The sequence below is a fragment of the Winogradskyella flava genome, from assembly GCF_014243395.1.
GTDB lineage: Bacteria > Bacteroidota > Bacteroidia > Flavobacteriales > Flavobacteriaceae > Winogradskyella > Winogradskyella flava.
This window is the reverse complement of record NZ_JACLCP010000006.1, coordinates 57,672-115,342: the sequence shown is the minus strand read 5'-3', so window position 1 is coordinate 115,342 and position 57,671 is coordinate 57,672. Positions and strand designations below refer to the sequence as shown.

At 35.2% G+C, this 57,671-nt stretch carries 48 protein-coding genes (2 of these 48 cut by a window edge); 27 read left to right on the top strand and 21 right to left on the bottom strand.

Annotated features, from left to right (window positions below; translation table 11 throughout):
- The 3 genes in view from fusA to rpsL are tightly spaced (at most 22 nt apart) and all read right to left on the bottom strand, a layout consistent with a single transcriptional unit that may run on beyond the window.
- Positions 1–1,233, bottom strand: partial view of an elongation factor G gene (gene fusA, locus H7F21_RS15940; RefSeq protein ID WP_185790309.1) — the 5' portion only. Its footprint begins 894 nt before the window's first position; the window shows 1,233 of its 2,127 coding nt (coding positions 1–1,233); the start codon lies at positions 1,231–1,233; the stop codon falls past the left edge of the window.
- A 6-nt stretch (positions 1,234–1,239) separates the two neighbouring features.
- On the bottom strand, positions 1,240–1,716 hold the full coding sequence (rpsG, locus tag H7F21_RS15935; RefSeq protein WP_155089972.1) for a 30S ribosomal protein S7: 477 nt from the start codon (positions 1,714–1,716) through the stop codon (positions 1,240–1,242).
- A gap of 22 nt (positions 1,717–1,738) precedes the next feature.
- Positions 1,739–2,113, bottom strand: coding sequence for a 30S ribosomal protein S12 (rpsL, locus tag H7F21_RS15930; protein ID WP_008269190.1), 375 nt, complete (start codon positions 2,111–2,113; stop codon positions 1,739–1,741).
- Positions 2,114–2,291: 178 nt separating this feature from the next.
- Here rpsL and H7F21_RS15925 point away from each other — a divergent pair, with 178 nt between their 5' ends.
- The 4 genes from H7F21_RS15925 (at position 2,292) to rlmB (ending at position 9,784) form a co-directional block, all read left to right on the top strand.
- On the top strand, positions 2,292–3,983 hold the full coding sequence (locus H7F21_RS15925) for a POTRA domain-containing protein (protein WP_185790308.1): 1,692 nt from the start codon (positions 2,292–2,294) through the stop codon (positions 3,981–3,983).
- A 159-nt stretch (positions 3,984–4,142) separates the two neighbouring features.
- Positions 4,143–7,265: a SusC/RagA family TonB-linked outer membrane protein gene (locus H7F21_RS15920; RefSeq protein WP_185790307.1), complete on the top strand. Its 3,123-nt coding sequence runs from the start codon at positions 4,143–4,145 to the stop codon at positions 7,263–7,265.
- 11 nt (positions 7,266–7,276) lie between these two features.
- The gene (locus tag H7F21_RS15915; RefSeq protein ID WP_185790306.1) at positions 7,277–8,926 is read left to right on the top strand and encodes a RagB/SusD family nutrient uptake outer membrane protein; all 1,650 of its coding nucleotides are present in this window, start codon (positions 7,277–7,279) and stop codon (positions 8,924–8,926) included.
- Positions 8,927–9,049: 123 nt separating this feature from the next.
- A complete protein-coding gene (gene rlmB, locus H7F21_RS15910) occupies positions 9,050–9,784 on the top strand; it encodes a 23S rRNA (guanosine(2251)-2'-O)-methyltransferase RlmB (protein WP_185790305.1) in 735 nt (244 codons plus the stop codon).
- A 3-nt stretch (positions 9,785–9,787) separates the two neighbouring features.
- Here rlmB and H7F21_RS15905 read toward each other — a convergent pair whose 3' ends face one another.
- Positions 9,788–10,540: a rhomboid family intramembrane serine protease gene (locus tag H7F21_RS15905; RefSeq protein ID WP_185790304.1), complete on the bottom strand. Its 753-nt coding sequence runs from the start codon at positions 10,538–10,540 to the stop codon at positions 9,788–9,790.
- Between the two features lie 209 nt (positions 10,541–10,749).
- On the opposite strand from H7F21_RS15905, the gene H7F21_RS15900 reads away from it, so the two are divergent.
- Positions 10,750–12,027 (top strand): replication-associated recombination protein A, encoded by a 1,278-nt coding sequence (locus H7F21_RS15900; protein WP_185790303.1) that lies wholly within the window; start codon positions 10,750–10,752, stop codon positions 12,025–12,027.
- Here the strand turns inward: H7F21_RS15900 and H7F21_RS15895 are convergent.
- From H7F21_RS15895 to radC, 4 genes are read right to left on the bottom strand one after another with little or no spacing between them, the layout of a single operon-like run.
- Positions 12,024–12,809 (bottom strand): hypothetical protein, encoded by a 786-nt coding sequence (locus H7F21_RS15895; RefSeq protein WP_185790302.1) that lies wholly within the window; start codon positions 12,807–12,809, stop codon positions 12,024–12,026. The genes H7F21_RS15900 and H7F21_RS15895 overlap by 4 nt on opposite strands.
- Positions 12,810–12,813: 4 nt before the next feature.
- Complete coding sequence (locus tag H7F21_RS15890; RefSeq protein WP_185790301.1) at positions 12,814–13,500, bottom strand: YjjG family noncanonical pyrimidine nucleotidase; 687 nt, start codon at positions 13,498–13,500, stop codon at positions 12,814–12,816.
- A complete protein-coding gene (locus H7F21_RS15885) occupies positions 13,497–14,792 on the bottom strand; it encodes a polysaccharide deacetylase family protein (protein WP_185790300.1) in 1,296 nt (431 codons plus the stop codon). Before H7F21_RS15885 ends, H7F21_RS15890 begins: the two co-directional genes overlap by 4 nt.
- 30 nt (positions 14,793–14,822) lie before the next feature.
- Positions 14,823–15,521 (bottom strand): RadC family protein, encoded by a 699-nt coding sequence (gene radC, locus H7F21_RS15880; RefSeq protein ID WP_185790299.1) that lies wholly within the window; start codon positions 15,519–15,521, stop codon positions 14,823–14,825.
- Between the two features lie 143 nt (positions 15,522–15,664).
- On the opposite strand from radC, the gene H7F21_RS15875 reads away from it, so the two are divergent.
- Positions 15,665–16,108: a DUF1569 domain-containing protein gene (locus H7F21_RS15875; protein ID WP_185790298.1), complete on the top strand. Its 444-nt coding sequence runs from the start codon at positions 15,665–15,667 to the stop codon at positions 16,106–16,108.
- Positions 16,108–16,698 carry an FMN-binding negative transcriptional regulator gene (locus tag H7F21_RS15870; RefSeq protein WP_185790297.1) on the top strand — a complete coding sequence of 197 codons (591 nt, stop codon included), beginning with the start codon at positions 16,108–16,110 and terminating at the stop codon, positions 16,696–16,698. Before H7F21_RS15875 ends, H7F21_RS15870 begins: the two co-directional genes overlap by 1 nt.
- A gap of 45 nt (positions 16,699–16,743) precedes the next feature.
- Here the strand turns inward: H7F21_RS15870 and H7F21_RS15865 are convergent, their stop codons facing one another.
- The gene (locus H7F21_RS15865) at positions 16,744–18,039 is read right to left on the bottom strand and encodes an integrin alpha (RefSeq protein WP_221892499.1); all 1,296 of its coding nucleotides are present in this window, start codon (positions 18,037–18,039) and stop codon (positions 16,744–16,746) included.
- Positions 18,040–18,225: 186 nt separating this feature from the next.
- On the opposite strand from H7F21_RS15865, the gene H7F21_RS15860 reads away from it, so the two are divergent.
- The 10 genes from H7F21_RS15860 to H7F21_RS15815 all read left to right on the top strand — a co-directional run bounded on the left by H7F21_RS15860 (position 18,226) and on the right by H7F21_RS15815 (position 28,609).
- Positions 18,226–20,070, top strand: coding sequence for a PLP-dependent aminotransferase family protein (locus tag H7F21_RS15860; protein WP_185790296.1), 1,845 nt, complete (start codon positions 18,226–18,228; stop codon positions 20,068–20,070).
- A 37-nt stretch (positions 20,071–20,107) separates the two neighbouring features.
- Positions 20,108–20,506 carry a helix-turn-helix domain-containing protein gene (locus H7F21_RS15855; RefSeq protein ID WP_185790295.1) on the top strand — a complete coding sequence of 133 codons (399 nt, stop codon included), beginning with the start codon at positions 20,108–20,110 and terminating at the stop codon, positions 20,504–20,506.
- A gap of 37 nt (positions 20,507–20,543) precedes the next feature.
- Positions 20,544–20,939 carry a VOC family protein gene (locus H7F21_RS15850; protein WP_185790294.1) on the top strand — a complete coding sequence of 132 codons (396 nt, stop codon included), beginning with the start codon at positions 20,544–20,546 and terminating at the stop codon, positions 20,937–20,939.
- Positions 20,940–20,949: 10 nt separating this feature from the next.
- Positions 20,950–21,486, top strand: a complete 537-nt coding sequence (locus H7F21_RS15845; RefSeq protein ID WP_221892498.1) for a VOC family protein — start codon at positions 20,950–20,952, stop codon at positions 21,484–21,486.
- Positions 21,487–21,526: 40 nt separating this feature from the next.
- Entirely contained in the window at positions 21,527–22,417 is an 891-nt protein-coding gene (locus H7F21_RS15840; protein WP_185790293.1) for a dienelactone hydrolase family protein, read from the top strand.
- Positions 22,418–22,429: 12 nt separating this feature from the next.
- On the top strand, positions 22,430–24,022 hold the full coding sequence (locus tag H7F21_RS15835) for a glycoside hydrolase family 30 protein (protein ID WP_185790292.1): 1,593 nt from the start codon (positions 22,430–22,432) through the stop codon (positions 24,020–24,022).
- A 244-nt stretch (positions 24,023–24,266) separates the two neighbouring features.
- Positions 24,267–26,492, top strand: coding sequence for a SulP family inorganic anion transporter (locus H7F21_RS15830; protein ID WP_185790291.1), 2,226 nt, complete (start codon positions 24,267–24,269; stop codon positions 26,490–26,492).
- Positions 26,493–26,792: an immunity 53 family protein gene (locus H7F21_RS15825; protein ID WP_185790290.1), complete on the top strand. Its 300-nt coding sequence runs from the start codon at positions 26,493–26,495 to the stop codon at positions 26,790–26,792. It abuts the gene before it with no gap.
- A gap of 58 nt (positions 26,793–26,850) precedes the next feature.
- Positions 26,851–27,372, top strand: coding sequence for a hypothetical protein (locus tag H7F21_RS15820; RefSeq protein ID WP_185790289.1), 522 nt, complete (start codon positions 26,851–26,853; stop codon positions 27,370–27,372).
- A 190-nt stretch (positions 27,373–27,562) separates the two neighbouring features.
- A complete protein-coding gene (locus H7F21_RS15815) occupies positions 27,563–28,609 on the top strand; it encodes an N-acetylmuramoyl-L-alanine amidase family protein (protein WP_185790288.1) in 1,047 nt (348 codons plus the stop codon).
- A gap of 36 nt (positions 28,610–28,645) precedes the next feature.
- Here H7F21_RS15815 and H7F21_RS15810 read toward each other — a convergent pair whose 3' ends face one another.
- From H7F21_RS15810 to H7F21_RS15780, 7 genes are all read right to left on the bottom strand, one after another.
- Positions 28,646–30,064 (bottom strand): hypothetical protein, encoded by a 1,419-nt coding sequence (locus tag H7F21_RS15810; RefSeq protein ID WP_185790287.1) that lies wholly within the window; start codon positions 30,062–30,064, stop codon positions 28,646–28,648.
- 142 nt (positions 30,065–30,206) lie between these two features.
- Complete coding sequence (locus H7F21_RS15805; RefSeq protein ID WP_185790286.1) at positions 30,207–31,559, bottom strand: UDP-N-acetylmuramate--L-alanine ligase; 1,353 nt, start codon at positions 31,557–31,559, stop codon at positions 30,207–30,209.
- A 119-nt stretch (positions 31,560–31,678) separates the two neighbouring features.
- Entirely contained in the window at positions 31,679–33,082 is a 1,404-nt protein-coding gene (locus tag H7F21_RS15800) for a TolC family protein (protein WP_185790285.1), read from the bottom strand.
- Positions 33,083–33,086: 4 nt separating this feature from the next.
- On the bottom strand, positions 33,087–34,442 hold the full coding sequence (locus H7F21_RS15795; RefSeq protein ID WP_185790284.1) for an HlyD family secretion protein: 1,356 nt from the start codon (positions 34,440–34,442) through the stop codon (positions 33,087–33,089).
- Between the two features lie 12 nt (positions 34,443–34,454).
- Entirely contained in the window at positions 34,455–36,116 is a 1,662-nt protein-coding gene (locus tag H7F21_RS15790) for a peptidase domain-containing ABC transporter (protein ID WP_185790283.1), read from the bottom strand.
- The gene (locus H7F21_RS15785; protein WP_185790282.1) at positions 36,103–36,795 is read right to left on the bottom strand and encodes a TetR/AcrR family transcriptional regulator; all 693 of its coding nucleotides are present in this window, start codon (positions 36,793–36,795) and stop codon (positions 36,103–36,105) included. Before H7F21_RS15785 ends, H7F21_RS15790 begins: the two co-directional genes overlap by 14 nt.
- Before the next feature lie 116 nt (positions 36,796–36,911).
- Positions 36,912–37,865, bottom strand: a complete 954-nt coding sequence (locus H7F21_RS15780) for a tetratricopeptide repeat protein (RefSeq protein WP_185790281.1) — start codon at positions 37,863–37,865, stop codon at positions 36,912–36,914.
- A gap of 243 nt (positions 37,866–38,108) precedes the next feature.
- Between H7F21_RS15780 and H7F21_RS15775 the strand changes: the two genes are divergently transcribed.
- On the top strand, positions 38,109–44,249 hold the full coding sequence (locus H7F21_RS15775) for an alpha-2-macroglobulin family protein (RefSeq protein WP_185790280.1): 6,141 nt from the start codon (positions 38,109–38,111) through the stop codon (positions 44,247–44,249).
- Between the two features lie 43 nt (positions 44,250–44,292).
- Here H7F21_RS15775 and H7F21_RS15770 read toward each other — a convergent pair whose 3' ends face one another.
- The 5 genes from H7F21_RS15770 to H7F21_RS15750 form a co-directional block, all read right to left on the bottom strand.
- Complete coding sequence (locus tag H7F21_RS15770; protein ID WP_185790279.1) at positions 44,293–45,576, bottom strand: hypothetical protein; 1,284 nt, start codon at positions 45,574–45,576, stop codon at positions 44,293–44,295.
- Positions 45,577–45,606: 30 nt separating this feature from the next.
- The gene (locus H7F21_RS15765; protein WP_185790278.1) at positions 45,607–46,209 is read right to left on the bottom strand and encodes a mycothiol transferase; all 603 of its coding nucleotides are present in this window, start codon (positions 46,207–46,209) and stop codon (positions 45,607–45,609) included.
- A gap of 226 nt (positions 46,210–46,435) precedes the next feature.
- Positions 46,436–46,957, bottom strand: coding sequence for a DUF4136 domain-containing protein (locus tag H7F21_RS15760; RefSeq protein WP_185790277.1), 522 nt, complete (start codon positions 46,955–46,957; stop codon positions 46,436–46,438).
- Between the two features lie 46 nt (positions 46,958–47,003).
- Positions 47,004–48,002: a GTPase ObgE gene (gene obgE / locus H7F21_RS15755; RefSeq protein WP_185790276.1), complete on the bottom strand. Its 999-nt coding sequence runs from the start codon at positions 48,000–48,002 to the stop codon at positions 47,004–47,006.
- Between the two features lie 52 nt (positions 48,003–48,054).
- A complete protein-coding gene (locus H7F21_RS15750; RefSeq protein WP_185790275.1) occupies positions 48,055–49,164 on the bottom strand; it encodes an adenylate kinase in 1,110 nt (369 codons plus the stop codon).
- Positions 49,165–49,317: 153 nt separating this feature from the next.
- Here H7F21_RS15750 and H7F21_RS15745 point away from each other — a divergent pair, with 153 nt between their 5' ends.
- The 9 genes from H7F21_RS15745 to H7F21_RS15705 form a co-directional block, all read left to right on the top strand.
- Positions 49,318–50,472 (top strand): 5-(carboxyamino)imidazole ribonucleotide synthase, encoded by a 1,155-nt coding sequence (locus tag H7F21_RS15745; protein ID WP_185790274.1) that lies wholly within the window; start codon positions 49,318–49,320, stop codon positions 50,470–50,472.
- Between the two features lie 3 nt (positions 50,473–50,475).
- Positions 50,476–50,955: a 5-(carboxyamino)imidazole ribonucleotide mutase gene (gene purE, locus H7F21_RS15740; protein WP_185790273.1), complete on the top strand. Its 480-nt coding sequence runs from the start codon at positions 50,476–50,478 to the stop codon at positions 50,953–50,955.
- A gap of 183 nt (positions 50,956–51,138) precedes the next feature.
- Entirely contained in the window at positions 51,139–53,172 is a 2,034-nt protein-coding gene (locus H7F21_RS15735; RefSeq protein ID WP_185790272.1) for a M3 family metallopeptidase, read from the top strand.
- A gap of 25 nt (positions 53,173–53,197) precedes the next feature.
- Positions 53,198–54,829 (top strand): S41 family peptidase, encoded by a 1,632-nt coding sequence (locus tag H7F21_RS15730; protein WP_185790271.1) that lies wholly within the window; start codon positions 53,198–53,200, stop codon positions 54,827–54,829.
- Between the two features lie 74 nt (positions 54,830–54,903).
- A complete protein-coding gene (locus H7F21_RS15725; protein WP_185790270.1) occupies positions 54,904–55,407 on the top strand; it encodes a GbsR/MarR family transcriptional regulator in 504 nt (167 codons plus the stop codon).
- 59 nt (positions 55,408–55,466) lie between these two features.
- The gene (locus H7F21_RS15720) at positions 55,467–55,799 is read left to right on the top strand and encodes a hypothetical protein (RefSeq protein WP_185790269.1); all 333 of its coding nucleotides are present in this window, start codon (positions 55,467–55,469) and stop codon (positions 55,797–55,799) included.
- Positions 55,796–56,230, top strand: coding sequence for a hypothetical protein (locus H7F21_RS15715; RefSeq protein WP_185790268.1), 435 nt, complete (start codon positions 55,796–55,798; stop codon positions 56,228–56,230). The genes H7F21_RS15720 and H7F21_RS15715 overlap by 4 nt, the downstream gene beginning before the upstream one ends.
- A gap of 11 nt (positions 56,231–56,241) precedes the next feature.
- Positions 56,242–57,123 (top strand): methyltransferase domain-containing protein, encoded by an 882-nt coding sequence (locus H7F21_RS15710; protein WP_185790267.1) that lies wholly within the window; start codon positions 56,242–56,244, stop codon positions 57,121–57,123.
- 64 nt (positions 57,124–57,187) lie between these two features.
- Positions 57,188–57,671 carry the 5' portion of a sigma-70 family RNA polymerase sigma factor gene (locus H7F21_RS15705; protein ID WP_185790266.1) on the top strand. The gene runs 71 nt beyond the window's last position, so only the first 484 of its 555 coding nucleotides appear in the window; it begins with the start codon at positions 57,188–57,190; its stop codon lies off the right edge, out of view.

The window sequence follows — 57,671 nt, the reverse complement described above, 5'->3', positions numbered from 1 at the left end:
TTCTAAAACAATAGGATGCTTTTCATCAGACATGGTATCACCCGTCTTAATATCTTTAAATCCTACTGCAGCTCCAATATCACCAGCTTCGATAAAATCAATAGCATTTTGCTTATTAGAGTGCATTTGATAAATTCTAGAAATACGCTCTTTTTTACCCGAACGATTGTTCAAGATATAAGAACCAGCATCTAAACGACCAGAGTAAGCTCTAAAGAAAGCCAAACGACCCACGAAAGGATCGGTTGCAATCTTAAATGCAAGAGCAGCGAAAGGCTCTTTTACATCTGGCTTACGAATCTCTTCTTGCTCCGTATCTGGATTCATACCAATAATACCTTCCTTATCTACTGGAGAAGGTAAGTAACGACATACAGCATCTAACAAGAACTGTACACCTTTATTTTTGAATGCAGAACCACAAATCATTGGAATAATAGACATATCCATTACAGCAGCTCTAAGTGCAGCGTGCACTTCGTCTTCTGTAATAGAGTCTTCATCTTCCATATACTTTTCTAACAGATTCTCATCATAAGCGGCAACCTCTTCGATAAGCTTACCTCTTAATTCTGCAGCTTCTGCTTTTAATTCTTCAGGAATATCGATAACATCAAAAGTAGACCCTTGAGTTTCATCATGCCAAACAATCGCACGGTTCTTAACTAAGTCTACGATACCTTTAAAATCGATTTCGTCACCAATATTCATTACGATTGGTACAGCATTAGAACCTAACATATCCTTAACTTGTTGACATACTGCCATAAAGTTAGATCCTTGACGGTCCATTTTGTTCACGAAACCAATACGTGGTACTTTATAATTATCTGCAAGTCTCCAGTTAGTTTCAGACTGAGGCTCAACGCCATCCACTGCACTAAATAAGAATACTAGACCATCTAACACACGTAATGAACGGTTTACTTCAACCGTAAAATCAACGTGACCTGGAGTATCTATAATATTAAAGTGATACCCTTTAGTCTCAGGAGTTGATTGACCATTCTCTAATGGAAAGTTCCATGTACAAGTTGTAGCAGCAGAAGTAATTGTAATACCTCTTTCTTGCTCTTGTTCCATCCAGTCCATTGTAGCCGCACCATCATGTACTTCACCAATTTTGTGCGATACACCTGTATAATAAAGAATACGCTCTGTAGTAGTAGTTTTGCCTGCATCAATATGAGCGGCAATACCTATATTTCTTGTAAATTTTAAATCTCTTCCCATTTCTAATTAAAATCTAAAGTGTGAGAATGCTTTGTTTGCTTCTGCCATTTTGTGAGTATCAACTCTTTTCTTAACAGCTGCACCTTCTTCTTTAGCAGCAGCTAATACTTCTGAAGCTAAACGTTGTGCCATAGATTTTTCGTTTCTTTTACGTGCGTAGCTAATTAACCACTTCATAGCCGTAGAAACTTTACGGTCTGGACGAATCTGCATTGGAATTTGGAATGTAGCTCCACCTACACGACGACTACGTACTTCTACGTGAGGCATCACATTAGATAAGGCTTCTTTCCAGATTTCTAACGCCGTTTTTTCGTCATCATTCTTTTTCTCTTCAACAATATCAATTGCATCGTAGAATACTTTAAAAGCTACAGACTTCTTACCGTCCCACATCATCATGTTAACAAAACGTGTCACTAACTGATCATTAAATCTTGGGTCTGGTAAAAGCGGTCTCTTTTTTGCTGCTCTTTTTCTCATGTCTTCTTCTTAAAGTTTTAAATTACTTTTTAGGGCGTTTTGCTCCATACTTAGATCTACGTTGTGTGCGACCAGCAACACCTGCTGTATCTAATGCACCACGAACGATGTGATATCTAACACCTGGCAAATCTTTTACCCTTCCACCTCTAACCAATACTATCGAGTGCTCTTGTAGGTTGTGACCCTCTCCACCAATGTATGCATTGACCTCGTTTCCGTTTGTTAAACGAACCCTTGCCACCTTACGCATTGCTGAGTTAGGTTTCTTAGGTGTTGTTGTATAAACACGAGTACATACACCACGTCTCTGAGGACACGAATCTAAAGCAGCCGATTTACTCTTCTTGGTTATTTTGGCTCTTCCTTTTCGTACTAATTGTGAAATTGTTGGCATATATTTCTATATAAAAATTTTATTAACCCTCACTTTTGAGGGCTGCAAAGGTAGAAATATATATTTATAATTCAAATACTTCAGAATTTATTTTTCAAAGAAATATCACTATTCATTTTACACATATATATAATGACCTATTTTTACGTTATCATTTGAGTTATTCCATTACCATTTAATGACTTTTATTAGACGATTTATTATTATTCAACTCTTGATTTTTTCAAATCAAGGCCATAGTCAAAATTTAGACCTGAAAGTTGTGGGTGAAAACAACAATAAAACGACTATTATTGATTCTACAGGTTATACAAACTCCTTTGAAAATTATAAAGATATTGAGTCAGAATTAAACGCACTTAGAAGAAAGCTCACAAGGCTCGGCTATATCGACACAACAATTGACACTATTATAAGGCAAAATGACACCTTGTTTAAAGCACAATTGTATATAGGAGTAAAAATTAATAGAATTAGAATTAATTATGATTCGAACTTTAATACTGAACTATTAAAATTTGTAAATCACGATTATAAAAACAATGAAAATTTCTTTGAATTAGATGTTTCTAGACTTGAAAGTTCTCTTGAAGAATTGAACTCTAAAATAGCTGAGCAAGGTGATCCATTTTCGACTTTACAATTAATTAACATTACTAAGTTGAATTCAGATTTAATTTCTGCTGACCTAAACATAAAATCCAACCAAAAACGACGAATTGATAAGATTGTTGTAAAAGGCTATGAGAAATTCCCTCAATCCTATGTTAAGAGATTCATGAAGTTAAGGACTGGTAAAACTTTTAATTTGAACGAAATTAAAGAAAAAGTCGAACTACTTGAAGACTTAAGGTTTGCCAATAAAATAAGAGACCCTGAAGTTCTCTTTACAAAAGATTCTACTACGCTGTATCTATATATCGAAAAAACACGGACCAACAACTTTGATGGCTTCCTTGGTTTTGGAACAAATGAAAATACCAACAAGATTGAGTTCGACGGCTACCTTGATTTAAGACTTATTAATAATCTCAATTTTGGTGAAACCTTAAACTTATTCTATAAAAGCGATGAGATAGACCAACAAACTTTTAGAGTTGATGCTGATTTACCGTATTTATTTGGTTCGCCCTTAGGATTGCAGGTTGGCCTGAATATCTTTAGAAAAGACACCACATTTTCTAATGCCAGGCAATATGCGAAAATAAATTATCAAATCAATGCACAGCATAGAATTGGAGCTGGTATTACTTCAACCAATTCTACAAATCTTTTAGATACTGACACTAATATCCTCAATGACTACACCTCTAATTACTATACCTTAAATTATAACTATACTAAACCTCAATTTTACGACCCTTTATTTCCAGTAAATTTTTGGTTCGATTTATCATCCGGTTTTGGCGATAGAGAAAACGATTCGAGCAATGAAAATCAAACGGTTTTTAACTTGGACACCTATAAAATCTTTAATCTTAATTCTAAAAATAGCATTTATACAAGATTAAACGGAGCTCTTCTTACGTCAGATAATTATTTGGATAATGAGCTTTTTAGGTTTGGAGGCATTAACTCCATACGTGGTTTTGAAGAAAATAGTTTAGTGGCTAATCTTTATGGTGTCTTAAATACGGAATACCGTTATCGCTTGAGCAATAGTATTTATGTACATTCCGTCTTAGATGCAGCATATTTTGAAAATAGAATAACAGACACTAAAGAAAAACTATTTGGATTTGGATTTGGACTGGGTTTATTGACCAATGCTGGATTATTTCGCTTAAACTACTCCAGTGGAAAATCTGAAAACCGACAGTTTAGATTATCGGATTCTAAAGTGCACGTAAGTTTAACGGCTACGTTTTAAAGAAAATCAACCATGGTCTTTTACATTATCCTCATTATTTGTATCTAAAAAACAGATTTTGTAAAAAATTATTAATTATTACACCTTTTTATTAACGAATAGTTGTTTTATTAGTGTATTATTAAGATATTTGATAAACTAATTCAACTAATCAAAAATATGGAAACAAAACTCAAGGGTATTTTTACCCTATTTTTTGCACTATTAATGCAATTCACTTTTGCTCAAGACAAAACAGTTACGGGTGTTGTGTCTGATGCTTCCGGGCTTCCTGTGCCAGGAGTGAATGTGTTAGTAAAAGGAACCCAAAGGGGAACCCAAACAGACTTCGATGGTAAATATTCAATACAAGCCAATGCAGGCGATGTATTAGTCATTAGCTATTTAGGTTTAAAAACTCAAGAGATTACAGTTGGTGACTCAAACACCTACAATGTCTCAATGGAAGAAGACACCTCACAGCTCGACGAGGTCGTGGTAGTTGCATACGGTACTACGACTAAAGAAGCCTTTACGGGGTCAGCTAGTGTCGTTTCCGCCAAGCAATTAGAAACCAGAAATGTGACTTCGCCAATTGAAGGTATTGAAGGTAGGGCAACAGGTGTACAGTTTACAGCACCAACAGGTCCTGGAGCTTCTCCTGGAATCGTGATTAGAGGTGTTGGAACATTGAATGGTTCTACCACTCCACTCTACATTGTGGATGGCGCGCAGTATAATGCGCCGATTAACACGCTTAACCAAGAAGATATTGCTTCCTTTACTATACTTAAGGATGCCGCTTCAACATCATTATATGGTTCTAGAGCAGCAAATGGTGTTGTCATCATTACCACAAAAACTGGTAAGAAAAATGCTTTAAAAGTTACTGCGGGTGTTACATCTGGTTTTGTGACTCGAGGACGTCCATTATATGATGAAGTAAGTCCAGGCGAATACTATGAAGTAATGTGGGAGGCCCTTAGGAATACCGGTGCTGCTGGAGGAGACCCTCAATTTGCTACTGATAACATTTACAATCAACTAGGATATAATCCTTTTAACGTCCCTAATGATCAAATTGTGGGCACTGATGGTCGACTTAATCCTAATGCAGAAGTTATTTATAAAAGCTTAGATTGGTTTGATGTATTGGAGCGCACAGGAACAAGAACTAATTATAATGTCAATCTTTCTGCTGGTGGTGAAAACCATTCCGTGTTCTTTTCAACATCATACCTAGATGAGGAAAGTTATGTCATAACATCTGGTTTTGATCGTTTAACAACAAGATTGAATGGTGAATTTCAGGTCAGCGATCGTATTAAAGTTGGTGGAAGTGTGAACATTGCCTTGACTGAGGCCAGAGCGCCAAGTTCAGGAGGTACGGGTAGTATAGTTAACCCGTTCAGTTTTGCCCGAGGTATAGGATCTATTTATCCAGTATTTGTAAATGACCTAAATGGAAATATTGTTAGAGACGAAGTGGGTAACCGCGTATGGGATAATGGTGAAGGGTTTGCTGAATTCAATATTGGATCAAGACCAATTAACCAAGGACGTCATGCAATCCAAGAATTAACGCTGAACCGTGAACTGAATCAAAATAACACTTATGGATTTAGAATGTTCGGTGAACTTAAAGTTATAGATGGATTGAATGTTGTTATAAGATATGGTAGGGACTTTACCGATTTCTTTTCTAGCGAATATGAAAACCCTGTCATTGGTGACGCGCAACCAGTAGGTAGACTTGATCAAAGACGTGCTAGACGAGATACAGAGACCTTTACCCAGCAAATTAATTATATAAAAAGTTTTGGTAATCATAATCTTGATCTTACTGCAGGTCACGAAAGTTATGAGACAGCCATTAGCGATTTAGATGGTCTTGCTACCATACAAGCAGCGAGTGGTATTTATGAATTTGCAAACTTTTCTAATATCGTTGATCTAGATGGTGCCACGTTTGATAGAGCTTTAGAAAGTTACTTTTTTAGAGCACTATACAATTATGATAATAAATATTATCTAAATGCTTCAGTTAGAACTGATGGTTCGTCAGTATTTCAAACGGATGTAAGATGGGGAACATTTTATGCATTTGGTGCATCATGGCGTTTGGATCAAGAAGAATTTATTCAGAACATCGACTGGATTAATCAACTAAAGCTAAGAGGATCTTATGGCGAAGTCGGTAATGACCAATTGAACGATTCGTACTTATCTCAGGCAAGATTCAATATTACATCTAATGCGGCAGAACCGGCTATATTGTTCACTGATATTGGAAATGCAGATCTCTTATGGGAGACCTCAGAAAGTTTTGATGTGGCTTTAGAATTTGGATTATTTAACAATTTCATAGAAGGATCTATAGAATATTACCAAAGAAATACTACTGATCTTTTGTACAACTTGCCAATTTCGCCTAGTAATGGTTTAAACGTTGTACCTGTAAACGCAGGAGATTTAAGAAACTCTGGTTGGGAATTAGGACTGACTGCACATTTGTTAAATAAAGGTGATTTTAGATGGGATTTGACTCTTCTAGGTTCTACCCTACAAAATGAAATTACAAGTCTACCCGATCCGTTTGTAACAGGAAGTAAGCGTTGGGCCGAAGGAAGATCTAGATATGACTTCTTCTTGTTTAGAACCGCTGGTGTTGATCCTGACACTGGAGACCAACTTTATTTTCAATATGAATTTGATGAAAACAATGAGAGTATTCCTGTACGTGATGCCGAGGGCAATCATCTTACTACAAATGACTGGACAGAGACGGAACGCGCCTATACAGGTGATTCTTCAGTACCAGATTTCATAGGTTCAGTCGCAAGTACCGTTAGTTATAAAGGGTTTACTTTTGACTTCTTGATCACTTATGGTATTGGAGGAAGTGCTTTAGACAATGCTTACTCTAGTATGATGCATAGTGGTACTTACGGTAGATCACTGCACCCAGACATTTTAGATGCATGGAGAGAACCAGGGGATATCACGGACGTGCCTAGATTGGAAAATGGAAATGTACTATTGGTACAAACACAGTCTGACCGATTCTTAACAGATGCCTCTTTCTGGAATTTAAGAAATGCAAGCATTAGTTATAATTTCAACCAATCTTTTGTTAGTAACTTAGGACTAGATAATTTAACCGTAAATCTTACTGGTGAAAATCTTATCTTTAAAAGTAAGAGAGACGGTTTAGATCCTCAAAGCAATTTAGCTGGATTGGGACAAGGAAATAATTTCCAAGCACCAAGAATTTTTTCACTCGGATTGAATGTTTCATTTTAAAAAAAAAAGTTATGTCAAATAAAGTAAAATTAATCATGTTGGCCTTTCTCATGATACCTATCGTATCATGTAAAGAGGATTTCCTTGAAAGAACACCTACCGACGCCATATCTGCTGCAGATGCCTTGGCCAGTGTAGAAAATATGCAACTGGTACTCAATGGTGTGCACAGAGGTCTATATTCACAATCTCAAACTGTATTTCCTGGTGGTAGTACTGCTAGGGCAAACAATCATTATTGGGTACCATTAGGAGATAACCTAGTAGGAACGCTCATCCATACGGCAAATGCTAATAATTTATCATGGCGAAGTGCTATGCAATGGAATGAACACACGATTCAAACGTCATTAACTACTGAACTCATGTGGTACCATCGCTATAATATTATCCTACATGCCAATTTGCTAATTAATGGTATTGCTTCTAGTGGATTTACAGAAACGGCTGCATTGAATGAAATCTTAGGTCAAGCTTACACTTACAGAGCTTATGCCTATTTAGAATTAGTACAACATTACGGCCGTGGCTACTTAATTGGAAATCCATCATCAGATCCAGGAGTGCCACTATTGTTTTCTTCTGAATCCCCTTTTACAAGTGAACCAAGATCAACAGTTCAGGAAATTTATGACCAGGTCGAAGCCGATTTAAATGCTGCTATTACTGCATTTGAAAATGGTACTGGAAGATCTGGAAGTGGTGCGGCTTCTAAAGCACAATTAAATATTAATGTAGCGCATGGTCTTAAAGCACGTTGGGCATTGTCTAAAGGTGATTGGTCTACTGCAGCTGCATCTGCTGTTGCAGCTAGAGACGGATTCCCGCTATTAAATGAAAGCGCTTGGTTATCTGGGTTTGCTACTAACACTCTATCAGAAGTTATTTGGGGAAGTCATGTTATTGAAGCAGAAACTACATTTTTCCGTGCTTATTTTTATTTGGCAAGTAATACTTTCAATGGAAGTCAAATTAGAAATAATCCAAAAGCAGCGGATAGAAGATTAGTCGATGCTATTCCATCAACTGACTATAGAGGACAAGTGTTTTTACCAGATGCACCAAATTCTAACACTTCTGCTGCAAATGGAGAAGGTGGCTGGGCTAATAATACAAACCCGCTATACACTACCGAAGCAGAATTTGATGCTGCTATAGCTGCCATTAAGGGAGAATACGGTTTAGTTTCGGGACACAATACGCACCCTTACATGCATTTTAAATTAAAGCAAGCTAATCCTGGTACCATTGACCCGGATGACGTTATCTATATGCGTTCCTCAGAAATGTATCTTATTGAAGCTGAAGCAAAACTAATGATGAATGATTTGGCTGGAGCTAAAGATGCACTTGCACCATTGGCTAGCGCAAGAGATACCGCATGGGATGCTGATGCTTTTGGGACTGAAGATAGTTTCATGGATCATCTAAAGTTCCAATGGAGATTGGAAATGTGGGGAGAGGGCTTTGGTTATAAGAATCACATAAGATGGGATGAAGGTGTGGATCACGCCGCTAATGGTGGTTCTGGTGCTTCCGAAGTACTTTATCAACAGTCTTATCAGATTGATAGACCATCAATAAATGATGATTGGATTTTCAAAATACCTCAATCTGAGATCAATGCAAATCCTAATTTAGGATCAAGTGATCAAAACTAGATTTTAATTATTTGAGTTAGTTTAAACTCTATTAGAAAATCTCCAACAATATAATATTGTTGGAGATTTTTTTCTTTACCTACTCAGCTCTATTGCAGTCCAATTTATCTACCTTTGTCGCTTATGAAAAATGAAACCACAATATTTGGAATAAGAGCTATCATAGAAGCTATAAAATCTGGAGAAACCATAGATAAAGTCTTTGTACAGAAAGGTGTAAGAAGTGAGTTATTTCAAGAACTAGAACACTTATTAAGACAAGAAGGCATAAATTCATCTTACGTACCCATTGAAAAACTAAACCGATTAACAAAAGGTAATCATCAAGGCGCAGTGGCTCAAATTTCACCTATTGAGTTTCATGATATAGACAATCTAGTTCTCAAAGTCATTGAATCTGGTAAAGTTCCATTATTCCTATTGCTTGACCAACTAAGTGATGTAAGAAATTTTGGTGCTATAGTTAGAACTGCAGAATGTACTGGTGTATCAGGAATCATTATTCAAAAAAAGGGAGGCGCACCTATTAATGGTGACACTATTAAAACAAGTGCCGGTGCAATTTTTAAAATTCCAATTTGTAAGGTAGACCATATAAAAGATGCCGTATTTCATATGCAATCTTCGGGAATAAAAGTTATTGCAGCTACAGAAAAGGCAAGTGACTTTATTTACGATATTTCTTTTAAAGAACCATGCGCCATAATTATGGGTTCTGAAGGTAGAGGTATCAATCCATCGGTTTTAAAAGTTGTGGATGCTCAAGCCAAACTTCCTATTTTAGGCGAGATAGAATCATTAAATGTCTCTGTAGCATGTGGTGCATTTTTATATGAAGCCGTTAGGCAGAGAAGCTAAGTCTTAGTCTTTCTTTTCATTAAAAATATAATTGATTCTTTGTACCATATTGGTATCTGATTCTGTTTGGGACTTTATATCAACTGATTCTTCTGGTAAACTTTCAATAAAATTACCGTCTTCGTCGAAATGCCGCATAAATGGATCATCATCTTCATTGTAATCTGGTCGCTCCCATTTATAGCGTTCTGGTTTTGCAATCTGTTTTCTAAAAACTAAGGCAAAGAACAATCCTGTAATCAATCCACCTAAATGTCCTTCCCATGACATTCCCTCCTTAATAGGGAAAACATACCAAATCATACTTCCGTATAAAAATATGACAATTAAAGAAAGTGCAATCAACCTGTAATGCTTTGCGAAAATCCCTTTAAAAAAAACAAAGCTGACTAATACATATATCAAGCCACTAGCACCAATATGATTTCCATTCTTACCAATCAACCATGTTAAGAATCCAGATAGAATAATACCATAAAGTATTATTTTCCAGGCAATCTTATTATAGAAATAAAACAGTGCTAAGGACAATACCAAGAGTGGAATGGAATTATTGTACAAGTGGTCTATATCTGCATGCAGAAAAGGGCTTGTAAAAATTCCTAAGAGTCCTTCAATTTTTTGAGGCCTGATTCCAAAAGACTTTACGCCATAATTAATATTCACTTGATACCAAAAGACTAGCCATATCAAAAGAACTATCAGCAGTGGATATAAAATAACACTAGTGGAATATTTAAATTGTTGGGTTGACATAGTATCAGTTGCTATTGTAACTTCAAATTTATATCCAAAATAGAATAGTATGAAATATTGTCATAAGTGTTGTTAAAAATCATGAGCATTTTCATTAGCATTTTGTAATTTTACTTGATCGTCATGCTTTAAGTGTTTACAGTTTGCTTTAAACACAAATAATCACAACCACGAAAATCTCGTAAATTTCGAAGAAGATATAACTTTTTATGAATACACCATTAGCTGAAAGGTTGCGTCCTGAAACACTAGAAGACTACTTAAGTCAACAACACTTGGTTGGCAAAGATGGTATGCTCTATCAGCAAATTAAAAGTTGTGTTATTCCGTCTCTTATACTTTGGGGACCTCCAGGAATTGGTAAAACGACTTTGGCGAACGTTATTGCCAACGAATCCGAACGTCCTTTTTTTAAATTAAGTGCCATTAATTCTGGAGTAAAAGACATTAGAGATGTTATTGACAAAGTCAAAAAAAGTGGCGGACTGTTTACAGCAAAAAACCCAATTCTGTTTATTGACGAGATCCATAGATTCAGTAAATCTCAACAAGATTCACTTTTAGAAGCTGTAGAAAAGGGTTGGGTTACCTTAATCGGTGCTACTACGGAAAATCCAAGTTTTGAAGTTATTTCTGCATTGCTTTCAAGATGTCAGGTTTATACATTAAACGCCTTTAGTAAAGACGATTTGGAAGCATTGTTGCAACGTGCTATGACGGAAGACAAGGCGCTTTCAAAATTAAATATTGAGCTAAAGGAAACTGAGGCACTTTTACGTTTTTCTGGTGGTGATGCTAGAAAATTGCTGAACATTTTTGAACTATTGGTGACCTCATTTGAAAACGAACCTATAATAATTACAAATGCACTCGTCACTAAGCAAATACAAAGTAAAGCAGCACGCTATGATAAAACAGGCGAGCAGCATTATGATATTATTTCGGCTTTTATAAAGTCGATACGCGGTAGCGACCCAAATGCTGCCGTGTATTATTTGGCAAGAATGATTGAAGGTGGTGAGGATGTAAAGTTTATAGCTAGACGCCTTTTAATATTAGCGAGTGAGGATGTTGGCAATGCGAATCCAACAGCTCTAGTCATAGCTAATAATACTTTTCAGGCCGTTTCGGTCATTGGGAATCCAGAATCTCGAATTATTTTAAGTCAATGCACTACATATTTGGCAAGTTCACCTAAGAGTAATGCGGCCTATCAAGCCATAAATAAAGCACAGCAATTAGTAAAAGACACTGGTGACTTATCTGTTCCTTTACCCATACGAAATGCTCCAACAAAACTGATGAAAGAGTTAGGTTATGGTGACAACTACAAATATGCGCATAGCTTCGAAAACAATTTTGCTAAACAAGAGTTTTTACCCGAAGAGATAAAAAATACCAAACTCTATAATCCTGGTAATAATTCCAGGGAAGAAGCACAACGCAATTATTTAAGAGCGCTGTGGAAAGAGAAGTATGATTACTAGAATTTTATATTTAGTGATTTTGTTTCTTTGAGCTCTCCATTATTTTCAGAATAATACCAAAATCCATCTTCTTTATAAACTATTGCGCTTTTGCCTTTTACGATAAAAACATCACTAGCAGCTGTAGCCAACAAAAACATGACGACCTTGGGTTCTGAATCCACTATTTGATAACCGCCTTTTTTAGATTGCGCATAATAGATGTCGTTATTTAATTCTGTTGAAGTACTTTCTTCAATAACATCATCAGACAACTCTACTTTAGCCTCAGACCTTGCTTCTGCCTCTTTAGTCTGTTCGCTTATCTCGATCTTATTATTCTCATTAGGAGTTAACACATTATTAGGCTCGTAACTATATTCCAAATCCTGAAATGTCTCAAAGGCATCTCTTAATGCCTGACTATAAGCCCTATCATATTGTTTTAATCGCGACTCTCCTATTTTAGATGTCATGACAACATTATTATAGCAGTCAGCTAATATAATTTCCAATTTAGTTTTAAACATACCGCTTTTGTCTTTCGATACGTCTGATGTTAATGCCAAGCATCTATCCTTTTTTAAATCATCCGGCAACTGGTCATCTATAAAATAAGCTTCATAGCCATACTTATTAAATAAGAACTTAACCAATGAATTTAGTTGATATTGATCATCACTTTTTGAAAATTTAAATTGCTTTGGTACAATAATATACTTGTAATCGTTGATACTTTTTTGTGCTGATATATGCACACTAAAAAGGACAATCGTTATGGTAAAAATGACTTTCTTAAACATAATTTTAAAGATAATTTTTGATAGCCTTTAAATTAGTGATTTTTTTATAACTATGTCCGTTGTGGATATTCTTATAATCAAAATGAATGGTGTCCATACCAATATTTGCCGCCCCCTCTATGTCTGCTTCAAGACTGTCACCAATCATTATGCTGTCTTGTGGATTGGCATTGGCAATTTCTAAAGCAAAATTAAAAATCCTCGGGTTTGGTTTTTTTACACCTACCATCTCGGAATTCGTTACTGTTTTAAAATAGTTTCTGATATTGGCATTTATCATCTTACGCTCTTGAGCCTCTTCAAATCCATTTGTAATGATATGTAAATTGTATTTATGTTTTAGATAATTGAGCGTTTCAAAAGTATGACTAAACAAATGATTAAATGTGGTTAAATGATCTATGTATGCTACTGACAAATGGTTGATCATCTCATCTTCAATATATTCACCTATTACATCAAAGGCATCTTTTAATCTTCCATAGCGCAAGTCTGGTTTTGAAATACGTTCTTCTCTATAAAGTTTCCAATATTTTAAATTTATGGGCTCATAAACTTCTAAGAAGTCTTTTAAATTAGTATGAATATTATTAAGTTGAAAAATCTTCTCAAAAGCCAATCCTGAATTTTTATCAAAATCCCAGAGTGTATGATCTAGATCAAAAAAAACATGCTTTATATTATGGTTCATTCTGCAGATTCTAATACTAAATTAAATAAGGACCTGAAACCATCCCAACGGTCCAAGTCACTGAATGTGTAATTGTGAAAAATTGATGTAAAGGTCCCGTTGACTGCCTTTACCTCATTGATAAGTTTTTGCAAATGCTCTTGCTTGTCTAATTCTGACTCATACTTCAAGAGCGCAAAATCCAAACAATGGTAAGGATTAATCTGTAAAGGTGTTTGAACTTCATAATCCAAATCATAAAATTGGAACGGTGTACAAGTACCAGCTCTAAAGCCAAGAGTATCTATATAACCCATTGTAAAATCTTGATCAATTTCTAACTCGACGAGATTTCTATAAGATTCTGGTAAGTTTAATTTTGAAAACGAGTGCCTGACTGCTTTTAACTCTGTATTAATAATGGATTCCATTTTAAGTTTCTCTTTCTTTAAAATAGAAATATCCTCCAAGGCAAAATAGGAAGCCTTTATACCAACATCACAGTAGTCTGCTATAGATTTTATAAGTGATACAAATGCTTTTTTATTAGTATTTATATTTTTATCATAGGTAGAGTAATCTCCAATTAAAAACAACACCATAAACTTAAAATCACATTGCTTTTGTTTGGCTATAATCCATTTAAACGTATCATATGGATCGCGCTTAAAACCCATTAATACCAAATATCGTTGATATAATTGTCTAAATCTAATACGACCGATATCATTTACAGTTCCGCCCAAGGTACGCAACAACCCCTTTTTTCTGAAATGATAAGCAGTCGGTACATCAATGACTGGCTTGATTGTATATTGTCGTTCTGGAAAACTAAAATCAGGAAAACGCTTTTGTAAAACCTTTTGAAGTTTATAGGCCCAAATGTCTACAACTGGTTGATTTAAAAATCGATGCTTATAGGCCAAGCTTTCCTGAGCCATGAAACGTCCATAGTCATCCCTTACGTGAGGCATATATTCTTCATAACGACTCAGTAAATAAAAAGAAGCTGCGAAAATATCAAAAGGCAAATCACTTCGTTCACCTGTGGCAAAAAAGCCTTTTGTATTATCCCATTGCTGCACGTTAATATCTAAATCAGACAACCCTTGCTGAAAAAGTAATTCGTTACTTCTTATAAACAACTCGTTACTTAAGGGTTGTTTAGTATAAGACATCTTGAGGCTATCGTGGGCAATAAAATCTTCGATTTTAGACGTAAACTTTATGTCTAAATCTAATATGCGCTTGCAAATATGCTTGAATACATACTTTAAACGTGGTGTGATTTTATGGGTGTAAACTAATAGCATTTTTTCAGTAATCAGTCAAAATCTTTTCAGTCACAGAATATTTTCATCCGCGAAACTAAAATACGCTTTATCAGTAACAATCAGATGATCTAGTACTTTTATATCCAAACTTTGGGCAGCCATTTTTAGTTTTTGGGTAATATCCTTATCGGCTTGACTAGGTTTAAGTGTGCCTGATGGATGATTATGGCATAAAATCAAAGCCGTCGCTCCAGTTTCTAAAGCATTTTTTAATACCAAGCGTACATCAACCAAAGTACCCGTAATCCCGCCTTTACTCAATTGATTTTTATGAATGATTTTATTGGAATTATTAAGATGTAGTATCCAGAACTCCTCATGTGGCAACTCGCCCAATATGGGTTGCATTACTTTGTATACCGAATGGCTGGATTCTACCTTATCCAATATTACTTCATCCTCTAGTCTTCTTCGTCTTCCAAGTTCTAATGCAGCTGCTATGGTAATAGCTTTAGCTTCTCCAATGCCCTTAAATTCCATCAGCTGTTTTATGGACAATTTTCCGAGTGCATTGAGATTGTTATCCACACTAGCTAAAATACGTTTGCATAAATCCACGGCACTTTCTTCTCGACTGCCAGAGCCTATTAAAATAGCTACTAATTCGGCATCGCTTAATACAGCTTTTCCTTTATCTCTTAATTTTTCCCGAGGTTGATCGTCTTGAGACCAGTTTTTTATAGAAAATGAAGTCGCTTTCCTTGACATGCTTTAAAGATAAAAAATTGTAAATTTAAGCATCAATTAAAACTTAAAATAAATAACACGAGCTAAAACTAAATATTCTATCTCACGAGTATGAACCATTAGCGAACTGCATTTGACTTAAAGAAAACAATAAAATTGAACAAATGAAATCATTTTTTGAAAATGGCGTCTACGATGAAATCTCTTCTCGAATCAATCAACTAGACAAAGACACTAAAGCTGTTTGGGGCAAAATGCAAGTAGGCCAAATGCTCCATCATTGCCAAATGCCTTTGAATATTATTTTACAAAAGGAAGATTATGGCGTCAAACCCAATTGGTTGGTTAACCTCTTATTTAAAAAATCCATGTACAGCGATAAGCCATGGAGAAAGAACATGCCTACAGCGCCTGGATTTAAGATTACATCTGATAAGGATTTTGAAGTGGAAAAAACGGAAATCGTTAGTCTTATTAATGAATTAAACGCGCAGCGCGAAAAAGAAGATTGGCAACCACATCCTGCTTTTGGTAAACTCACAAAAGAACAATGGGGAAAGATGCAGTATAAACATCTCGATCACCATTTAAGACAATTTGGCGTTTAATGAACTACCCACCAAAACACCACCAAAACGATGACAAAAATCATATGATTGAAGTCATTAAGACCTACCCATTAGCGACTGTCATTTCTGTTAAGGACAACGCACCGTTAATTACGCATTTACCCTTAATTTACGAGAATAAAAAATTGATTGGGCACATTGATATTTTCAATCCACAAGCTAAATTACTTAGAGATGATAATGTCATTACTATTCTTTTCGGAGGCCCACAATGTTACATTTCGCCAACAGTATATTCGACCACGCAATTACCAACTTGGAATTATATTAAGGTCCACCTAAAAGGTATTGTAAAAGCCATTGAAAGTAAAGAAGCTTTGAAGCAATCTTTAATTACTATGACCGAATTCTTGGAAGCACCTGACCATAAATATGTTTTAGAACCTGATAATCCGCGTTTGGATAAAAACCTCAATTATATTGAGATGTTTGAGATTACCATTACTGATTGGGAAGGTAAGTTTAAACTATCTCAAGATAAAAAACCAAGTGATACAAAAGCCGCTCGTGAGGAATTAGTGAGAGCTAACCAAGAAAGTATTAAACAGTTTTTAGATAAAGTATTTTAAAATGGACACCTAGTATCAAAACATAAGGCGATTTTATGTGGGTTTTTAATTAGGTCTAAAGAAAAGTGTATAAAGAGATCCTGTTCCTCCTACGCCTACACCACCACCAAAATTTACGGCAATAGAACCGTCACCTTTTAAATCTCCAACATAGGAGATCGACCGAGCAAAACGATCGCCAGCTCCGAGCGCCAAATTAAAACCACCCTCAGTTGCACTAATTACCTCTAATGATTTAACGGTTTTGTCTGCATTCAAATACATTACATAACCCATACCCCCATTCTGTTGATTTGCACCTGAAATCAAATCTGTTATACCATCACCATCAATATCACCAGCAGCACACATGGCATGACCAAATTGCGCTCCATAAGTTCCATTAGGGTTCTCTTCTAAATCAAGTGTTTCTGTAAAACCATTTAAACTTTCAGTAATTTTAAGTTTAGAAATCACATTATAGGTCCCCGCATCTAATGACAGTATCCATATGGCACCTTTACCACCGTCTGACATAAATGCACCGACCGCCATTTCAATTGTGCCGTCATTATCAAGATCTCCGAGCATAGCAACTTCTCGCCCACCAAATTGATCGTGATCCTCCAATCCACTCCCAAAATCACCTTCTGTAGAACTAATGGTGACGGTCTGCCCATACATTATTTCTGACAAATCGTTTAAAAACAGAATATCTATAGCTCCTCGATCTGTTCCTCCATCGTTTGATCCAGGATTACATGCCACCAAATCTATTCTATTATCATTATTAATATCTCCAATGGCAGAAAGACCTTGAGCAATTATATTCTCATTTTTAACAAAATCCTTAACTGTTCCATCTGAATTCAGGTGAATTATATATAATGAATTATTTGGTGGAACTGGAGCAGAAACGGCTATATCTGGAATACCATCATAATCATAATCTCCTATCCCTGCAACGCCATAACCGAAGAAATTACCTGGATTTAAAGTCTCGTTGAAGTTGCCCTCAATCATTGATATTTTTTGATTAAACAATACAGAGCCGTCATTGTTCATAAATAAAACATAGATTGCCCCTGCATCAATCCCTCCATCGTCATCTGAACGTGCACCAATAATAAAATCGATAACTCCGTCTCCATTAACATCTCCTATAGCATCATGATCTCTAGCAAATCGATCACCAGAATCTAAATCGGCAATTAGTCCGCCTGAGCCATTTTCTATTTTAACAAATCCTTCAGCCTGAAAAGAAGACATATGTTCTTCTTCGTTTGGTTCATCATCCGAATTATTATTACAACAAAAAAACAGTATTAAAAAACAGCTAAAAAATAAATTTTTGTTAATCATATTCCTCTAAAGTTTTAAGTAAGACTCTAACTTTTAATAAAAGTTTAATTGGATAGGCCATATATTTCAAAACCTTTACCTAAAAAACAATAATACCAGTAGTTTGAATACCTTATCTAAAATAAGATTTAATGTTTTAAAAAATCTAATTAATGTATCTTGCTAGCCTATTTGAAAGTGATAATTATGCAAGCAAATAATATCTTTATCTACATAAAATCTGTATTAGAAAATATGCCAAAGGATTGGCTAAACCTCACCACACATCGTCTCGATATTTATAACGAAAAATTAGCGAAAACTGAATTTGTAGTGGAGTTTGAGAATCTCTATAAAACCAATATCTCAGATACTTCAGCTTTAACCAAGTTACCAACAGCTTACGATTATATAAGATTAGGACACCCTTTATCATCAGTATTGGAATGGACTATTGCCAATTTGAACGGTTTAAATTCTAAAAATGTCATAAGCTTTTCATCCCAGACCATGCCCATTTTGGCCGTATTGCGTACCAACCTTTTAGCAAGCAAACAAACAAGAATTTTATACTTGGATAGTCTACCAGAATCACTAGACATAGAGATTCTAAAATCAGTCTATGACTATAATTTTGAAGTTAAAAAGGTTACAGATCTCAATCAAGTTGAAATCTTTAACGGTAGTACCATCCTTATTTCAGAGCATAACAGCATTATTACCAATACATTACATCCAAATATCGATTTTTATGTCAACACGTTCGAAGACTTGGGTAGTGTCTTATTGATTTCAGGAGCACATAATACTAGTTACGTTTCAGATATTCAGCATGTAAGGCGTCGTGAAACCATTGCCATGACACCAGCAAATTGTCTATTGGCTTTAAACGCTTTTACAACCCAATCACCAATCACTATTGAAAGTAGAACTACAGACGTAAATAAAGCTAATGTTGTTTCTACAATCAATACGATTACAGGTACTAATGGGCAGGCTTTAGTCGCTTCAAGTGGATTGTCCATACAATATGCCATTATGATGGGATTGGTAAAGCATGCGCAAGAACATCATAAGAGAAAGGCTATAAAATTTGTTGTCCCTCCAAACTGTTATGGTGGCACCAATGACCAAGCAAGACGTATCGCGGCATGCCTAGACAATGTAAGCATTGTAGATTTACCTGTAGATGGTGATAATGATATGGTACAAAGTGTGGAGACCGTTTTAACGCAGATAGCCAATGAAGATGCCGTACCTTACATTATTGCCGAAATACCAACTAATCCGCGAGTTGAAGTTCCTGATCTTACAAAGTTAAAAGTAGCTTTAAGCAAAGAGCGATATACAAGAAGTGGAAATAGTGCTATTGCTCCTGTTTTTATATTGGACCAGACGTTTTGTCCTAATGTGCAATTTTTAGGAGATGGTAAAATGTTATCAACCGTTCAAACTATTGCTTATGTTAGTGGTTCAAAATTTCCTAGTGGCGGAAAATGTACTGCCGGTTATTGCGTTGCTAATTCTAAAGCAGAACATCTTATAAGTGCTATTGACAAGCATCTTAGTGTATGTGATAATGAAGCAACCGATTTACAATATGAAATTCTAGCCCAGCAAATGCCATCGATGAATACAAGAATCACTGAGGCCTACAAAAATACGCGTGATTTTGTGAATTACATCAAAATGACACTACCAGAGGCTAAAATTAATTTCGTTACTGAGGCGCTAGCTGCGCAAGAGTTTACGCCTTCCGTTTTTTCTTTAAATCTTCCAACTAAAGGAACTACCGAAACCGAACGCGAAGCTTATAAACGTGCATTAAATCTTAAGCTCATCAACTTAATGATTACCAAAATCCCTGATGAAAGTAAATACTGTGTCAGCTACGGTCAATTAAAAGGTTGCTACTGGACTATACCAGCCACCTCAACCCAAGGCACAACCAAAGAAAGCGACAAAGATTATATAATACGCGCATCGTTGTCCCCTGATTTGGATTTAAAACGTCATAAAGCCATTTTTAAAGAATTTGTTGAGCATATTTAATTGACTTTCTCAAATATTTCTGCGAACTTAGCTGTGCATGAGTTTTTATGAAGAAAAAATAAGTCAGCTTAAAAAAAGTCATTATTCTAATGATAAACAAATCGAGTCTGTTATAGGCATTAAAAACTACATTGACAATAACTATGACACTGACTTGAATTTAGACTTTTTATCGTACACTCGATTTATTTCCAAATATCACTTATTGCGATTATTTAAACGGTATTATGGCCTAACTCCAAGACAATACTTAATCGATAAGCGGATAGAAAAATCAAAAACGCACTTAAAAGAACAAATGTCAGTTACGGAAACCTGTTTTGCCGTTGGTTTTCAAAGTTTAGGTTCGTTTAGTTCTTTATTTAAGTCCAGAACAGGACAATCTCCAAGTCAATATCAAAAAGAGCAATTTTCAAGAAGCACATCTCATTCTTAATTTTCAATTTTGAGAGCAAATTAATAATCACCATAAAATGAAAATCACAGTCATTAGCATTCCCGTTCGCGATCAGGAAAAAGCATTACACTTTTACACCGAAAAATTGGGTTTTATTAAAAAGAAAGATATGCCATTAGATGGCGATAACCGATGGATTACTTTGGTATCTAAAGACGCCCAAGATGGACCAGAACTATTATTAGAACCTGCTCCACTTCATTTTGAACCATGTAAAGTCTTCCAAGATTCGTTAATGGCAGCCGGAATTCCATGGACCCAGTTTGATGTAGATAGTGTCGATGCCGAATACGAACGCCTGACAAAAATTGGAGTAGAATTCAGCATTAAACCCTCTATTTTTAGCACGGTGAAATATGCTGTGTTTAATGATACCTGTGGCAATTACATACAAATCGTAGAAAACCTATAAACCTTTAACAATGAAAAAGTTTATTTCACTCATCGTATTAATAGTATTATTCAATTGTAATAATAAATCTCTTAATGAAGAACTAGATAACCTAAGATCTGAAAACTACGAACTCAAAAAAGAGGTGGACAAGGCAATAGCAGATTCTAAAAGGCAAATAACTACATTTCTAACTTTTCAAAATAAAGATGCTGAGCAAGCCATGAACTTCTATGTTAGCATCTTTAAAAACTCGAAAATCACTGAGGTCAGACGGCATGGAAAAGAGAGTCCTGCTCCGGAGGGATCGATTTTAATGGCAAGATTTGAGTTAAACGGAAGTCAATATGCTTGCAGTGATAGCTATATAAAACACGAATGGAATTTTACACCAGGAGTGTCCAATTTTGTGGATTGTGCATCTAACGAAGAACTCGAAAGCCTCTTTACAAAACTATCTGAAAATGGAAAGGTACTAATGCCATTAGCGGATTATGGCTTCAGTAAAAAGTTTGGTTTTATCGAAGACCAATTTGGAGTGTCTTGGCAATTGAATTTAGATGAATAAAAATCACTAACTTTAAGAGGTCATTTTAAAACCCACTGCCATGAAAGACCTTAAAAAAGAAGATATTAAACAAGAAGTTTTTGATCTTTACGATGACTATGCACATAACAAACTCAACCGACGTCAATTTGTAGAAAAATTATCACTCTATGCCGTTGGTGGCTTAACAGTATCTTCATTGTTAAGTTTTATGTCGCCAAATTATGTCGACACGCTTTTAGTCCAACCAGATGATCCTAACTTAGACTCTAAGTTTATAGAATATGATTCCCTTAAAGGTGGAGGCACTATTAAAGGGCTTCTGTCCAAACCTAAGAATCTAGATAAAAAATTACCTGGTGTGGTTTTGGTTCACGAAAATAGAGGTCTAAATCCATATATAGAAGATGTAGGCAGACGCACAGCTAAAGCCAATTTCATCTCCTTGGCACCAGATGCGTTGTCACCTTTAGGTGGTTATCCCGGCAATGATGATGATGGTAGAGCAATGCAAAAAAAGCGAGACCGAAATGAAATGCTGGAGGACTTTATAGCCGCTTATGATTATTTAATGAATCATAAAGATTGCAATGGTAAGGTCGGTGTAGTAGGGTTTTGCTTTGGTGGATGGATCTCAAATATGATGGCGGTACGCTTACCAGATTTAGGTGCGGCTGTACCTTATTATGGTAGACAACCGGAAGCTGAAGACGCAAAGAAAGTTAAGGCACCTCTTCTACTCCAATATGGCGAATTAGATACTAGGATTAATGCTGGTTGGCCAGCTTTTGAAGCTATCTTAAAGGCCAATAACATTGAATATCAAGCCTATATTTATCCTGGTGTAAATCACGGATTCCATAATAACACTACACCTCGTTATGATAAAGAAGCTGCTCAATTATCCTGGGATAGGACTATTGCTTTTTTTGATAAGCATTTGAAAGTATAGTTTAGCTGTAATATGATAGACCTATCGAGAATTACAACTATTCGATTTTTGCTTGCTTTTTCTATATCTAGTGTATTTGTGAGTTGCAAATCCGATAATTCCAATTCTAATTATTTAGTGGATATTTATCAGACATCAGCTTCTGGTGATAATCTTAAATTAATTTCTGAAGGACAAGAATTGTCTAGTAAATCCTTAAAAACAAGTATTTCCTTAAGGCTTAATCCCGAAAAAGTGTTTCAAGAGTACTATGGTTTTGGTGCTTCGTTTACTGAATCCTCTGCATGGAACCTAGCTACAATTCCTGAAGAATTACGAAAAACGGTTTTAACCAAATTATTTAGTCCAACGCAAGGCGCAGGTTTTACACTCACACGAACTCATATTAATAGCAGTGATTATTCTAATAATCATTATACATACGTTGAACACAATGATGAAGATCTATCAACTTTCAGTGTTTATGAAGATATGAAAGGATTTTCAGGTAATGAAAACGACCAAGTAAAAAATATTGAACTTATAGATCCTAGTTATGACCTCATTCCAATGATTTTAGAAGCATTTAATATTGCTGGATCAGACTTCAAAATAATTGCATCCCCTTGGAGTCCACCATCTTGGATGAAAGCAAACGAAACTTCGGAAATGACTAACGGCTCCTTACAACCTAAATATTATGGGCTTTGGGCAGAATATCTATCAAAATACGTGAGTGCTTACAAAGAACAAGGTATAGATCTTTGGGGAATCACTCCTCAAAATGAACCATTACATGCACACGATGCACGTTGGGACAGTAATGGCTTAACTCCCGAACAAGGACGTGTTTTTTTACGAGATCATCTTGGACCTCAACTAGTAAAAGATGGTCATTTAATTCTTAATGATTTAGATGCAGGATTAAAAGTACTCATCTACGATCATAACAAATCTGAAATGAATGCTTATGTAGCACCAACCTACTTAGATACTGAAGCATCTAAATATGCTTGGGGAACAGCCTTTCACTGGTATGCCAGCTCAAAACTCGAAGAAAATAATTGGTATGCGCAAGAACTAGATAAGCTACAAACAACATGGCCAGACAAAGGTAGAATACATACAGAATCGAGCATAGATATTGATGCCGACGACCCAATTGGTCAATATTGGAGAGAGAGCACAGATTATGCAGGTAAGTTTGTTCCTTTTAGCACCTATGCTTACGATATCATTACAGATATGAATAATGGAGTTCAAGGTTATATTGAGTGGTGTATTATTCTAAGTCACCTTGGTCAACCCAACCCTTATGATAATTTTAATAGTGCTCCAGTACTCATCAACCCAGTAACTGACGAGGTCATTTACACACCTCTCTATTATTTGTTAAGTCATTTTAGCAAGTTTATAAGGCCTGGAGCACGCCGAATTGTACTAGAAAGCAAACCTATAGATGGACTTATACACACAGCAGCAAAAAATATTGATGGTTCAATTGCTGTTGTTGTTTTTAATAACAACAAGACCTCGCAAAATCTATCACTAGTTTTAGGAGCCCATAGTTACACCTTTAATATTGCACCAAATACTATGCAAACGCTTCATCTGCGGAAAAAATAAATGCTATGCGCAAGCTAAATTTATTATCATAATACTTTAACATCAATTGAAATTTTAACCTAGACACAAAATTGGCACAGAGATAAAGTTGTTTAAATACAACTTCGTATTACAAATCATCATTTTAAATTTCTGAAAAACAAAACTAGGTCATATATTACATGACTTAAGAATTATGGAATAATCTATTAACATCTTTTTATATCCAAAATCTTAATATTTATAAACCTAGACAGTTACATAAATGGAAGTTACACCAAAAAAAGGTTTTAAGGGCTTAATTGAAAATTGGCAAAGTGATTTAATCGCAGCAGTGAGTGTCTCACTCATTGCATTACCTCTTTCTCTAGGTATAGCGTTGGCAGCAGGCGCACCTGCAATGTCAGGTATCATTTCTGCAATTATTGGTGGTGTTGTAACAACATTTTACAGAGGCGGACACATATCTGTCAACGGACCTGCCAAAGGTGTTATTGCTGTTATACTTTTAGGGATTGCATTGATGGATGATGGTTCAGGGCAAGCATTTAATTATGTATTGGCGGCAGTGGTTGTTTCTGGGGCAATTCAGGTGCTATTAGGATTATTGAAGTTAGGTCGATTAGCGGACATCTTTCATTCTTCCGTAATTCATGGTATTTTAGCTGCCATCGGAATTATCATATTTGCAAAACAGATCCATGTTGCTATGGGGACACATTCTGATAGTCCGAGCATTATACAGAACCTTGTTGATGCGATTGTATACCTACCTCAAGCGAATCCTTTTGTAGTTATTATTGCTCTAGTAGGCTTACTCATACTATTGTTTCATTCCAAAATTAGTAATAGAATTTTTCATATTTTACCAACTCCAATGTGGGTTGTAGGGCTTTCTATTCCATTTGTTTATCTATTCAATTTCTTTGATCCACATACACTTTCATTTTTTGGAAGGGCATACGACGTCGGACCTAAATTACTCCTAGATATTCCTGATAACATTATGGACTCCATAATGCATCCAAATTTTAATAAAATTAATACTATAGAGTTCTGGACAACCGTCATATCCATTTTAATCATAACTAGTATTGAATCTTTGGCCATTGCGAAAGCGGTTGACAAAATTGACCCTTATAAACGCAAGACGGATTTGAATAAGGATTTGACAGGTATTGGATTAAGCACCATGGCAGCAGGTATGATTGGAGGTTTGCCAATTATTGCTGTGATTATTCGAAGTACAGTAAACATTCATAATGGAGCGAAGACAAAGTGGTCTAATATGTATCAAGGCCTTTTATTGCTACTTTTTATTGTGGTACTTAGCCCAATAATGAGACAAGTTCCGCTATGTGCGTTTGCAATTTTACTTGTTTACACTGGGTTTAAATTAGCTTCGCCTGCCGTCTTCAAACAAATTTACAGTCAAGGCATCGAGCAATTAATATTTTTTATTGGCACCATGGTTTTAACACTTTACACCAATTTATTAATTGGATTACTTGGTGGATTATTATTAGCTATGGTTAGTCACATGCTATTGGCAAATGTATCTATACCGCAATTCTTTAAAATGGTATATCGTTCAGGATCAAATATAATTATGAAACCTGATGGTAGTTATGATTTGAATATTAAAGGCATTGCTAATTTTTTAGGCATCCTAAAAATTGATAAAATGGTGGCTCAGATTCCTTCTGGAGCCAACGTAAATATTGATTTATCAGAAACACGGTTGGTTGGTATTACCTATATGGATTACATAGTCGACTATCTAAAGATGCAAAAGAATACAGGTGGTGAAGTGATCATAAAAGGACTAGATTCTCATGTGTCTTCTTCTACCCATAATAGAGCTTTAAAAATTGCCTTAAATAATCAAGTCACAAAATTATCCGCAAGGCAAATCCGTTTACAAAATTTAGCTAATGAAAATGATTATCAATACACTAATCGCGTAGATTGGAATACTAACTATCTAAAGAGATTTCACTTTTTTGAAATTAGACCCATTGAGCGTAAATCTAATTGTCTCAAAGGAACATTTAAAAATTTAAATGTGTCTTGGGAAATCACGGATGTTACATTTAGTGAAGGTTCGGCTTTTACAGCTGAGACATTTAATATGACGCTAATGGTATTAAAATTGCCTAAAAAATTGCCTGTTTTCACTATGGAAAAAGAGGGCGTATTAGAAAAATTATTTGACCGTGTAATGGCTTACACTGGCTATAAAGATATTGACTTTGAAATGTATCCAGATTTTTCTAAGAAGTTTCTCATAATGGGAAATAAGGAATCTGAAATTAGATCATTTTTTACAGATGACATCATTCGCTTTTTCGAAAGTCATCAGATTTACCATCTAGAAAGTAATGGTGAAGCACTAGTTATTTTTGATAAAATAAAATTGGCGAGAACAGATGAAACCATTGCATTTATAGAATATGGTAAAGAGTTAGCCGCACTGTTAGACGTAAAATAAATGGAAATTTTAGACTGGATACAAGATTGGTTTAAGACCAATTGTGATAGTGAATGGGAAAAAGATGAAGTGATTCAGATTACGACACTAGCCGCTCCAGGTTGGGAAGTGGAAATTGACATCTCAAAAACATCAATTGCCAATTTAGAAATCAAATGGATTCTTAACGAAATTAATCGCCAAGATTGGTATGGTGTTAAAGTTGAAAATTCTAAGTTTTTTGCTGCTGGTGATGCTAGTAAATTGACTTTTCTATTAGACTTGTTTAAACAGATGATTGATAAGATTGAGAATGAATAGTTTTGTCTTTCTCAATTATTTCAGCGAACTTCGTTAGTGATGTATATAAATTGTTCGAATGAATTTTAGGTTGCATTTATTCCTTGGTTTTGCTATTGCTTGTCTTTTCAAGGTTACTGCCCAAGAAATTATTGATTTTGATGATTTATATATTGATGATAATAACCTCATACATAAGACTTCTAACGATTCTCTCTTCTCTGGTATTTGTGAAAAAAGACGAAAAAACAACCATTTAGTTTTAGAGGAATACTTCGAAAATGGGATTATTAAAATGGCGAAATACTATTATAATGGTAAAAAGAAAATCGTTTCTGATAGCGTCATTTATAATATCTCAAAACCTTTTGAATATAAAACTATTTATTGTTTTAATCTAGACTCAAGTCTTTACGAAAAAGAAAGTTTTGATGATGACGGTAAATTTATTCTAAAAGAAGAGTTTGAAAATGAAAAGCTGATTTATAGTTGCCAATATAATGGCAAGAAAAAGCACGGTAAAGAATTTTGCTACTCAAAAGATGGTGAACCATTAGAGTTTAGATATGCTAATGGTAAAAAGCTAAAAACCAAAATGTAAAGGATTAGTAATTAAAAATTTACTATTTGACCTACTAATTCCCAGAACTCATTCAAAACATTAAGTGACTTGCATAGGTTGCTTTTCCTCTTTGTATAATTATATACGATTTCCAACACACAATAAATCAACCTATAAAGCAGTTATTAAGCCCTAGTATTCTAGAACTTTTATTAACTTCAAAAATAACATGTTAAAATATTACTTCACCTTTTTTATATTACTTTCCATCAATGCAGTTACAGGTCAATCTGCTCCCAAAACTGTGATTGCTAAGTCTGGAGATGGTATTTATTCCCTTTTAAGAGATAATAATATTGACCTCTCCTATGTTGATGAGTTTATAAAACTCAATAAAACAAAACTGACGGCAGATAATACATTAATTCTAGGGAAAGCTTATGATCTACCAACTATACAGAAGGATTCTATATCTATTGTAGAAGTAACTAAATTAGATAGTGTTTCTAGTGCTTCCCTTAAGCCCATAATAAAAGAAATGTCTTTATTTGGAAAAGATTATAGCAATGTTATTGTTGAAAATGATACACTTAAAAATGCTGTATATTACTTAATCTCTGGTCATGGTGGTCCAGATCCAGGAGCAACAACAACATACGATTCTAAATTAATTTCTGAAGATGAATATGCCTACGACGTTACATTACGACTCGCAAGAAAACTAATCGCCAAAGGCGCTACAGTCTACATCATTGTAAAAGATAAAAACGACGGTATAAGAGATGAGCGTGTTTTAGAAGTCGATTATGATGAAGTGTGCTATCCCAACAATACGATTCCAAGAAATCAAAAATTGCGATTACAACAACGCACCAATACTGTTAATAATTTATACTTAAAACATAAAGGTGCTGCTGCTTATCAAAGGCTTATAGTAACTCATGTAGATAGCAGAAGTGTTGGGAAAAATATAGATGTTTTCTTTTACCATCATAAAAACAGCGACAATGGAAAACGCTTAGCAGAGCATATTCATAAGACATTTAAACAAAAATATGCAAAGCATCAACCCAATCGGATCTATTCTGGTACCGTGAGCACTAGAAGTAGTTTGTATTTAATTAAGAATACCATGCCACCTGTGGTGTATATAGAACTAGGAAATATTAGAAATAAAAAAGATCAAAAACGTATATTAAATTATGAAAACAGGGAAGCTTTAGCGAATTGGATTCATAAGGGGCTTTTAGCGGATTATGAAAGTCATAAGGATTAACCTCATCATAATTTAAGCTATTATGATTGCTTTTGCTTATTCAAATCGTTCGGTTATTATAATTTGAAATTTCTCATCAAGTCGCCTTAGTTCTGCTCGATGTTTTTCATTACTGCTGAATTGATTATTATAAATTTCATTAATCATTTGATCATAATCAATTTTAGAATTCCTTTTCTTTAACTTAAGAACTGATTCGCTATGAGCGGAAAGTACATTGATATAATCTTGATATGTGGTATCATCTTTATAAACATACTCAAATACTGTTAGTGAATCAATATGTCTCTGGAATTCTGTGACTAAGTCATTAGGTTTTACAATTCTATTATCAAACACTACAGTCTCACCCACATTCACAAAGATTGTATCGGAAGAATTGAGTTCATTTATATAATCAAAATATGGCGGCCTTGGTGGTTCGTGAGGTTCTCTAGGAAAGGCTTCATGTAATGATGGTGAAATGGAATATTTTATTTGATTATTATAAAATTGATTTGTTAATTCTTCGTTATTGGCGACTTCATAGATAATTTGAAATTTACCAGAATTGTAAAGACTAAATTCAAACTCTTTGACATATTTTATTGGTATACTTTTATTAGCCCTTAGTCTAGGAACAGATTTATACTCATATTCCCTTGGAATTTCATCATGCCAATCTTGAATATAATAATAAACATCATGTAATTCTATCCTATCATATTGTTCATTAAAAAGCCCTACTTGACCTTTATGATTAAAATCTATTTTAAAAACTGGTTTGTCATAATAACGTTTTTTATATAATTCATCATGGAATACACTTTTGGGAACATTAATAGTAGGCTTTTTGACTAACATATTTTCATCAAAAGATTTATAATCAAATACATTTAGCTGACTTAAACCGAATGTTAAGATGGTAAGAGTTCCAAAATGCATCATCTGAATTTTCCATCGGTTCCTTTTAAGAACTTGAATTAAAGTTTTCCAGGATTCTAGATACAAAACCACAACTAATAAAATAGCAGGAATCATAAGGTTTTCAATATAGTCAAACCCAATAGTGAGAAAGGAAAATACACCCAGAAAGACCCAGATTTTACCAAACCAATAGATAAAATTAAATGCCAAAAAAACTTGATCATTTATTATTCGTCCTCGTTTTATATTCCTCTTTGAAAGTGCAGATTGTGGGCTACTTATCAACAAACCTATAGCAATAGAATTACCAAAGATTAAAGAAATAGCAGCAAAGAAGAGATTATGGAAATTTCTGTTAACGTCAGAAATAACTATTGGTCTATTTTCAAAATCCAAATTCATCATTCTGAAATATTCCCTAAACAAAGTGAAGAAGCTATAAATAAAAATTGCAGAAGCTAATCCAATACTAATGGATAGGATAATTCTCTTTTTAGAAACTGATTTGATATTAAATCTTGAATCATAAAAAACACGATTGAACTTCATAGATAATAGCTATTAATATGTAAGTCTTAATAACTAACTATTTGTTACGACTATGAAATTTTGAGATCCTGAAAACAACACTTCGATACTTCGACAGACTCAGCAAAGACAATCTCAGTGTGACAGTTCAGGATGACAAACTCTAGAATAAATTTTTTACATCATCAAAATCCAAACCGCCATAATTCCCTGAGCTCATTAAGAGCAAGGATTTATCATCAAATTTTTGAGAGAACAAAAAGTCTTTAAAATCATCTGGATTAGTATAGATAACTAAATCATCACGTTCAAAAGCATTGGCAATTTGTTCATGAGTAACTTCCTCAAGTTTTTTAATCTCCACAGCATGTGGTGAGTAAAACACGACAGCCACATCAGCAGCATCTAAAGCGCCTTTGTACTCTTTTAAGAATTCAGCATTTAAGCTACTATACGTATGTAATTCCAAACAAGCGACTAGAGTTCTGTCCTTGTATTGTTCTTTAACGGCTTTAGTTGTGGCTTCTACCTTACTTGGTGAGTGGGCAAAATCCTTATAAGCGACACATTTAGAGTTTTCGGCAATTTTTTCTAGTCGTTTACTCGCTCCCTTAAAGGTTGAGATGGCTTCATAGAAATCATCTTCATCAATACCCATATGTTGGCAAATCCATTTGGCACCAGCTAAATTGTTCAAATTATGTGCACCAAACACCTCGATTGGCATTGGACCTTCAGGGGTTTCTAAAAGCGTTTCACCATTTTCAACAGTATATGCTGGTGTCTGGTACGGAAGCTTTCTAATCTGATTTTCTGAGGCTTCAACTACTAGTTTTACCTCTGTATCTTCTTCATTGTAATTAATGCTTCCTCCAGTAACAATAGAATCGACAAAAATGCTAAACTGCTCCACATAATTCTCATAAGTTGGAAACACATTTATATGATCCCATGCAATACCACTCAACAAAGCAATATTTGGTTTGTATAAATGAAATTTTGGTCGTCTATCTATTGGTGAGCTCAAATATTCATCGCCTTCCAAGACCATAAAGTCATTGTCTTCTGTTAGTTTAACCATGACGTCAAAGCCTTCTAACTGCGCTCCAACCATATAATCAACATCTCGATCATGATAGTGCATCACGTGCAAAATCATTGAGGTTATCGTCGTTTTTCCGTGACTTCCACCAATAACTACTCGCGTTTTATCCTTGGCTTGCTCATACAAAAATTCAGGATAGCTGTAGATTTTCAAACCCAATTCTTGGGCTTTCAACAATTCAGGATTGTCCACTTTGGCATGCATACCCAAAACAATGGCATCTAAATTTGATGAAACCTTTTCAGGAAACCAACCAAAAGTTTCTGGCAATAGCCCTTTAGCTTCTAATCTTGATTTTGATGGATCAAAAATAGTATCGTCACTTCCTGTGACAGTATAGCCTTTATTATGAAGTGCCAGGGCGAGATTGTGCATTGCTGCACCACCAATAGCTATAAAATGTACGTTCATGTAACAAATATAATAGAACTTGAACTCGAAACCGAAATTGAAAAAAGAAAAATAACTTCTTGATTTGAGTAATGAGGATTTACATTTAATTATTCCATTTTGGGGAAACTAAAAGGGGCTTACAAATCCGGGTTAACGGCTAAACTATTAAATAACTTTGCCTTGGTACTAAAGAACTTGTATTGCACTTCAATAGCCTTTATTTGTCCGTCTATTAGTTTTGCTTCTCGCGAGTTCACCAAAAACAATGAACTCTCTCCTAAGAAAAATTTACGCTCTTCTGCTTCTAGCATACGTGAATAATCCGTTACCATTTGTGCTACTAAGTCGTTCTGAGTGACATAAGAATCGAGCTCCTGTCGTAAAGCGTTAATCTTATTCTGTAGGTTTACCCTTGTGGCATCAATTTCAAACTCCGTGTCTTGCATTTTAAGCTTTGCCAATCTTAAATCACCACGTTCTTTTCTTAGAAACAAAGGAAAACTAATATTTAGACCACCTTTGTATTCTGCGGTATTCAACGTCCTGGCTACTTCAGGTGTCTCTGTTAAAAAATTATACTCCACATCTACTTTTGGCAATAGCTTATTGGCTTTTAATCGTGTATCAACTTCCAAACTTTGAAGCTTGTAATCGAGAGAAATCATTTTTGGATGGGCCTCAACAATGAGTTCATCGTTCTGTAATTGGTTAAGATTAAAGGTTGCATCCACAATAGGATCCGAATTAACGTCTGGCACAACATTAGGCTGCAACTCCACAGGAATATTATTGTCTAGCCATAAAAAAGTGGAAAGTTCGAGTGCTGCTTTCATCAGCTTCACTTTTGACTGCTCTAAACTCAACTTTCGTTGATTTATGGCAATACGTGCTTCAACCACATCGATGTCTGCACGTTCTCCAACCTCAGCACCACGCTCTATTCCTCTAAATCGAAGTTCGGCATTGACCAAAAAGTTTTCGAATAACTTCAGTTCATTATAAGCCTGCAACCATTTAAAATAGGACATAGAGGCTTCAAACAAAATATTATTGACAAAAATATCACGGTCTGCCTTAGCTTGTTCCCTAAATAATTTGGCTTGTTTTAAGGATGCCATACGATCATTAATCAATAAACCTTGAGCGACGGGTACTTTTACACCTGCAGAATATAGACCGTCCTCAGGAACGAATGCTTCAGGATTTAAGAAATCACCTGTATTCTCCTCAAACGTCGCTTTTAGCTCCACACCAAACCAGGTAGGAATTTTAAACATACCATTTAACTGATCGAAATATTCAGTGCCTTTAAACTTCTTGCGGTCGTAATCCACTTCAAACTTTGGATCAAAAGCGCCACGAGATTTCATTAACTTGGCCTGGCTTTCGTCAATCACCAATTCTGCTTGCTTGACGATAGGATGAAACTTCTTCACATAACCCAAATACTCATCAAATCGCAGCACTTCAGAAATACTATCCGTCTGACCAAAGCTTGATGCACTTATAAAAACAGCAAGTAACGTAATTAAATACTTCATGCTTTTATTTCTTAGATATTTTAGCGGAGCCTCCATCTTGCGGTTGGTAATAATTTGGTGGGAAACCGTTTAACTGTCGCCAAAGTTCAAACCAAATTGGCACGTCGTCCAGCAATGCCATAGTAAATGCTCCCGAACCTGCTCTAACGTCCTTTGGCCAAGGGTGATCGTCTGGATCTGGTTTAAGCAAAACCCTAAACTTACCATTATCACTTATAAAGCGCTCTACGGCAACTACTTCTCCTCCATAGGTTCCGTACGACACGTTAGGCCAACCACTAAACACAATTGCAGGCCAGCCGTCAAATTGTACACGCACTTTCTCTCCTTTGTGAATTAACGGTAAATCTATGGGCTCTACAAAGGTTTCAACGGCTAAATCAACCTCTGCTGGTATAAGTCCAACAAGTTCCTCGCCTTCCTTAAATGTAACACCTACACCACCTCGTAATGCTTTATTTATAAAACCATCATAAGGCGCAGTGATATACAACAGACTATTTCTAATTTTATAATTTGAATACTGATTCTCTAATTTTTGAACCTCTGCCTCAGAATTAAACTGACTCGATTGCGCTGAGAATTTATCACTCTGCGCTTTAGATACTTTGTCAGAATACTCCGCCTTAATTCTAGAAATTTCGACTTGCGCATTTATGACTTCGTTTCTACTTGCCAATAATTTAGCCTCTTGAGAAATACGCTTTGCTTGTGTCTCTTGTAGTTTTACACGAGCATCTTCCACATTTTTTAAGGCTGCAAAGCCTTCTTTATATAAGGTATCCGCACGATTGTACTTGGTCTGCGCAATTTTAAGATTAGTCTCAGCCGCTTGAAGATCTATACTATCTGACTGTACCCTTAAGCGCGATTGCAAAAGCTTGTTCTTTGCCATCTCCAGTTTAAGACTTCTTTCATTTTGTAAGGCACCTATTCTTACATCCGTAGCCTTGACTTTCTGCTCATAGGATTTCACAGAAAAGGCTTTAGCATCCCTTTGTTGTCCAGTTCGTTCCACTAAGTTAGGATCAAAGTATTCACTTTTTACCTCAGAGATTTGCATGATAGTGTCACCTTTTTTAACCTTATCCCCTTCTCTTACATACCATTTTTCAATTCGTCCAGGAATTTGTGACTGAATCGTTTGTGGTCGCTGATCGGGAGTTAAAGTTGTTACCTGGCCTCTACCCGTAATATTCTGTGTCCACGGCAAGAACAATATGATGATTCCTACAATCGCGAATGCACCGAGAAAACGATTAAAGTATTTATAGTATGATTTATCGAAAACGCGCTTACCCGAGTTATACGTAGATAAATCAACTTTCTTATTCAAAGGATTATTGGATATATTCAACATAGTAATTCGAGTTTAGATAATTTCACCATAGTTTAGATTGATCACATCAGTACATTCATTAATCCAATCTTTATTGAAACTTGCTACAATTAATGCCCATGGATTTTCCGGTGCGGTCAATGCCTTGATAATTCGTTTTGCTTCCGTAGCCTCAAAATGCTCTAGAGGCTCCTCGAGAACCAGTACTTTTGGTTTCTTTAATATAGCTCTAGCCAAAATTATTTTCTTAGCAACAGTGAAAGACATTTGCCTACCTTCTGGATAAATAACTGTTTCTAGTCCTCTCTCGGTCTCTTTAAGATATGCTCTTAGACCAACCATTTCGACAACCCTATTAATATCTTCGTTGGTAACTCGATCACTAGTTAATGTTAGATTATCCCTAATACTTCCCTCGAAAGGTGTTTCCTCTGCCAAGGATAAGCCCAGACATGATCTATAATTGTTTAGGTGTAAATTCTGAAGAGATTCATCATTAACGAAAATTCTACCTTTTGTTGGCTGAATAATTCCTGAAATGATTCTGAGCAAACTTGATTTCCCTGATCCGCTAGGACCTTGTACCAAAATACGACTCGCAGGATGTATGGTCATAGAGACATTATTCAAGATTGGAACCTCTCTATCTGGCACGTCGTAAGTAATACCATCTAATTCAATCTTTAAATTTTCTGCATCTTCTACCTTGATTCCTTCTTGTGGCTCCAATTTTTTGTCAACCACTTGACCCATTTTTTCCAAAGAGGTTAACACATCGTAAAATGATTCTAAACCAAGAATTAATTTTTCTACCGAGGCGATTACCAAAAGAATTATGATTTCTGCAGCAACAAACTGACCAATATTCATTTCTTGATTCAATACCAAGAGACCGCCTATGAGCAATAAGCCTGCAGTGACCAAGACCTTAAAACCAACCATCTGAATAAACTGGATGATTAAAACTTTAAAATGACTTTCTCTTGCTTCTAAGTAACCATCGACAAGAGCGTCATTTTTTTCAAGGGCCAATGAGGTTCTACCTGAAATTTTAAAACTCGTTATAGCTCTTGCCACCTCCTGAATCCAATGAGCTACCATATACTTTCTCTTGGACTCCTTTAAACTCGTATCCATACCTCTTTGAATCGTGAATTTAAATACTACATAGATGAGCAGGATTAAAAGAATGCCAAAAGCAATAAAAAAAGGATGATAAAACGATAATAAAATCAAAGCGAATACAATCTGTAAAACTGCGGCTGGAACGTCTATAAGTAGCTTTGCTAAGCCTTTCTGAACGGTTAACACATCAAAAAATCTGTTGGCTAATTCTGGTGGATAATAGTTGCGCAATTCATCCATCTTAATTTTAGGAAAGCGATAGGTAAATTCAAAAGATGCTCTCATAAAAATACGCTGTTGTACGGTTTCTATAATTCGCATTTGCATTAATTGAAGTATACCTACAAAGGCTACACCAAGTGTTACCAGAATCACGAGTACTATCCAAGAAGTACTGACCTGTGCGCCCTGAATTAAATTTATAATGGCCTGTATTCCTAAAGGCAATGTAAGATTTATAAGTCCAGAAAATACCGCATAGTAAATAACTTGCACTAAATCCTTTTTCTCTAATCTTAATATTCCTAGAAAACGCTGCCAAGGTGTTAGGATTGGTTTATCTTGATTCATCTGTAGTGGTCTTTAGAACTTTTTGTGTGAGACTAATAAAGAATTCTGTAGGCGTTACATCCTTGCCACAATCCGTGATTGAGCTAAAATGCGCTTTTAAAAAATGTTGATGCAGTGCACCCTCTACTATAGTACTTGCCAAGCTAGATGGGAACTCATAGTCGGGATTCACGTGACTTATAATATCACTTAAACGTCTAATGACACGCTTGTAGACTACAAAATAACCCTCTTTGTTTTCGCTATCAACCTCCTTGGTTAAGTATGATTTTGAATATTCATTAATAATAATTCTGTTCAGTACTATTTCATTAATATGCGTAAATGCCACATCTTCTTTTATTGTCCTAGTAACAACATCAATGGCTCTTAATAACTGATCATTTTCGTCAGCTACATTATGGGTTGCAAAAACCATTTGGTATTCGATCCAAGCCCAGTACCAGGAGGTTAAATACAAAAGCAATTTGTGCTTACTCTCAAAGTAACGATAGATAGAACTTTCATTAGATCCTATTTGTGCTCCCAACTTTTTAAAGGTGAAACTATCGAAGCCTATATCATCTATCAGTAAAATACTATGCTCAATGATGCGTTTTCCCAAGTCTGAAGACTCAGGATCCTTGATAAAGATTTTATCAGGTACCGCAATTTTTAAATTAGACAATAAACTAATCATGCTAAAAAATTTGATTCGCAAATATAATAGTATTACTATCATTTTTGCGTATTTAACAAATATTTAAGCTATTAATATTTCTAATGAATCGTATAAATAATATTTATGGATAAAGGTTAAAGCTTGGAGATAGCTTCTTTTTCTTCTTGAAAGACTTTAATTTTTGGCAAACCAGTAATGGCTTTATCAATCCATTTATTGGCTTCCTCTTTATTCTTTTTATGCTTATGAATTTGAGCTAAACGATAGTAAGCCCATGCCTTAGGCACTCCATCTTTGGCTGAATGATTAGATAAATAAGCCTTTAAGCATTTTTCACCTTTCTCTAATTGCACATTGTAATCGGCGCACACCTTACCTATTTGATAATGCATGGCATTACGTTGTAATTTTGCTTGCCCTTCTTCTAAATTACCTATAGCTTTCTCCGGTTTGTTTTGTGCCTCGTAAAAACTAGTGAGTTTTTCATAACAGGTAACAGAACCTCCTACCTTAATAGCGAGTTTATAATATTTTTCAGCTAGTTCTGGTTCATCGTCATATTCATAAACATAGCCTTTGGCCAAATAACCATCAACTTTAGATAATTTTTCGAGCTGACCAGCATACTTCAAAGCCTTAGAATTACTTCCGCCCACAATTCCAGGAAGTGAAACATATAACTCTACCAAAGCCCAGCGCGTATCAATGTGATTTGGATCTAATTCGGCAGCCTTTAAAAATGCTGACTTTACATCACCTATAATCGTAAGCGCCTTTAATTTACTCACACTTAAGGCTTTCATACCTAAAGCGCCTCCATATTTATATTGGTAGTTGGCATTGTTCGGTTCTTTTTCGGTAAGTGTTTTGTATTGTGCTATAGCCTTATCCCATTTTTTCTGATATCCATAAGCGTCTCCCAACAACTCAATAGCTTCTTTATCATTAGGATTTGAGCTTAGAAAAGTTACCATCTCCTGTTGTGCTTTCTTAAAAGACTTCTTAGCGATATAGTCCTTGGTTTTCTCTTTAGATGTCTGTGCGAAACAAAAAGATGATATAAAAAAAATCCACAGAAATTTCCTCATTGCAATTAGCACTTTTTTGTAAAAATACAATTTAATAACGTACGCAATAACTCACAAATTGCTTAACTTAACTCATTGAAACGACACGTTTACGTTTTATAGCTTTTTTTGGAATACCTTTTGAAGGTACTTTGAAGAAAATAATAATCAATGAAAGCCCATAATGGGTATTAGGCAAATCCTAATGAATCTGAACCAAAATATTAAGGTGCTAAATTCCATTTGGTTATAAAATTTTAAAAAATGAAACACTATATCTCAATACTAATGCTTATTTGCTTTGCCTCTTTTTCTAATGCCCAAAATGATTATGATAGCGATTGGAAAAAAGTCGCTACACTAGAAAATGATGGCCTAACCAAAAGTGCATCTGATCTCGTTGATACCATTTACAAAAATGCTGTTAAAGTCAATAACGAGCAACAGCAAATTAAGGCCCTGTTGCATAAGAGCAAGTATATGCTCATTTTAGAAGAAGATGCTCAACTCAATATCGTCAATCTTTTTAAGTCTGAAATTGATAAAACAGATAATATCATTACCAAACATCTTTTAGAAAATATGTTAGCAACGATGTATTGGCAATATTTTCAACAACATAGATATCAATTTTATAACCGAACAAAAACGAGCGATAAGGTAAGTGACGACTTTAGAACTTGGGATTTAGAAACATTATTTAGTGAAGTGCATTTCTATTATCAACGTTCTCTTGAAAATGGATTATTGCTTCAACAAGAATCTTTAGAAAAATACAAACTGCTCTTAAACGAAACCAAAGGCTCAAAAATTTATAGACCAACAGTGTTTGATTTGTTGAATCATAATGCACTTAAATTTTACAAAACCAGTGAAAACAGCATTACACAACCAGCTTATAAATTCACGCTCAAAGATGAAGCCTTGATTGGTGATAGTGAAACGTTCATTAATTTGAATCTCAGTTCAAAGGATTCAATGTCTTTGCAACTCAATGCCTTAAAAATTTATCAAAATTTACTAAAATTTCATCGAAACAGTGATGTGAGCAAAGCCTTTACAGATGTAGACATCGAACGTTTAATATTTGTGTCGCAACATGCCACTTTCGATAATAAAGAAGAATTATTAATAAAGACGCTAAAAACTAAAGCCGCATCCTTGAAAGGTTCTCCTTTATCTGCTTTGTATAACTTTGAAATTGCTTCAGTTTACACACAATTAGGAGGTCAATATCATAGTAATTCCAATCAAGGTGAACCTAATGAGACCCATCGTTGGAAACTCAAAGACGCTTTGGAATTATGCAATGCTGTCATTTCAGAATATCCAAAAAGTGATGGTGCTCATCAGTGTGACGTTTTAAAACAGCAAATTTTACAACCAAGTTTACATCTTCAAGGTGAAGAGTTTATTCCGCTTAATTCTGCTTCACGTGTTTTGGTTAGATATAAGAATCTGACAACCCTTAATTTTTCATTATATAAGATAAATAAAAGTCAATTAGAGAGCTACAACAACATTTATAACGCAGACGAAAAAGAACGATTTTTCAGTAAACTTCGAGCGTTTAAATCGTTTTCGAGCGACTTAAAATCCGAAAGTGACTATCAAGAGCATGGCACTGAAATCATTATTCCAGAATTACCAAACGGATTATACCTCATAAAAGCAGACACCAATACCAAAGACAAGGTATTTGCAGCCGCACATATTCAAGTGACTGACATGGCTGTGGTGGAAAGCTCCCAAAATGATATCATCTACTATCAACTCATTAATAGAACCAATGGTGCACCAATTGTAAATGCTAGTATTAAGCTGAGCTATAGAAACAATAGGAATAAGTTATTTACTAAAAGGCTAAGTACGGATCGCTTTGGTAAGTTTAAATTCAACAGAGATAAAAATTATTATAGAGACGTAGAAATTCGAGCAACTTACAAAGATCGCATCGCTTATTTTGGTGATTATTATATTAGTAGGACCTATGATCGCAGTCCGAACAACGATACCAAATACAATGTCTTTTTATTTACGGATCGCAGTATATATAGACCTGGACAAACAGTTTATTTTAAAGGAATTGCTACTGCTGCTAAAGATGATAAAACCAAAGTATTTGAAAATCAAGAAGCCAAAGCGACACTTAAAAACGTTAACGGTGAAAACGTTGGTGAGTTAATATTGGAAACCAACGAATTTGGTTCTGTAAGTGGTGAATTCATTTTACCTAATGATGGTCTTACTGGTAACTATACACTAGAACTATTCTGTGGAAGAAAAGGATATTCCTATTTCTCAGTTGAAGAATATAAACGTCCTAAATTTAAAGCCGAATTTCAACCTATAACCGAGACACATAAAGTTAACGATAGTATTACTGTAAAAGGTACTGCTGTAGCTTTTGCAGGCAGTAATATCACAGATGCCAAAGTCGTATATCGCGTAAAGCGTCAAGTACAATATCCAAGCTGGTGGTATTGGAGACGTCCCTATTATAGTTCTGAACCACAAGAAATCACTTTTGGTGAAAGCAAAACGAATAGCAAAGGTGAGTTCGAGATTATTTTTAAAGCACAACCAGACGAAAGCGTTTCGAAAGAGAGCCTACCAGTATTTAGATACGAGGTTACTGCTGATGTCACAGATATTAATGGCGAGACACGTTCTACAAGTACTGTTGTTAATGTAGGTTATCACGCCATGACGTTGCAGATTTCGACACCAAGTGTTATCGATAAATCCAAAAAGGAGATTGAAATAGCCATTAACTCGCAAAATTTAAATGGATCATTTGTTCCTGCAAAAGGCAGGCTGAAAGTTTATAAACTAAATGCGCCAAATAAGGTGATGCGAAACAGACCTTGGAACGCTCCAGATTATCAAGTCATTTCCAAAGAAGAATTTAAGCGTTTATTTCCTCACGAGCCTTATAATGACGAACATATGTTGACCAATTGGAATAAAGGTGAGCAAGTCTTTACAACCGATTTCGACACAGAAAAAGAAAAGATCATTACTTTAAAGAAACTGAAGAGATGGGACTCTGGAAAATATATCATTGTTGCCGAGAGCAAAGATAAATTTGGACAAGATGTAAAAGATGAAGTGTACGTATCACTTTACAGTAAAGATGATAAAATGGTCGCCGACAATCAATTGTTTGAAGCTTCCTTAGATAAAAACAGTTACAGCGCTGGCGATATCGCAAAGCTGACTATAGGTTCCGCTGCAAAGGATATTACGGTTACCGTTGAAGTCGAAAAAGACAACAACATCATTGTTACCCAATTGGTAACATTAGACAACTCCAAGAAAACCATAAGCATTCCTGTTTTGGAAAGCGATTTAGGTGGTTTTGAAGTGCATACAAGTTTCGCGGCTTTCAATTCTTATATACCGCAAAGCTTTAGAGTCAATGTGCCTTATCCAAAAACCGATTTAGAAATTGAAACTACAACCTTTAGAGATAAGCTTCAACCAGGACAAGACGAAACTTGGAGCTTTAAAATTAAAGGGCCAAAAGGTGATAAAGTTTCTGCCGAATTATTAGCAAGTATGTACGATGCCTCATTGGATGAGTTTAGAGCGCATGGTTGGTATTTTAATCCTATTTATAGACCATACTATTCTGGTAGCGTGAACAAAAACTACTATCCTAGCTTTGGAAATGCCAATTTTAGACTATTTAATCGTTTTAAATATCCAAACGGTTATGCGAGTCAAGGCTATGACCAATTGAATTGGTTTGGGTTTTATTTTGGGAATAATTATAGATATAGATTGGAAAGAAAACTATCTGCTCCTCAAGCAGTAATGCTGGCTGAAGAATCAGCTGAGGCAGAATTTGATGCTGTTTCCGTGGGTGGAGCGACTACAGCTGATTCAATAGTTGAGAATAATCTAATAAGAGGACTTGATAACAGTGAGGCTGATCACTTAACTATTCAAACAGGTTCAGAAGCTCCTGGAATCAAAGACGATGGCATCCAAATACGACAAAACCTAAACGAAACGGCTTTTTTCTTCCCTCACTTGAAAATCGATGCTGATGGTAATGTGAGTTTTAAGTTTAAAGCACCGGAAGCGCTGACCAAATGGAAACTGCAATTGTTGGCGCATACCAAAACCCTAGAAAGTGCCGTTACGCAATTAGAAACTGTGACTCAAAAAGAGTTAATGGTCATACCAAATGCACCACGCTTTTTACGAGAGGGTGATCAAATAAGCATTAGTACTAAAATTGCAAATCTCACAGAAAAAGAATTATCTGGTGTGGCACAATTAGTATTAACAGATCCCATCACGGGCAAATCATTAGACAATGAGTTACTGGTGGCTGAGGCTCTCGAAGCCACTAAGGGAAATGAGGAAAATGTCACTTCGAAAACCTCAGCGACCAAGACTTTTTCTGTCGATGCCAAAGGCAACACACAAGTGAGCTGGAAGTTAACCATTCCTCAAGGTATACAAGCCGTGCAATATATAGTCATTGCCAAATCAGACGATTTCAGCGACGGTGAGCAAAATGCCTTACCAGTTTTATCCAATAGAATGCTGGTCACGGAAACACTTCCAATGTGGGTGCGTTCTAACCAAACAAAGACATTTACACTAGATAAGCTTAAAAATAACACCTCAACAACGTTAACCAATCATAAGCTGACTTTAGAGATGACGTCCAATCCCGCCTGGTATGCCGTACAAGCTTTGCCTTACTTAATGGAATACCCATATGATTGCAATGAGCAAACTTTTTCTAGGTATTATGCAAATGCTTTAGCGCAACACATAGTGACATCCAATCCTAAAATTGAAGCCGTATTCAATCAGTGGGCTTCGAGTATCTCAGCCAGCAGTTTATTGAGTAATTTAGAGAAGAATCAGGAGTTAAAATCTTTATTGATTCAAGAAACGCCTTGGTTACGCGATGCACAATCCGAAACGGAGCAGAAAAAACGTATTGGCTTGTTGTTTGACCTTAACAAAATGAATAGTGAACTAAGTTCAGCCTTGCGTAAACTCAAACAAAACCAATTGCCATCAGGTGCTTGGCCTTGGTTTAATGGTGGTTATGCCAACCGCTACATCACGCAGCATATTATTTCTGGTTTTGGTCATCTAAATCAGCTTTCCGTCACATCGAGTGAAGTCGAGATGCAAATGATTTCAAAAGGCATTCAATATCTGGATTCAGAATTTGTAAAAGAATACAAGGACTTAAAGAAGTATAACAAAAATATAGATTTAAGCAAGGATCATTTGTCTTATACGCAGCTACATTACTTGTATGTCCGTAGTTTTTATCCTGAAGTAAAAGCTTCAAAAGAAGTAGAAACTATTATGGATTATTATAAAAGTCAGATTCAGAAGTATTGGTTAAAGCGGTCATTATATGCTAAAGGTTTAATGACCTTGACTATGCATCGCATGAATGATGACAAGACCTCGGGAAAAATACTAAAATCCCTAAAAGAAAATAGCATCACTTCAGAAGAATTAGGCATGTACTGGAAAGACAACATGAATTCCTGGTATTGGTACCAAGCACCTATCGAAACCCAAGCGTTATTGATTGAAGCCTTTTCAGAAGCTGGTACTGTCATTCAGAATGAAGAAAAAAATATAAGAGATATTGATAACCTGAAAATCTGGCTACTCAAAAACAAACAAACGAATCAATGGAAAACCACCAAAGCAACAACTGAGGCGGTATACGCCCTATTATTGCAAGGAAGTGCATGGTTAGATGTCACAGAAATGGTCGATATCAAAGTGGGTAGCGAATCTATTTCTCCTAAAACTTTAGACGACGTAAAAGTAGAAGCTGGCACAGGCTATTATAAAACCTCCTGGACAGGTTCTGAGATTAAATCAGAACAAGCTGATGTTACTATCAGCAAAAAAGGAGATGGTATTGCCTGGGGAGCGATGTATTGGCAATATTTTGAAGATTTAGATAAAATCACATCTGCTGAAACGCCATTACAATTAAGTAAGAAACTCTTCTTAAAAACAAATACTGTTAAAGGCGAGGAGATTGCAGAAATCACATCAGAAACCAAGCTTCAAGTTGGTGATGTAGTCAAAGTTCGCATTGAATTGCGTACAGATCGTTCCATGGAGTTTGTACACCTCAAAGATATGCGTGCTGCTGGTTTTGAACCCATCAATGTGTTATCGCAATACAAATGGCAAGATGGTTTAGGCTACTATGAAAGCACCAAAGATGCTGCAACAAACTTCTTTATAGACTATTTGCCTAAAGGCGTATATGTTTTTGAATATGATTTACGCGTTAACAATGCTGGTGATATGAGTAACGGTATTAGCACCATTCAATCTATGTATGCTCCGGAATTTAGTAGCCATAGTGAAGGTATAAGAGTGCATATTCAATAAAGAAAGAAGCTCGTGCCTATTTCTTTATTGAGTGTATATAATCCTATCGATTATAAGCTTGCTCACTTATCCAATGAAATCCTCTACTATTAAGAATAAAGTCCTCCTTATAAAAGCGCTTTGTATATCCTTGAATTGTATCTCCGTCAAAAATGAAATTAAAATTTAAGCCTGTACTATCTATCTTTTTGTAATTCATATAGAAACTTTCATCAGCTTTGCCCCATCTCGTTAATTTTAATCTATCGTCAGTCAAACTATCTTTTTCAGTACCATAATATGAAATCTTAGAGCCAGAAAACCTTCTTATTTGGAGTGAACCTGGCCACTGAACCGCAATGCTTTTCCAAAGTTTTTCATTTTTATAATCTGTTATCGTATCGCCGTTTATTATGAAATCTGTAACCTCGTAAACGCCATATAAATCAGGTTTTGGTGCTTTTGATCCGTATTGTTTTTGTGCATCAAGTGTTTCAATAAACCCATATATAATTACATACCCAACTAATACTGCTTTAAGACTATTCATTGCAATATTTAAACCTTTTTTAAAATTGGGCCTTTTTATAACTTTAAGCTTGGTATTGATATCAGTAAAGAAGAATAGGGTTAACCTTTTGATATTTGGTATTAACAAAAATAAAGTCATAATAACCAAATGTGTAGAAACTATTTTTACGGGTATATCATAAAAATAATTAACTGCCATGATATTCATTGCTGTCATTAATGTTAGGAACGCCCCAAAGGTCATTGTCTTTCTAAACAATAATAGTCCTGCTAATAATTCAGCAATACCCATAAACATATTATAGCCTTTAGAAAATCCTAGAAACGTCCAGGCTAGTCCCATTGGTGATGACTCACCATAAGGCTCAATGAGCCTGTAAGGACTTGGGCTAGGAAACTGTAGCTGAATAACTTTAGAATACCCATAAGAAATAAGCATAAATCCTACGTAATAACGAATAGCTACTGTTAGCCAATAATACAACTTAGAATAATTTTGACGTTTACGATCAATAAACGACCATACCAATGTGCACAATAAAGCCAAACTTGCGATACAAAATAAAACAAGAAAATCGTAAGTAGTATCACCACTGCCTGTCATTCCAATAAATACGGGCTCACTGAGATGAAAGACGTTTTCTCCTAGCCACGGAATAAATTCCCTTGTCCATTTTAAAGGCAATGTAAATATATCATACCAAAAAGGATAAGCACTATTGTTTTGAAATGCTATAAATAATAAGAAATAGACAAAAGAAAATCTGAATCCTATTTTCTCAAATAGCGACCATGATGGTTGGTTAATTGATGTCATTATTAAATTATTCTATTGTTAAAAAGTAATTTATTTAATCCTTTTAGTAATCATTGCCAATTGTCCCATATGATTGGCTTGGTGTTCCATAACATGAAACCAAGCCCAATGGTTGCTCATGCTATCATTTGTTTCTGCGAACCATTTGTCATCTTTAGTTTTTAGTAGCTCCTTTGTCTTTTTACGAACGTCGTCAAAGATGTCCATATAATACGAAATTGGTTTGTCCTTAAACTCCGCTCTTGCTTCATCCCCGAGACTTAAAGCCGTTTCCCATTTCTTCTTTTCTTCTACATTAAAGGTTCTTCCCTCAAAGGTATAGACTTGATAATAGGCTTCTGTAGCTGCTAAATGATAGATAATTGCTCCAGGGCTATTCGCATTGTCATCTAAAAGAAAGTCTGTTCCTTCTTGATCTAGGTTTCTAACAATTCTTTCTACACGACCTTTAAGGTTATCTAACATGGATATCATATTTCCTATGTCATTTGAATAGCCTTTAGGTGCTTTGATTTCTATTTGTGAAAATAAAGTTGAAGTACTGAGAAGTAAAATGAGAAGAACAGGTAAAACCTGTGTTTTTCTGATATCAATTTTAGGGTTCTGAATGTAATCGTGAATCTTTGATGTCATTGGACTGGTTGTTTTAGTTTCCTAAAATTAAAACCTAATTCGTCTGGATAGTGAAGATTAACAGGAGATTAACTTTGTAAAGAGCAAAAAACATATAGAATGTCAATTAGTGTGAACTTGACAATTGATCACAAGCCTAATTTGTACTGAGAAGAAACATTTTAAATTATATTAGTTCTCAATACAATTTTTCGTTCCTAAAAATCACTCGAACTGACAGATAAGATCACTTCTTAGGGGGATAACCGGCGAATATTTTATCAACAAGCTTGACAAAAGTTTCTTCTCGTTTTTCAGGTGAAGCATTTGGCTTATAGTTGCTCTCACTTGCTGCTTGCCAAAACAGTTTTTCATTTTGAGCTTTATCCACAAAATCAATAACGATCGCTCTGGTATTTTGGTTCCCTCCTAAAGGGATACCCACCGAAACTCCGCCGAAGCCTCCTCCACCTCCACCTCCAGCACCGACACCTACGCTGGAGTTATTTCTGTTCATAACATCTTCGCTCTGAATATCGATAAAGAAATCTGGGTTTTCGGAACGTGTCAATCCCATCGTGGACAGCTTGGCATCTATAGCGCGCATTAAACGTTTATCGTCCAGCTGACTGAGACCCGTTTCCATGTCATCAAAATAATTATAAGTCTTGTACTTCGCAAAATCCGTGGATTTTTCGTAGTCGTAATTAACTAAGGTCCCGCATGATGTGAATAAAAATACTAGCAATAAACATTTAAGGAATTTCATATCGTTTTTATTTTAAAGATACAAAAATGATGTGATTGAAATTATACTAATAATTCAGCATCTTCCATAGCTTATCCTTTAATTCGGTAAGTCCTTGTTGTGCCACAGATGAAATAAACATATAGTTACATTCCAAATCCTTATCTAAAATAGTAGAAATCTCAGATTTTAATTCATCATCCAACATATCAGATTTAGAGATACAAACAAAGCGCTCCTTATCTAGCATTTCAGGATTGTAACGTCTTAGCTCATCAACCAGAATTTCATATTGCTCTACAATATCCTTGGCATCAGCTGGAATTAAAAATAGTAGTATAGAGTTACGTTCTATATGTCTCAGGAAATAATAACCCAACCCTTTACCTTCAGCAGCACCTTCAATAATTCCTGGAATATCGGCCATTACAAACGACTGAAAATCGCGATACTTAACGATTCCTAAATTAGGTTTTAGAGTAGTGAATTCATAGTCTGCGATCTTAGGTTTAGCAGACGTTAAGACAGACAACAATGTTGACTTTCCTGCATTTGGAAATCCCACCAAACCAACATCAGCCAATACTTTTAGCTCTAAAGTGATGTCTTTTTCCTCATGAGGAATACCAGGTTGGGCATATCTTGGTGTCTGATTTGTAGAACTCTTAAAATGCCAATTACCTCGCCCTCCCATACCACCTTCGGCTACGATTTTCTCCTCTCCGTCCTCTGTAATTTCAAAAAGAACATTATTAGTTTCCGTATCTCTAACAACGGTTCCAAGCGGCACTTCAATAATCGCGTCTTCACCATCTGCTCCTGTACTTCTGCCAGAACTACCATGCGCCCCATGGCCAGCTTTAATATGTCGCTTAAATTTTAAGTGAATTAAGGTCCAAAGATTAGAATTCCCTTTTAGGATTACATGACCACCACGACCACCATCGCCTCCATCCGGACCACCTTTCTGTATATACTTTTCGCGATGTAAATGCGCTGAACCTTTACCTCCATTACCAGAAGTAACATGCATTTTTACATAATCAACAAAATTTCCTTCAGTCATAATTGAGTTTAAAATTCTAAGTTTAAAGTTGAAAGTTTAAACTCTTCAGAAACTACAGCTTATCTAATACTTCGCTAAGACGGACGGTAATATCTTCAATGCTTCCTACACCATTCACACCAAAATATTTGTCCTGTTCAGAATAATAATCTTTTAAGATAGCTGTTTTATTGTAATATTCGTTTATGCGGTTTCTAATGATACTCTCGTCTGCATCGTCGGCTCTTCCACTAGTTTCACCTCGTTTCAATAAACGTTCAACTAAGACTTCATCGTCTACCTCCAAAGCGACCATGGCATTAATCTGAGAATCTTTGGTATCCATTAAATCATCTAAGGCCTTTGCCTGTGCATTAGTCCTTGGAAAACCATCAAAAATAAAACCATTGGCATCTGCATTTTTCTCAACCTCTTTATTTAGCATATCAATAGTTACTTGATCTGGAACCAATGCTCCCTTGTCCATGTAAGACTTCGCCAGCATGCCCAAGGCAGTTTCATTTTTAATATTATATCTAAAAACATCTCCTGTCGAGATATGTACTAGATCATATTTCTCTTTTAGAAAATTAGCTTGTGTTCCTTTTCCTGCACCTGGAGGTCCAAATAGCACGATGTTCGTCATGTGTTGTGTAGTTTTTAATTGATATACATTTGGCAAATCTCTTCCCAATCCATCATAGTCTAAACCATAACCAACGATAAATTTATTAGGAATTTCAATACCAACATAATGAAGTTTAAAGTCTTTATCATAAGCCTCAGGTTTGTAAAACAACGTCGCAATAATTAATTCCTTTACATTTTCGTTCTTAAAAATGCGATGTACCTCTTCTAAAGTATTACCTGAGTCTATAATGTCTTCTAAAATAACAACTGTTCTACCAGTAAGGTCTTGGGTTAAACCGATTAAGCGTTGAATATCTTCGGTTGACTTAACGCCTTCATAAGACGCTAATTTGATAAATGTTACTTCACAAGGCTTCGGATACTTTTTCACAAAATCGCTCACAAACATAAATGAGCCGTTCAATATTCCAACAAAAACAGGCATTTCGTCACCAAGATTGGTTGAAATCTCATCCACCATTCTTTGTACGGCAACATCTATTTCTTTCTCAGAAATAAAAGGTTTGAAGTATAAATCGTGAAGCTTTATCACCTCTGAATTATTTTAGAAATGCAAAGATAATCAAATGATTATCGATAGACTATTTTTGGTTTCTAATTTTAGAATTTTGTGTTAGAATTAGCTTATTTTTGTGGTAAATATTGTTGAATCTTTTAAAGATTTCCACTTTAGTGGAAAGCAGACATGAACTACTTTTCTTCAGACTTCAAACTTGGTATTCTTGGTGGTGGCCAATTAGGTAAAATGATCTTATACAATACACGTAAATTTGATATTCACACCTGTGTTTTAGATCCGAGCAAAGATGCACCTTCGCGATTGGCGTGCGATGCATTTGAAGTGGGTAATTTATTGGATTATGACACCGTTGTTAATTTCGGAAAGAAAGTAGATGTCCTCACCATTGAAATCGAAAATGTTAATGTTGATGCTCTAGAAACCTTGGAAGATGAGGGTATTAAGGTTTTCCCCTCTTCTAAAACGTTACGAACCATTCAAAATAAAGCACAGCAGAAGTTATTTTATCGTGACCACAATATTCCTACAGCTGATTTTTCGCGCTTTGCACACACTACAGAGATTGAAGATGCCATTGAAAATGGAGGTCTAAGCTATCCCTTTGTTTGGAAAAGTGCACGCTTTGGATACGATGGACAAGGCGTCAAAGTTGTAAGACGATATACGGATTTGTTGGATTTACCAAATGTGGAATGTATTGCAGAAGATCTTATTCCCTTTAAAAATGAATTAGCCGTTATTGTTGCGAGAAATTCTGAGGGTCATCTAAAGACCTACCCTGTTGTAGAAATGGAATTTCACCCTGAAGCTAACCAAGTAGAGTATGTCATTTGTCCTGCAAGAATTCCTGATGCTATCGCAAAAGAAGCTGAATTGGTTGCACTAAAGGCTGCAGCTGCTTTTGAGCATGTAGGATTATTAGCAGTGGAAATGTTTCAGACCGAAGATGATAATATTTTGGTTAATGAAGTGGCGCCACGACCCCATAATTCTGGTCACTACAGTATCGAAGCAAGTTATACGTGTCAGTTCGAACAGCACCTAAGATGTATTTTAGGATTACCACTTGGAAAAACCGAAAGTAAAGTCGCAGGCGTAATGGTTAATTTAGTAGGTGCAGAAAATCACACCGGTAATGTTGTTTACAAAAACATAGAAAACATATTGGCTATGGATGGCGTAACACCTCATATTTATGGAAAAAAGCAAACGCGACCGTTCCGTAAAATGGGACATGTCACTATCGTGGATAAAGATATTGCCAAAGCACGTAAAATAGCAGAAAAAGTAAAACGAACAATTGAAGTAATTAGCGAATAAACTATGAGTAAAGTTGGTGTAATAATGGGTAGTAAAAGCGATTTGCCAGTAATGCAAGACGCCATCGATATTTTAAGAGGCTTTGATATAGAAGTAGAAGTCGATATCGTCTCGGCACATCGTACTCCAGATAAACTTTTTGATTATGGAAAAAACGCCCACACTAGGGGTATCAAAGTGATCGTTGCTGGAGCCGGTGGTGCTGCCCACTTGCCAGGAATGGTAGCATCTTTATCGCCATTACCAGTAATTGGTGTTCCTGTAAAAAGTAGCAACTCCATAGATGGTTGGGATTCCGTTTTGTCCATTTTGCAAATGCCTGGGGGCGTTCCTGTGGCGACTGTAGCACTTAATGGTGCAAAGAATGCAGGGATTTTGGCTGCACAGATTTTAGGCAGTTCTGATCAGTGCGTTTTAGATAAGATTATTGTGTACAAGGAGGGCTTAAAGGCGAAAGTGATTGACTCTGCTAAAAATCTATAAAAGCCTCAATTTTCATCAAGGCTTTTTTTGCTGTTAACCAATTATTTTAGAGCAATAATCCTTACTCTGAGGTATACAAAGATAATAAAAACTCGTTGAACCATATGGTTTCACAAATCTTAAATTAGAGTTAAAATTCACATTACCAATCACATACAACATATCAAATAGATATTTCAAAAAATGAATATTCTTAATAAACCATTTCATACAACATACAATACAGCACCTTTTTCAGAGATAAAAAATGAGGATTTTCTACCGGCTTTTAAAACGGCCATTGAAAAAGCCAGAGCTGAAATTGATGACATTGTAATAAATAGCGATCACCCTACTTTTGAAAATACCATTGAAGCTTTGGAGTATTCCGGTGAAGAATTGGACAGAATTTCAAGTATATTTTTTAATTTAAATTCTGCCGAAACCAATGATGAGATTCAAAAAATTGCACAGGAAGTATCACCATTACTTTCGGAATTTAGCAATGATATTACATTGAATGAAGATTTATTCAAACGGGTGAAATCAGTTTATGACTCAAAATCAGAATTTAAACTCAATACAGAACAAAAAACGCTTTTAGATAAGAAGTATAAAGCATTCTCACGAAATGGTGCTAATCTTCCTGAAGATAAAAAGGAACAACTTAGAGCAATTGATAAAGAGTTAAGTCAACTAAAACTAAAGTTCGGCGAACACCTATTAGCAGAGACCAACAAGTTTGAAATGCACCTTACCAACGAAAGCGATTTATCTGGTATGCCAGAAAGTGCTAAAGAAGCTGCTAAACAACTCGCTGAAAGTAAAGGAAAAGACGGTTGGTTAGTTACATTGGATTATCCTAGTTATATTCCTTTTATGACTTATGCAGACAATCGTGTGTTGCGTGAAAAACTATCCAAGGCCTTTGGCAGTAAGGGGTTTCACAATGACGACTTAGACAACCAAAATATTGTATTACGCATATCACAATTACGATACGATCGTGCTCAACTATTAGGTTATAAAACCCACGCTCATTTTGTATTAGAAGAGCGCATGGCTGAAACACCAGAAAAAGTAAATGCGTTCTTAAACGAACTTTTGGAAAAAGCTAAACCTGCTGCGGGAGAGGAATTTGAAACACTTGAAGAGTTTGCCAAGGATTTAGACGATATCGATCAATTGCAAAAATGGGATTCGGCTTATTATTCTGAAAAGTTGAAGCAAAAATTATTCAGTTTAGATGATGAGCAACTGAAACCCTATTTCAAACTAGAAAATGTGATACGAGGTGCGTTTCTAGTTGCTGAAAAACTATTTGGACTCAGATTTGAAGACATTGATACCATTGATAAATATCATGAAGATGTAATGGCATATAAGGTTATTGATGCTAAAGATAATTTAGTTTCTATTTTCTACGCAGACTTTTTCCCAAGAGCTGGAAAACGAAATGGTGCATGGATGACAAGTTACAAACCTCAAATGATTAAGGATGGTAAAAACGAAAGGCCCCATGTATCCATAGTCTGTAATTTCACTAAACCCACAAAAAGCAAACCATCATTATTAACTTTTAATGAGGTAACCACCCTATTTCATGAGTTTGGACATGCTTTGCATGGCATGCTGGCCAATACAACATATCCAAGTTTATCAGGAACTAATGTGTATTGGGATTTCGTGGAATTACCAAGTCAGATTCTAGAAAATTGGTGCTACGAAGAAGACACCTTAAAGCTCTTCGCTACACATTACGAAACTGGAGAAGTCATTCCTATGTCGCTTATAGAAAAAATAAAAGCTTCTTCTACTTTTCATGAAGGCATGCAGACCTTACGTCAATTGAGCTTTGGGCTTCTAGACATGAGTTGGCACGCTGGCGAGTCACCAGAGACCATTAAATCAGTTAAATTGCATGAGACTAAGGCCTTTGGTGAGACCAGTCTTTATCCTGATGTCCCAGGAAACTGTATGAGTACCGCGTTTGCACATATTTTTCAAGGTGGCTATTCTTCTGGCTATTACAGCTACAAGTGGGCCGAAGTCCTAGATGCTGATGCATTTGAGTATTTTAAGGAAGAAGGCATTTTCAATAAGACCGTTGCCGATAAATTTAAAACCTATGTTTTATCTCAAGGTGGTACAGAAGACCCTATGACACTTTACAAAAAATTTAGAGGTCAAGAACCAAAACCTGAAGCCTTGTTGCGTCGTGCTGGGTTGTTGAAATAAAACATTAATAGCTGTCGGTAAGACTATGAAAAAGATATTGCAAATCCTAACCTTTATTGTTCTTAGTTTAAACTTATTGATTGCTCAAAAGTCAATTACAGAAATTGAGAGATTAGCTTCACTTGGAAAAATTTATGGTTTCCTAAAATACTACCATCCAGAAGTTGCAAAAGGGAAAATCGACTGGGACCAAGCGCTTATCAATCATTTTCCAAAGGTCATGAATGCAACAGATAAGAAATCATTATCGATAATTTATAATAATTGGATTGATAATTTAGGTAAGATTGATCCATGCAAAAAATGTGATTCTAAAGAAAATTATTTCGAAAATAACTTTGATTTATCTTGGATACAAGATACCCTGCTTTTCAGCAATTCACTTATTTCAAAATTAAAGTATATTGAGAAGAATAGAATTCAAAGCGAACACTTCTATGCTTCAAATGAACCTGTTGGAAAAATAAAGATAACCAACGAAAAAGTATATGAAGATTTTGACTATCCCAATGAAGCATTTAGAATATTAGGGCTATTCAAATATTGGAATATCATAGAATATTTTTACCCATACAAATATCTGACAGACCAAAATTGGGAATTAGTCTTAAAAGAAATGATACCAAAATTTCAGAGTGCCTCAAATAAAATTGAATATCAATCTATAATAAAAGAACTTATTGCCAAATTAGACGATTCACATGCTTGGATAAGCTTTAATTCTCAAGTAAAGTATAAATATCTGCCAGTTCAAATTTCTCATATTGAAAATCAGTGCGTTATTTCTGGATATTATAATGATTCTCTTGCCAATATCAACAATTTAAAACTGGGTGATGTAATTTTAAAAATTAATGGTTCTGACATCAAATCTGAAACAAATAAAAAATTAAAATTTGTATCAGGCTCTAATACCAATAACAAATTACTTAAAGCTTATAATGAGATATTTAATGGAATTGATTCAATAGTAACACTGACCATAAAAAGAGACAAGCACATTAACGAGCTTGATGTAAAGAAATATGATTTCAGAACATTTAATTATTATAACAATCCTAAAAATGTTATTTCAAAATCAATAAACGATGATCTAGGTTATATTAATATGGCTAATGTTAAAAGTAAAGATGTATCTGATATTTTCGAATCCTTTAAAACAAAAAAATCGATTATCATTGATTTGAGAAATTATCCGGCTCTTATATACAAATCAATGACTAGATACCTTAATTCAGAAAAAAGAGATTTTGCCAAAATTTACATACCAAATATTAATTATCCTGGAAAATTCAGATATAAAGATAATATCCAAACTTCGAAGAGAAATAATCCTTTCAAAGGGAAAATTATCATGGTGGTGAATGAAGCTTCACTTAGTAGATCTGAATTTACCGCTATGGCTTTTCAAGCTGCTGATAATATTATCACCGTTGGTAATCAGACCGCTGGTGCTGACGGTGATGTAGCCATTTTTGAATTTCTAGGAGGCTACAGAACCGCAATTTCCGGAAATGGAATTCTTTATCCAGATGGCACCGAAACTCAAAGAAAAGGTGTTAAAATAGATATAGAAGTAAAACCGACCATTACTGGTTTAAAACAAGGACGTGATGAACTTCTGGAAAAAGCAATTGAATTAGCATCTGACGAATAGCATTTTTAACAGGTTATATAAAATTAAACTTTCAATAATTATTGAAAGTTTAAAAATTATTGTATATTTGTGATATGGAATATCCAGAAGCAAAAGAAAAATTTATAAGTACATGGGGAAGTTTAGGCACACTTTGGGGCATAAACAAGGCCATGGCGCAAATACAAGCTTTACTCTTTATTTCTACAAAACCTCTGTGCATGGAAGATATTATGGAAGACCTTAAGATCTCTCGTGGTAACACGAGCATGAACTTAAGACAGCTGATGGATTGGGGAATTGTCACCAAGGTTTTGGTCTCTGGAGAACGAAAGGAATTTTTTACTACAGAAAAAGATGTCCAAGAATTAGCCAGAATTGTAGCAAAAGAACGCAGTCGCCGAGAAATTAAACCTGTGATTAAAGTGCTAGAAGAGGTCTCCTCTATCAAAGATGATAATACAGAAAAAACGAGAGAACTCATTAAGCAAACTAAAGCCTTAAAGGATTTAACTGATGACCTAGATACTTTAATGAACAAGCTCGTCAACCAAAAGCAAAACTGGCTAACAAAATCTGTTTTAAAGTTTATGAAGTAGGTCTATTTTTTTTAAATATAACTTTCAATATTTTCTGAAAGTTTAAAAACAACACAATTATGAAAGTCTTATACCAATTCAACAAAATCTTGCTAATTATTACACTAGTTCTTTATGTGACAATATTCTTAGGATTGTATGCGCAAATTGTTCTAGGAGGAATTCAAATACTAAGCGCTATTGGCATAACATTTCTATGGAATAGGTTCGAAAACAAATACAAAAAGCAACTTTTAATCTACTGGTTGATAACGCTATCGTATGGCATTGGATGGCTTCTAGAAATCGACTTAAATGATTCTTGGTGGATTTTAGCAATAGTAATCATTCCAATGTCCATTGCCATTTACTTCGTTTGGCTACTAAGTAATTTAAAAAACATACAATCATGAACACTCAAATTCCTAACTGGCTCATTATTCTTGGAGGTATTGGTCAAATATTTACCGCACTCATTTATCCATATATCAGACATAAAGTATTTGACTGGTATAACGATGTAAAACAACTGAAACCATTAAATCAGGAAATAGCAAAAACCTATGGCAGATATATTCAAGGTTTGAATTTCTCCTTTGGATTAATTGCAATCCTAATTCCCAATGACTTAAAAAACGGTACAACTTTGGCCGTTGCACTAACAGGTCTAATTGCCGCATATTGGGTTGGAAAGGTAGCGACTCAAATCGCCTATTATCCCATGTATCAAATTCCACAAAAGCCAATTTTCAAAATCGGGAGTTACTTCATGAATTTCCTTTTTACCCTATTTGCAGCGGTCTACAGTTGGTTATTAGTTTCTAACATAAGTCAAATACTCTAAATCACATCATCATGAAAACACAAACCGTAACTCTAAATAATTACTCAGAACAAAACAAGGTAGAAATGGTAAACTTCTATAATGAGGCTACCGAAGACTATGCGTTTTGGAGTAATGACTACAATATGCATTTTGGATATTTCATCCCCTTTAAAACCAATCCTTTTAAACGTGATGCCATGCTCAATGAGATGAATAAACAAGTCATAAAAAGGCTCGGCATTAAAACAACCAAAAACCGTTTAATTGATTTGGGTTGTGGTATGGGGGCAACTATGAGGTATGCATTAAAAAAGCATTCAACTATTATCGCTTACGGTGTAACACTTTCAGATTTTCAGGTACAGCAAGGCAACGAATTGCTTAAAGGTAAAAACGGGATTATCCTTAAGGAAAATTATAATAACACCGCTTTTCAATCAAATTCATTTGATTCTGCAATCGCCATAGAAAGCTTTTGCCATTCTGGTCACAATGCTAAATCACTCAAAGAAGCATATCGTATTTTAAAACCTGGTGGACGTTTGGTCATTGCAGACGCCTTTCTTAAAAAAGACAGATCAGAACTCTGTCATGGCGCAAAATATGCTTACGAAAAGCTTTGCAGTCACTGGAGTCTAGAAAAATTAGAGACTCACACCTACATACAAAAACAACTGGAAACATTGGGTTTCACAAACATTAAGGTTGAAGACGTCTCTTTCAGAGTGGCACCTTCCGTATTGCACGTACCATTTGCAATAGGAGGTTTTATCATCAAAAAACTTTTAAGCTACAAGGGTCTAAAGCGTGAAAGTTCACATAACTTAAAAGGCTCTTTTTATGCACTTTTATCAGGACTACACATGAAAAGTTTTGGCTACTACATCATAAGTGCTACCAAATACAAATGAAACGCATGTTCTATTTTAGAAGTTAATATTTTATCCTATTTTTGGTGAAGCAATGATTTTATAAATGCCTAGTCATAAGATAAACCCAAATAACTGGATTAATTTATATTCAGACTATCTATTTAACTACACAATTTCTCGTGTTAATGACCGAGAAATGGCGCAAGATTTGGTCTCAGAAACTTTTTTGGCTGGACTTAAGTCCATGGCAAATTTTAAGGGCGAAGCCAGTGAGCGGACTTGGTTAATATCAATATTGAAACGTAAAATCATTGATTACTACCGCAAAATAAATTCTAATAAAGGTAAAGCCGAAGTTAGAATGAGCTATAATAGCGATAGTGATGCAGAAGGGGACTGGCTAGAAGAACGTGTTGCAGATCCTTTTGATAAGACCGCTGAAGACACCTTGGAAAACTCAGAATTAGGAGATGCCATATACGATTGTCTAGGGAAATTACCCGAGAAGCAAGCTGAAGTTTTTAAGATGAAAACTATTTTAGGTTACGATACAGAAACAATTTGTAATGAATTGGATATAACTGCGT

Bases quoted from the DNA above. Each gene is read 5' to 3' on its own strand.
- purE (WP_185790273.1), top strand. From the start codon at position 50,476: ATGAGTAAAGTTGGTGTAATAATGGGTAGTAAAAGCGATTTGCCAGTA.
- H7F21_RS15780 (WP_185790281.1), bottom strand. From the start codon at position 37,865: ATGAGGAAATTTCTGTGGATTTTTTTTATATCATCTTTTTGTTTCGCA.
- H7F21_RS15890 (WP_185790301.1), bottom strand. From the start codon at position 13,500: ATGAACCATAATATAAAGCATGTTTTTTTTGATCTAGATCATACACTC.
- H7F21_RS15820 (WP_185790289.1), top strand. From the start codon at position 26,851: ATGAATTTTAGGTTGCATTTATTCCTTGGTTTTGCTATTGCTTGTCTT.
- H7F21_RS15730 (WP_185790271.1), top strand. From the start codon at position 53,198: ATGAAAAAGATATTGCAAATCCTAACCTTTATTGTTCTTAGTTTAAAC.
- H7F21_RS15830 (WP_185790291.1), top strand. From the start codon at position 24,267: ATGGAAGTTACACCAAAAAAAGGTTTTAAGGGCTTAATTGAAAATTGG.
- H7F21_RS15895 (WP_185790302.1), bottom strand. From the start codon at position 12,809: ATGTTTAAGAAAGTCATTTTTACCATAACGATTGTCCTTTTTAGTGTG.
- H7F21_RS15900 (WP_185790303.1), top strand. From the start codon at position 10,750: ATGAATACACCATTAGCTGAAAGGTTGCGTCCTGAAACACTAGAAGAC.
- H7F21_RS15735 (WP_185790272.1), top strand. From the start codon at position 51,139: ATGAATATTCTTAATAAACCATTTCATACAACATACAATACAGCACCT.
- H7F21_RS15770 (WP_185790279.1), bottom strand. From the start codon at position 45,576: ATGACATCAATTAACCAACCATCATGGTCGCTATTTGAGAAAATAGGA.
- rlmB (WP_185790305.1), top strand. From the start codon at position 9,050: ATGAAAAATGAAACCACAATATTTGGAATAAGAGCTATCATAGAAGCT.
- H7F21_RS15810 (WP_185790287.1), bottom strand. From the start codon at position 30,064: ATGAAGTTCAATCGTGTTTTTTATGATTCAAGATTTAATATCAAATCA.
- H7F21_RS15835 (WP_185790292.1), top strand. From the start codon at position 22,430: ATGATAGACCTATCGAGAATTACAACTATTCGATTTTTGCTTGCTTTT.
- H7F21_RS15875 (WP_185790298.1), top strand. From the start codon at position 15,665: ATGAAATCATTTTTTGAAAATGGCGTCTACGATGAAATCTCTTCTCGA.
- H7F21_RS15790 (WP_185790283.1), bottom strand. From the start codon at position 36,116: ATGAATCAAGATAAACCAATCCTAACACCTTGGCAGCGTTTTCTAGGA.
- H7F21_RS15855 (WP_185790295.1), top strand. From the start codon at position 20,108: ATGAGTTTTTATGAAGAAAAAATAAGTCAGCTTAAAAAAAGTCATTAT.
- H7F21_RS15915 (WP_185790306.1), top strand. From the start codon at position 7,277: ATGTCAAATAAAGTAAAATTAATCATGTTGGCCTTTCTCATGATACCT.
- H7F21_RS15865 (WP_221892499.1), bottom strand. From the start codon at position 18,039: ATGATTAACAAAAATTTATTTTTTAGCTGTTTTTTAATACTGTTTTTT.
- H7F21_RS15725 (WP_185790270.1), top strand. From the start codon at position 54,904: ATGGAATATCCAGAAGCAAAAGAAAAATTTATAAGTACATGGGGAAGT.
- H7F21_RS15785 (WP_185790282.1), bottom strand. From the start codon at position 36,795: ATGATTAGTTTATTGTCTAATTTAAAAATTGCGGTACCTGATAAAATC.
- H7F21_RS15720 (WP_185790269.1), top strand. From the start codon at position 55,467: ATGAAAGTCTTATACCAATTCAACAAAATCTTGCTAATTATTACACTA.
- rpsG (WP_155089972.1), bottom strand. From the start codon at position 1,716: ATGAGAAAAAGAGCAGCAAAAAAGAGACCGCTTTTACCAGACCCAAGA.
- obgE (WP_185790276.1), bottom strand. From the start codon at position 48,002: ATGACTGAAGGAAATTTTGTTGATTATGTAAAAATGCATGTTACTTCT.
- H7F21_RS15870 (WP_185790297.1), top strand. From the start codon at position 16,108: ATGAACTACCCACCAAAACACCACCAAAACGATGACAAAAATCATATG.
- radC (WP_185790299.1), bottom strand. From the start codon at position 15,521: ATGTCAAGGAAAGCGACTTCATTTTCTATAAAAAACTGGTCTCAAGAC.
- H7F21_RS15850 (WP_185790294.1), top strand. From the start codon at position 20,544: ATGAAAATCACAGTCATTAGCATTCCCGTTCGCGATCAGGAAAAAGCA.
- H7F21_RS15760 (WP_185790277.1), bottom strand. From the start codon at position 46,957: ATGAAATTCCTTAAATGTTTATTGCTAGTATTTTTATTCACATCATGC.
- H7F21_RS15840 (WP_185790293.1), top strand. From the start codon at position 21,527: ATGAAAGACCTTAAAAAAGAAGATATTAAACAAGAAGTTTTTGATCTT.
- H7F21_RS15860 (WP_185790296.1), top strand. From the start codon at position 18,226: ATGCAAGCAAATAATATCTTTATCTACATAAAATCTGTATTAGAAAAT.
- H7F21_RS15825 (WP_185790290.1), top strand. From the start codon at position 26,493: ATGGAAATTTTAGACTGGATACAAGATTGGTTTAAGACCAATTGTGAT.
- H7F21_RS15805 (WP_185790286.1), bottom strand. From the start codon at position 31,559: ATGAACGTACATTTTATAGCTATTGGTGGTGCAGCAATGCACAATCTC.
- H7F21_RS15745 (WP_185790274.1), top strand. From the start codon at position 49,318: ATGAACTACTTTTCTTCAGACTTCAAACTTGGTATTCTTGGTGGTGGC.
- H7F21_RS15845 (WP_221892498.1), top strand. From the start codon at position 20,950: ATGAAAAAGTTTATTTCACTCATCGTATTAATAGTATTATTCAATTGT.
- H7F21_RS15905 (WP_185790304.1), bottom strand. From the start codon at position 10,540: ATGTCAACCCAACAATTTAAATATTCCACTAGTGTTATTTTATATCCA.
- H7F21_RS15765 (WP_185790278.1), bottom strand. From the start codon at position 46,209: ATGACATCAAAGATTCACGATTACATTCAGAACCCTAAAATTGATATC.
- H7F21_RS15775 (WP_185790280.1), top strand. From the start codon at position 38,109: ATGAAACACTATATCTCAATACTAATGCTTATTTGCTTTGCCTCTTTT.
- H7F21_RS15795 (WP_185790284.1), bottom strand. From the start codon at position 34,442: ATGTTGAATATATCCAATAATCCTTTGAATAAGAAAGTTGATTTATCT.
- H7F21_RS15710 (WP_185790267.1), top strand. From the start codon at position 56,242: ATGAAAACACAAACCGTAACTCTAAATAATTACTCAGAACAAAACAAG.
- H7F21_RS15925 (WP_185790308.1), top strand. From the start codon at position 2,292: ATGACTTTTATTAGACGATTTATTATTATTCAACTCTTGATTTTTTCA.
- H7F21_RS15815 (WP_185790288.1), top strand. From the start codon at position 27,563: ATGTTAAAATATTACTTCACCTTTTTTATATTACTTTCCATCAATGCA.
- H7F21_RS15715 (WP_185790268.1), top strand. From the start codon at position 55,796: ATGAACACTCAAATTCCTAACTGGCTCATTATTCTTGGAGGTATTGGT.
- H7F21_RS15920 (WP_185790307.1), top strand. From the start codon at position 4,143: ATGGAAACAAAACTCAAGGGTATTTTTACCCTATTTTTTGCACTATTA.
- rpsL (WP_008269190.1), bottom strand. From the start codon at position 2,113: ATGCCAACAATTTCACAATTAGTACGAAAAGGAAGAGCCAAAATAACC.
- H7F21_RS15885 (WP_185790300.1), bottom strand. From the start codon at position 14,792: ATGCTATTAGTTTACACCCATAAAATCACACCACGTTTAAAGTATGTA.
- H7F21_RS15800 (WP_185790285.1), bottom strand. From the start codon at position 33,082: ATGAAGTATTTAATTACGTTACTTGCTGTTTTTATAAGTGCATCAAGC.